The sequence below is a fragment of the Phenylobacterium sp. genome, from assembly GCF_016793285.1.
In the GTDB taxonomy this organism is placed as follows: domain Bacteria; phylum Pseudomonadota; class Alphaproteobacteria; order Caulobacterales; family Caulobacteraceae; genus Phenylobacterium.
The window spans coordinates 1-50,876 of the sequence record NZ_JAEUMO010000230.1; the positions used below are offsets into that span (position 1 = coordinate 1).

At 70.7% G+C, this 50,876-nt stretch carries 45 protein-coding genes; 15 read left to right on the forward strand and 30 right to left on the reverse strand.

Annotation, left to right across the window (positions count from 1 at the left end; genetic code table 11):
- Positions 1 to 222 precede the first annotated feature (222 nt).
- The gene (locus tag JNL41_RS19880) at positions 223 to 534 is read left to right on the forward strand and encodes a copper-binding protein (RefSeq protein ID WP_293477913.1); all 312 of its coding nucleotides are present in this window, start codon (positions 223 to 225) and stop codon (positions 532 to 534) included.
- A gap of 7 nt (positions 535 to 541) precedes the next feature.
- Here the strand turns inward: JNL41_RS19880 and JNL41_RS19885 are convergent, their stop codons facing one another.
- From JNL41_RS19885 to JNL41_RS19940, 12 genes are all read right to left on the reverse strand, one after another.
- Positions 542 to 1,213 (reverse strand): hypothetical protein, encoded by a 672-nt coding sequence (locus JNL41_RS19885; RefSeq protein ID WP_293477914.1) that lies wholly within the window; start codon positions 1,211 to 1,213, stop codon positions 542 to 544.
- Positions 1,213 to 1,833 (reverse strand): HupE/UreJ family protein, encoded by a 621-nt coding sequence (locus JNL41_RS19890; protein WP_365698468.1) that lies wholly within the window; start codon positions 1,831 to 1,833, stop codon positions 1,213 to 1,215. Before JNL41_RS19890 ends, JNL41_RS19885 begins: the two co-directional genes overlap by 1 nt.
- A gap of 68 nt (positions 1,834 to 1,901) precedes the next feature.
- Complete coding sequence (locus JNL41_RS19895) at positions 1,902 to 2,216, reverse strand: hypothetical protein (RefSeq protein WP_293477916.1); 315 nt, start codon at positions 2,214 to 2,216, stop codon at positions 1,902 to 1,904.
- A 12-nt stretch (positions 2,217 to 2,228) separates the two neighbouring features.
- Positions 2,229 to 2,972, reverse strand: coding sequence for a histidine utilization repressor (hutC, locus tag JNL41_RS19900; protein ID WP_293477917.1), 744 nt, complete (start codon positions 2,970 to 2,972; stop codon positions 2,229 to 2,231).
- Between the two features lie 16 nt (positions 2,973 to 2,988).
- The gene (locus JNL41_RS19905) at positions 2,989 to 3,783 is read right to left on the reverse strand and encodes a PepSY domain-containing protein (protein ID WP_293477918.1); all 795 of its coding nucleotides are present in this window, start codon (positions 3,781 to 3,783) and stop codon (positions 2,989 to 2,991) included.
- A complete protein-coding gene (locus tag JNL41_RS19910) occupies positions 3,732 to 4,436 on the reverse strand; it encodes a hypothetical protein (protein WP_293477919.1) in 705 nt (234 codons plus the stop codon). Before JNL41_RS19910 ends, JNL41_RS19905 begins: the two co-directional genes overlap by 52 nt.
- 39 nt (positions 4,437 to 4,475) lie before the next feature.
- Positions 4,476 to 5,468 (reverse strand): hypothetical protein, encoded by a 993-nt coding sequence (locus tag JNL41_RS19915; protein WP_293477920.1) that lies wholly within the window; start codon positions 5,466 to 5,468, stop codon positions 4,476 to 4,478.
- A 14-nt stretch (positions 5,469 to 5,482) separates the two neighbouring features.
- The gene (locus JNL41_RS19920) at positions 5,483 to 6,169 is read right to left on the reverse strand and encodes a cupin domain-containing protein (protein WP_293477921.1); all 687 of its coding nucleotides are present in this window, start codon (positions 6,167 to 6,169) and stop codon (positions 5,483 to 5,485) included.
- A gap of 119 nt (positions 6,170 to 6,288) precedes the next feature.
- A complete protein-coding gene (locus JNL41_RS19925; RefSeq protein WP_293477922.1) occupies positions 6,289 to 8,934 on the reverse strand; it encodes a TonB-dependent receptor in 2,646 nt (881 codons plus the stop codon).
- Positions 8,935 to 9,518: 584 nt separating this feature from the next.
- On the reverse strand, positions 9,519 to 10,097 hold the full coding sequence (locus JNL41_RS19930) for a sigma-70 family RNA polymerase sigma factor (RefSeq protein WP_293477923.1): 579 nt from the start codon (positions 10,095 to 10,097) through the stop codon (positions 9,519 to 9,521).
- Positions 10,094 to 10,534, reverse strand: a complete 441-nt coding sequence (locus JNL41_RS19935; protein ID WP_293477924.1) for a periplasmic heavy metal sensor — start codon at positions 10,532 to 10,534, stop codon at positions 10,094 to 10,096. The genes JNL41_RS19930 and JNL41_RS19935 overlap by 4 nt, the downstream gene beginning before the upstream one ends.
- The gene (locus tag JNL41_RS19940; RefSeq protein ID WP_293477925.1) at positions 10,534 to 10,821 is read right to left on the reverse strand and encodes a hypothetical protein; all 288 of its coding nucleotides are present in this window, start codon (positions 10,819 to 10,821) and stop codon (positions 10,534 to 10,536) included. The genes JNL41_RS19935 and JNL41_RS19940 overlap by 1 nt, the downstream gene beginning before the upstream one ends.
- 226 nt (positions 10,822 to 11,047) lie before the next feature.
- On the opposite strand from JNL41_RS19940, the gene JNL41_RS19945 reads away from it, so the two are divergent.
- Positions 11,048 to 12,604, forward strand: a complete 1,557-nt coding sequence (locus tag JNL41_RS19945) for an acetyl-CoA acetyltransferase (RefSeq protein ID WP_293477926.1) — start codon at positions 11,048 to 11,050, stop codon at positions 12,602 to 12,604.
- 33 nt (positions 12,605 to 12,637) lie between these two features.
- Here JNL41_RS19945 and JNL41_RS19950 read toward each other — a convergent pair whose 3' ends face one another.
- Positions 12,638 to 13,420, reverse strand: a complete 783-nt coding sequence (locus tag JNL41_RS19950) for an SDR family NAD(P)-dependent oxidoreductase (RefSeq protein ID WP_293477927.1) — start codon at positions 13,418 to 13,420, stop codon at positions 12,638 to 12,640.
- Entirely contained in the window at positions 13,417 to 14,187 is a 771-nt protein-coding gene (locus JNL41_RS19955) for an alpha/beta fold hydrolase (protein WP_293477928.1), read from the reverse strand. The genes JNL41_RS19950 and JNL41_RS19955 overlap by 4 nt, the downstream gene beginning before the upstream one ends.
- Positions 14,188 to 14,431: 244 nt before the next feature.
- Between JNL41_RS19955 and JNL41_RS19960 the strand changes: the two genes are divergently transcribed.
- A complete protein-coding gene (locus JNL41_RS19960; RefSeq protein WP_293477929.1) occupies positions 14,432 to 15,580 on the forward strand; it encodes a HupE/UreJ family protein in 1,149 nt (382 codons plus the stop codon).
- 14 nt (positions 15,581 to 15,594) lie between these two features.
- A complete protein-coding gene (locus tag JNL41_RS19965; protein ID WP_293477930.1) occupies positions 15,595 to 18,249 on the forward strand; it encodes a DUF3604 domain-containing protein in 2,655 nt (884 codons plus the stop codon).
- Between the two features lie 39 nt (positions 18,250 to 18,288).
- Here JNL41_RS19965 and JNL41_RS19970 read toward each other — a convergent pair whose 3' ends face one another.
- Positions 18,289 to 19,719, reverse strand: a complete 1,431-nt coding sequence (locus JNL41_RS19970; RefSeq protein ID WP_293477931.1) for an MFS transporter — start codon at positions 19,717 to 19,719, stop codon at positions 18,289 to 18,291.
- 6 nt (positions 19,720 to 19,725) lie between these two features.
- The gene (locus tag JNL41_RS19975) at positions 19,726 to 20,517 is read right to left on the reverse strand and encodes an SDR family oxidoreductase (RefSeq protein ID WP_293477932.1); all 792 of its coding nucleotides are present in this window, start codon (positions 20,515 to 20,517) and stop codon (positions 19,726 to 19,728) included.
- Positions 20,518 to 20,679: 162 nt separating this feature from the next.
- Between JNL41_RS19975 and JNL41_RS19980 the strand changes: the two genes are divergently transcribed.
- The 5 genes from JNL41_RS19980 to JNL41_RS20000 all read left to right on the forward strand — a co-directional run bounded on the left by JNL41_RS19980 (position 20,680) and on the right by JNL41_RS20000 (position 27,334).
- Positions 20,680 to 22,539, forward strand: a complete 1,860-nt coding sequence (locus tag JNL41_RS19980) for an alkyl sulfatase dimerization domain-containing protein (RefSeq protein WP_293477933.1) — start codon at positions 20,680 to 20,682, stop codon at positions 22,537 to 22,539.
- A gap of 19 nt (positions 22,540 to 22,558) precedes the next feature.
- The gene (locus tag JNL41_RS19985) at positions 22,559 to 23,437 is read left to right on the forward strand and encodes a crotonase/enoyl-CoA hydratase family protein (protein ID WP_293477934.1); all 879 of its coding nucleotides are present in this window, start codon (positions 22,559 to 22,561) and stop codon (positions 23,435 to 23,437) included.
- A gap of 104 nt (positions 23,438 to 23,541) precedes the next feature.
- Positions 23,542 to 25,494 (forward strand): DUF3604 domain-containing protein, encoded by a 1,953-nt coding sequence (locus JNL41_RS19990; protein ID WP_293477935.1) that lies wholly within the window; start codon positions 23,542 to 23,544, stop codon positions 25,492 to 25,494.
- Entirely contained in the window at positions 25,491 to 26,330 is an 840-nt protein-coding gene (locus tag JNL41_RS19995; RefSeq protein WP_293477936.1) for a peptidylprolyl isomerase, read from the forward strand. The genes JNL41_RS19990 and JNL41_RS19995 overlap by 4 nt, the downstream gene beginning before the upstream one ends.
- Positions 26,327 to 27,334, forward strand: coding sequence for a HupE/UreJ family protein (locus tag JNL41_RS20000; protein WP_293477937.1), 1,008 nt, complete (start codon positions 26,327 to 26,329; stop codon positions 27,332 to 27,334). The genes JNL41_RS19995 and JNL41_RS20000 overlap by 4 nt, the downstream gene beginning before the upstream one ends.
- An 8-nt stretch (positions 27,335 to 27,342) precedes the next feature.
- Here JNL41_RS20000 and JNL41_RS20005 read toward each other — a convergent pair whose 3' ends face one another.
- The 6 genes from JNL41_RS20005 to JNL41_RS20030 are packed head-to-tail and all read right to left on the reverse strand — an operon-like array spanning position 27,343 to position 37,198.
- Entirely contained in the window at positions 27,343 to 28,761 is a 1,419-nt protein-coding gene (locus JNL41_RS20005; RefSeq protein ID WP_293477938.1) for a sulfatase-like hydrolase/transferase, read from the reverse strand.
- Entirely contained in the window at positions 28,758 to 30,683 is a 1,926-nt protein-coding gene (locus tag JNL41_RS20010) for a DUF3604 domain-containing protein (protein ID WP_293477939.1), read from the reverse strand. The genes JNL41_RS20005 and JNL41_RS20010 overlap by 4 nt, the downstream gene beginning before the upstream one ends.
- Positions 30,680 to 32,197: an arylsulfatase gene (locus JNL41_RS20015; protein ID WP_293477940.1), complete on the reverse strand. Its 1,518-nt coding sequence runs from the start codon at positions 32,195 to 32,197 to the stop codon at positions 30,680 to 30,682. The genes JNL41_RS20010 and JNL41_RS20015 overlap by 4 nt, the downstream gene beginning before the upstream one ends.
- Positions 32,198 to 32,217: 20 nt before the next feature.
- Positions 32,218 to 33,546 (reverse strand): aspartate aminotransferase family protein, encoded by a 1,329-nt coding sequence (locus JNL41_RS20020; RefSeq protein WP_293477941.1) that lies wholly within the window; start codon positions 33,544 to 33,546, stop codon positions 32,218 to 32,220.
- Positions 33,547 to 33,578: 32 nt separating this feature from the next.
- Complete coding sequence (locus JNL41_RS20025; RefSeq protein ID WP_293477942.1) at positions 33,579 to 34,838, reverse strand: pyridoxal-dependent decarboxylase; 1,260 nt, start codon at positions 34,836 to 34,838, stop codon at positions 33,579 to 33,581.
- Positions 34,839 to 34,864: 26 nt separating this feature from the next.
- Positions 34,865 to 37,198, reverse strand: coding sequence for a TonB-dependent receptor (locus JNL41_RS20030; RefSeq protein WP_293477943.1), 2,334 nt, complete (start codon positions 37,196 to 37,198; stop codon positions 34,865 to 34,867).
- A gap of 170 nt (positions 37,199 to 37,368) precedes the next feature.
- Between JNL41_RS20030 and JNL41_RS20035 the strand changes: the two genes are divergently transcribed.
- Positions 37,369 to 38,061: a TetR/AcrR family transcriptional regulator gene (locus JNL41_RS20035; protein ID WP_293477944.1), complete on the forward strand. Its 693-nt coding sequence runs from the start codon at positions 37,369 to 37,371 to the stop codon at positions 38,059 to 38,061.
- A gap of 63 nt (positions 38,062 to 38,124) precedes the next feature.
- A complete protein-coding gene (locus JNL41_RS20040; protein ID WP_293477945.1) occupies positions 38,125 to 39,435 on the forward strand; it encodes an APC family permease in 1,311 nt (436 codons plus the stop codon).
- A gap of 3 nt (positions 39,436 to 39,438) precedes the next feature.
- Here JNL41_RS20040 and JNL41_RS20045 read toward each other — a convergent pair whose 3' ends face one another.
- From JNL41_RS20045 to JNL41_RS20060, 4 genes are all read right to left on the reverse strand, one after another.
- Positions 39,439 to 39,981 (reverse strand): gluconate 2-dehydrogenase subunit 3 family protein, encoded by a 543-nt coding sequence (locus JNL41_RS20045; protein WP_293477946.1) that lies wholly within the window; start codon positions 39,979 to 39,981, stop codon positions 39,439 to 39,441.
- Positions 39,981 to 41,705 (reverse strand): GMC family oxidoreductase, encoded by a 1,725-nt coding sequence (locus JNL41_RS20050; RefSeq protein ID WP_293477947.1) that lies wholly within the window; start codon positions 41,703 to 41,705, stop codon positions 39,981 to 39,983. Before JNL41_RS20050 ends, JNL41_RS20045 begins: the two co-directional genes overlap by 1 nt.
- Before the next feature lies 1 nt (position 41,706).
- A complete protein-coding gene (locus JNL41_RS20055) occupies positions 41,707 to 42,669 on the reverse strand; it encodes a sugar phosphate isomerase/epimerase (RefSeq protein ID WP_293477948.1) in 963 nt (320 codons plus the stop codon).
- A 159-nt stretch (positions 42,670 to 42,828) separates the two neighbouring features.
- Positions 42,829 to 43,833: a LacI family DNA-binding transcriptional regulator gene (locus tag JNL41_RS20060; protein ID WP_293477949.1), complete on the reverse strand. Its 1,005-nt coding sequence runs from the start codon at positions 43,831 to 43,833 to the stop codon at positions 42,829 to 42,831.
- A 72-nt stretch (positions 43,834 to 43,905) separates the two neighbouring features.
- Between JNL41_RS20060 and JNL41_RS20065 the strand changes: the two genes are divergently transcribed.
- Positions 43,906 to 45,357 carry an MFS transporter gene (locus tag JNL41_RS20065; protein ID WP_293477950.1) on the forward strand — a complete coding sequence of 484 codons (1,452 nt, stop codon included), beginning with the start codon at positions 43,906 to 43,908 and terminating at the stop codon, positions 45,355 to 45,357.
- On the forward strand, positions 45,354 to 46,580 hold the full coding sequence (locus JNL41_RS20070; protein WP_293477951.1) for a Gfo/Idh/MocA family oxidoreductase: 1,227 nt from the start codon (positions 45,354 to 45,356) through the stop codon (positions 46,578 to 46,580). The genes JNL41_RS20065 and JNL41_RS20070 overlap by 4 nt, the downstream gene beginning before the upstream one ends.
- 16 nt (positions 46,581 to 46,596) lie before the next feature.
- Here JNL41_RS20070 and JNL41_RS20075 read toward each other — a convergent pair whose 3' ends face one another.
- The 3 genes from JNL41_RS20075 to JNL41_RS20085 all read right to left on the reverse strand — a co-directional run bounded on the left by JNL41_RS20075 (position 46,597) and on the right by JNL41_RS20085 (position 48,590).
- On the reverse strand, positions 46,597 to 47,031 hold the full coding sequence (locus JNL41_RS20075) for a cupin domain-containing protein (RefSeq protein ID WP_293477952.1): 435 nt from the start codon (positions 47,029 to 47,031) through the stop codon (positions 46,597 to 46,599).
- The gene (locus tag JNL41_RS20080; protein WP_293477953.1) at positions 47,028 to 47,537 is read right to left on the reverse strand and encodes a sigma-70 family RNA polymerase sigma factor; all 510 of its coding nucleotides are present in this window, start codon (positions 47,535 to 47,537) and stop codon (positions 47,028 to 47,030) included. The genes JNL41_RS20075 and JNL41_RS20080 overlap by 4 nt, the downstream gene beginning before the upstream one ends.
- Positions 47,538 to 47,765: 228 nt before the next feature.
- A complete protein-coding gene (locus JNL41_RS20085) occupies positions 47,766 to 48,590 on the reverse strand; it encodes a potassium channel family protein (protein ID WP_293477954.1) in 825 nt (274 codons plus the stop codon).
- A gap of 73 nt (positions 48,591 to 48,663) precedes the next feature.
- On the opposite strand from JNL41_RS20085, the gene JNL41_RS20090 reads away from it, so the two are divergent.
- Both JNL41_RS20090 and JNL41_RS20095 read left to right on the forward strand, forming a co-directional pair.
- Complete coding sequence (locus JNL41_RS20090) at positions 48,664 to 48,846, forward strand: DUF3008 family protein (protein ID WP_293477955.1); 183 nt, start codon at positions 48,664 to 48,666, stop codon at positions 48,844 to 48,846.
- A gap of 78 nt (positions 48,847 to 48,924) precedes the next feature.
- A complete protein-coding gene (locus JNL41_RS20095; protein ID WP_293477956.1) occupies positions 48,925 to 50,406 on the forward strand; it encodes an amidase in 1,482 nt (493 codons plus the stop codon).
- On the opposite strand, the gene JNL41_RS20100 is transcribed toward JNL41_RS20095, so the two are convergent.
- On the reverse strand, positions 50,403 to 50,876 hold a 474-nt coding region (locus JNL41_RS20100; RefSeq protein WP_293477957.1), incomplete at its 5' end, for a serine hydrolase. The genes JNL41_RS20095 and JNL41_RS20100 overlap by 4 nt on opposite strands.

Here is a 50,876-nt window from a genome sequence, read left to right on the forward strand (position 1 = left end):
GCGCCGCCGAGGCCAGGGCGCCGCCGCCGCGCAGGAGCCGTCGCCGGTCGATAGAGCTCACGAGGTCATCCGCCGTCACTGCGGACCCGACGCCGCACGCCATCTCTACGCACCGCCGCGGGCCGCCCCTCATCGCGCGCCCGCCTGAGGGCTCCGCCCGCACGCTGCGTATGGGAACGGGAAGGTCGGCGCCCGTGGCTCGATCCCGTTTCCGGAGTTCGCATGAAGTACGCCCTGTCCGCCGCGATCCTGACGCTCGCCTCCCCCGCCTTCGCGCAGCACCCGGCTCACGGGGCCGCGGGCCAGCCGTCGGCGTCCGCTGCGGGTCCGATCAAGGCCGCCGGGGTCGTGAAGTCGGTCAACCCGAAGGCCGGCACGGTGAAGATCCATCATGCTCCGATCCCGGCGCTGAAGTGGCCCGCCATGATCATGGATTTCAAGGCTCCACCCTCGGTCATCGCGGCGGCCCGGGTCGGACGGTCGGTCACCTTCACCCTGAACGCGACCGGCGATCAGGTCACCTCGCTGCAGTAGCAGCGCTTCAGGGCCGCACGGCCGGCGCCGCCGCGAGCGGCCGGATGCCGGCGAGGTTGCCCTCCTCGCCGGCCGGGACGAGCTGGTAGAAGCCGGAAAGCCTGAGCCGGATCGTGATGGGCCGGTCCGAGCGGTTACGGAAGTACCAGCCGTGGATGCCGTCGACCGGCGCCGTCAACGAGCCGTTGGCCGCGGCGCCGCTGCCCTTCCCGTAGTCGGCCACGCTGACGGGACCGCCCTTGGCGTCGGCCGCCACCGTGTGGCCGTGAAAGTCGAACATCAGGTCTTCCGGAACCGCGAGATTCTCGGCCTGCCAGGCGTAGACGAGGCTCGCGCCCTTCGGCAGGCGGACCTTGAACTCCAGGGCGTTCCTGCGCCCCTCGTCGCCGTCCGCCGCCAGCGGGATCTCGAAGGTGTCGGTGCGGAACGCCGCGGGCTGCCGGACCGCCGCCGGCGCACCGGCGGCGGCGGGCGCCAAGGCCACCTCCTCCGGGGCCCAGAGACGCGAGAGGCCCGTGGCGCGGCCGAGGCCCAGGGGGTCCTGGTCGTACTCGGCCGGGAGGACCGCGGCGAAGGTGATGACGACGGCCGTGGCGGCCGCGGCGCCGATCGAGATCAGCAGCGTCCGCTTCGACGGCACGGCTTCGGGCGCGGGCAGGGAGGCGTTTGGGTCCGACATCACGCCGGGTCTCCGTAGACGAGGCCGCCGAGCTGGAAGCCGATGAGGACGAAGCCTGCCAGCATGAGCAGGACGTTGGCGGCGACCGACATGCGCCGGTAGCCGGGCAAGGTGCGCCAGATCATGATGAGCGCCAGCATGAAGGTGAGCGCGATCATCTGGCCGATCTCCACGCCGACGTTGAACGACAGCATGTTGACGATCAGCCCGTTCCTGGGAAGCTCCAGCGCCTGCAGCTTGGTCGCCAGCCCGAACCCGTGGATCAGCCCGAACCCGAACGTCGCCGCGCGGGGATCGGGCTGGACGCCGAACAGGGTCCGGAAGCCGCCGAGGTTGTCGAACGCCTTGTAGGCCACGGAGAGCCCGATGACGGCGTCGACCAGGTACGGGTTCACGGCGATCTGGCCGAGCACCCCGGCCAGCAGGGTCAGCGAGTGACCTACCGAGAACAGCGTCACGTAGAGCGCGACGTCCTTCATCCGGTAGAGGAAGAAGATGACGCCCAGGATGAACAGCAGGTGGTCGTACCCCGTCACCATGTGCTTGGCGCCGAGGTAGAGGAACGGAACGACGTCGGGTCCGGTGGTCGACGCCACGAACGCCGCGTCCTTGCCGCCGATGCCGTGGGCCGCCGCTCCGGACGCCGCGAGCGCGAAGAGGACGGCGGCGGCCGGCGCCGCCCAGCGCGTCACTTCCTCGCCGCAGGCGGATTGATGGTCACGTCGATGGCGACCAGGTCTTCGAGGCTGTCGCCGAAGCCCAGGGCCTTGACCGCCTGGCCGACCTTCAGGTCCCTCGACGAGACGCGCTTGCCGGCCACGACGACGCGGGTGTTGGCGTCCATGCCCAGGGTGAGGACCTTCCCCTCCTTCGTCCGTACCTGGACGGTCTTGGACGTCACCGCCGTGACCTGGCCGGAGACGGTCATCTCATCGTGCGCCAGGGCCGGCGCGGCCAGCGCCAGGAGCGCGGCGGCGGTCAGAGGGACGAGCAGCTTACGCATCTGAAGACTCCTTCACGTAGCGGCGGGGCCCGGACCGGGCGCGAAGCGGGCGACGAGGTCGTAGGCGTCGCCCGGGAACGTCATGCGGACGTGGGTGATCTTGTCGCCGACCCGCCAGGTCCGGCGCTCGACGACGAGGCAGGCCGCGGTCGCTTCGATCCGCAGGACCGCGGCTGTCGGCCGGGTCACGTTCACCGCGCTGATCCGGTGCTCGGCCTCGGTCCAGGCCACATGGGCCAGGAGCCAGCTATTGGGCGGCGTGACGGCGAAGTCGACGCGTTCGGCTTCCGGCACCGATTCGAGATTGATGACCCGATCCTCGAGGGCGAACGGACGGCCGCCCGCGCGGTGCAGGCACCGCAGCACCAGCACGTCGACGCGGTCGGCGAGGTCCAGGGCGGCCAGCTCCTCGCGCGAGGCCGTGCGGACCTTCCGGGAGAGGAGTTCGTAGCCGTAGGGCTCGCCGCGCGACGTCACCTCCGCGGCGATGTCCGGCACGTCCATCACCGCGGAGTGGATGCGCGGGCGCGCGACGAAGGTTCCGACCTTGCGCCGCCGCTCGATGAGGCCGGACTCGGCGAGCGGCTCCAGCGCCCGGTTCACCGTCATCCGCGAGCAGCCGTAGTGGGCCATCAGTTCATGCTCGAACGGAATGCGATGGCCCGGGGGCCAGGCGCCGGAGAGGATGCGCTCCGACACGTCCGCACGGATGCGGCGAAGCAGCGAGGGGTCGTTCGGAGGGGTGCCGGTCGGCACGGCGCGCTCCTCCATCTCACCGCGGGTCCTGCACGCGGCGCGCGGCGCGCCGCTCGAACGGCGCGATGAGCCACGCGACGTCGGCGCGGCGGAAGCTTCCGAACAGCAGGATCAGGCCGCTCAGCGCGAGCCAGGCGACGCCACACGCCACCGTCACGATCAGCGGATGGTTGAAGCTCTCGCGGGCAGTGTAGTCCATGATGTGGAACATCCAGGCGATGTCCCAGAGCCGGGACGCATCCGTCTTGGCTCCGAGCACTTCGCCCGTGGCGCGCGACACGAAGAGGGCGGTGTGTTCGCCGTCGGCGTAGGCGACGCGCCAGACGGGCCGCGCCATCTTCCGGGTCTCGTAGGTCGAGCCTTCGACCAGCTTCACGCTCTCGACCGGCGCCGCGCCGGCGTAGCGCGCCGTCGCCAGCGTGCGGGCCAGCGCCGCATCGACGGCGAAGGGGCGCCCCGTGTCGGCGTCGAGCAGGCGCACGGCGCCGTCGGCCGTCGTGACCTGGTAGGCCCATCGGTCGAACAGCGGCTTGAGTTCGAGCTTCACGAGCGGCGCGCCGAGCGGCGCCTGCACCACCGCCAGCGGCGCCGGCGACGGACCGTAGGTCAGTTGGGCGACGGGCAGCACGGCGTGCTCGCCTGCGACCTTCTGATGATCGACCAGCGCCATGACCGCGCCGCTCAGCGCCCAGATCAGGAGCTGCAGCCCGAGGACCAGGCCGAACCATTTGTGGAGGGTGCGGATGAGGAACATGGCCGTCACGCCGCCTTCGGCCGGCGGCGGCGCCGGAAACTGTAGAGGAGCAGCCATGCGCCGGTCAGCGATGCGGCGAACGCCATCCACGTCGCCACGCGGATCAGCGGGTTGTTCACGTCGCTCCGCGCCTCATAGTCCATGATGTGGAACATCCAGAGGAAGTCGTATGCCCGCCACAGATCGTGGCGGCGCGCCACGAGCTCGCCGGTGAGCGGCGAGATGTAGAAGGTCGGCCGCCAGGCGCCCTCGAACTCCACGCGCCAAAGCGGCAGCGGCCGGGACTGGATCTCGGTGGGCCTGGACGTCGTCAGCAGTTCGGCACTGACCACCCTGCCCGTCTCGGCGAACAGCGCCTGGGCGCGGGCGCGCGCCGCGGCCTCGCCCAGCGGCGAGAGCTTCTCGCCCGTGCGCGCATCGAAGAGCGCCTTCCCGCCCTCTGCGTCCACGACGTAGACCGGGCGGCCGACCTGGGTCTCCAGTTGCGCGCTCCGGAGGCCAGGCGCCAGGTGCGCCAGGTGGGCCGGCTCCAGCAGCCCGGCGATCGCGAGGGGCGGGGCCGGCGCGGGCCGCACCAGCCGGTCGCCGTGGATGATGTCGATGTGGATGGCCGCCATGTAGAGGCCGCTGACCGTCCAGAAGACGGCCTGGATCGCGATGATGAGCGCGAGCCACTTGTGGGTCGTCCGCGCGAGGGCCGGCAGTCGCATCTTGGGTCCTGATGGTCGGTTCGTTCGCGGCCCGTCAGATCACCAGTTGGGATCCATGCTGGGCGTGCCGGGGAAGCGGACGACGTGGTCGCCGTACAGGGGGTCGTAGTAGTGGCCGCCGTCCTTGTAGTCGGGGTTCCACTGCCGGACGCCGTCGGGACGCAGGCGGTAGAGGTAGGGCGACACGAGCAGGCGCTCGAGGTGCCAGCGTCCGGCCGCGCCGGACGGGATGTCCTCGCCCGAGCCGTAGAGCATCAGCCCGCCGTCGGCGTAGACCTCGTGCGCCGGGCTCGTCTCCTTGTATTCGTGGCTGACGTTCATGACCTTGTGCCCGATCTCGTGGGCGACGGTCCGGCGTGCGCGGGCCGGCGTCGAAAGGTTGTCGAGGGTGATGACGCCGCGATACGCCCGCGGGATCGTGTTCCAGTACGAGTAGGACGGGAAGGAAAGCCCGCCCGTCCGCACCATCTTCACGGTCCAGTTCCGCGCGTCGGACCGGTCCAGGAACGGCATGATCACGTCCTGCAGGGCCACCAGATAGATCGTGCGGTCGCCGTCCTTGCGCGGCTCGATCATGCTGTCGAACGCGTCCCGCGCCATCTGCGTCAGCTCGCTCGGATGGCGCGTGTTGCCCTCGTACATGTTGATGTACTCGGTGTCGGGGACGCGCGGGATTTCGTTCGCCTGGATCGCGAGGAAGCGCGGATCGACCGCGCCCGTCCTGACCGCCACCAGATTGATCTGGACGCCGGTCGGCCGGTAGATCTCCTTCGCCGATCGCACGCCCTCCAGCATCTGCGCCAGCGTCAGCTTGTTGAACGACGGGTCGAAGTTCGACGGGATGTAGATCACCACATCCATCGTCAGCTTGCCGCGCTCCAGGTCCTTGTTGAAGGCGGCCAGGTCGACCGAGTCCACGGACTTCCAGACCACCTTCCTGGCGGGAGGCGCCGCCGCGGCCGCGGACACCGCCATGCCGCCTTGCAGGCACAGCGCCGCCAGGACCGCCAGCAGGGGGCGAAAAGCCTGCACGCGTCGCGCTCCCATCAGGGCTTGATCTTCAGGACGGCGTCGAAGTTCGGGTTCACGCTGCGCGCGAACGCGATGGCCGGATCGTCGGGCTTCAGCTCGCTGTAGTAGAAGGCAGCGCCGTTCCGGCGGTCCTTGTCCGTCGCCGCGCGCATCGCCTTGATGCCGCGGTTGAACACGTCGTAGTCCTTGTTTTCGCCCTTCGGCTTCACGACCAGCAGCAGCGCGGGCTCGTTGAACGGCGCCTCCCAGCCCGTGGGCATGTTGTCGCCGAAGCGGAACAGCGTCCCGGCCTGCATCACCTGGCGCTTGCCTTCGCTGGCCAGCACCCACTTGCCGCGCACGGTGTAGATGATGCTGCCGATGTCGTGCGGGTGCTCGGCCAGGAACATGCCCGGCTGCAGCTCGATGAAGAACGCCCGCGTCTCCTCGGCGAACAGCAGCGGCCCGAACACGCCCTCGTGGGTCGCGACCGCCGACTTGTTCTTCACGGCGTCCTCGATGTTCGGGATCACCTCCACGTTGGTCGCCAACTGGACGTAGGACGGCGCGATGTCGGTGGCGGGGACCCTGGTCTTCGGCTTGATCGCCGGCTTGGTGGCGCCGTGCGCAGCGTGCGCGCTGTGCGCCGCGTGCGGGTCGGCCTGCGCCAAGGCCGCGGCGGGCAGCGTCAGCGAGAGGAGGAGAGCGACGGCGAGCCTCACGGGATACCCTTTCGATCTGCGCGCGCCGGGAGGCGAAGGCTCCGGGCGGGTTGGAGGAAGCATCGGGTCGAGGTGCGCCGGCGAGGTGTCGGAGGATCCGCCGGCGCACCCCTTGGGGGCTAGAACTTGTACGTCAGGCGCACATAGCCGCGTCGCCCCACCAGGTCATAGACGAAGGTGTCGGTGTTGCCGTCGGTGAAGCTGGGCAGGAACGGCGCATCCTCTTCGAAGATGTTGTCGACCCCAACCGCGACCGTCGCGTCGTCCATCAGCCGATAGGCGAACTGGGCATTGTGGTAGAAGACGTTGGGCGTGCGGTAGCCCAGCGCCGTGGGCGCGGCGCTGAGGTCGGTGGCCTTGCCGATCCACTGGATCGTGTAGCTCGCGCTCCACTTCGGATCGTCCACCGTCAGCGAGGTCAGCCCGCGCCACTTCGGATAGCCGCCGATCCCCCCGCCGATCCGGCCGCGGTAGATGATCGGCGCGCCGCCCGGGAACGGGATGATGGTGTAGTCCTTCAGGTAGGTGACGCTGCCCGTCAGGGTCGCCCGGCGCGCCATCACGTCGAACGCGTAGGTCGCCGCGGCGTCGTAGCCCTTCACCGTCTCGGCGCCGACGTTCACCTGTTGCGACGAGAGGAAGTTGATCTCGCCCGTCAGCGTGTTGCGGGTAAAGTTCTGCGCGGAGCAGAACGGGTGCGCCAGGTTGGGCGTGTTGTAGCAGACCGACAGCTTGGTCGAGCCGGTGATCGAGCGGATCGCGTTGTCGATGTCGATCTTGAAGTAGTCGAACGTCAGCGACAGCCCGGGGACGACGGGCGGCTCCCACACCAGGCCCAGCGTCAGCGTCTCGGCCTCTTCCGGGATCAGGTTCACATTGCCGCCGGTGGTGGTCAGGATCGCGTTGTTGGGCTGGACGTAGTTGGCGGGGACGCCCGTCGCGCGACAGTTCGCGACCAGGGTCGCGTTGGTGCTGGTCGAGTAGCGGCTGCAGGGGTCGGTGGTGGTGAGCTGGCCCTGGGTCAGGCCGCTGAACAGCTCCGCGACGTTCGGGACGCGGAACGCCGTGCCCCAGGTCGCGCGGGCGCGCAGGCCGTAGGCGATCGACCAGTCCAGGCCGGCCTTGTAGTTCACGTCGCTGCCGAAGCGCTTGTAGTCGGAGAAGCGGATGGCGCCGTCGAACCGCAGCGACTCCACCATCGGCAGGTCCTTGAGCAGCGGAACGCTGAGTTCGCCGTAGGCTTCGACCGCCTCGACCGCGCCCTTGATCGGGCTCTGCTGGTTCGAGTTCGCGATGCCCAGCACGATCAGGTTGTCGGGATTGCGGAAGCCCTCGTCCTTCCGGTACGTCGCGCCCGCCGCCACCTGCAGCGGACCGGCCGGAAGCTGGAACAGCGTGCCCGTTGTATCGAAGCTGAGGTTCAGCGTCTCGTTGCCGCCGGTGTCGATCGTCGTGGTCAGGATGTAACGGAGCACCTCCGGCGTGACGTCGCCGGCGCCGAGGTAGTCCGCGCACGGGATCGCCGCGCCCGGCGTGAACGAGCAGACGGCGGTGTTCAGCGTGTTGGCGACGTTCTGCCGGTTGGCGATGTTGGTGAAGCCGTCCGTTCCCGTGCTGCGGCCGTAGTTGGCCGAGAGCTCCCAGGTCCAGTCCTTCCCGAACTTGCCGCGCGCCCCCGCCGTCGCCTGGTAGGTGTTGGTCTCCTGGAAGGCCACGCGTGAGCCGCCTTCGACCAGGCGCCGCTGGATCACGGTCACCGTCTGGCCCGTCGGGTTCGTCGGGTTGCTCGCCGCCACGACGAGGTTCGTGAGCGTGCCCGGCGTCGAACTCTGGTCCGTCTTGCGGTGCGTATAGAGGAACTCGCCGAAGAGCTGGATCCCCTCCGCCACCTCGTACTCGCCGAACACCCCGGTCGTCAGGCGCTCGAGGGGGTTCACGGCGTTGAGGTAGTTGTTCCCCTGGAAGCCGTGGACCGCGACGTTGTACGGCGCGAACGTGTTGCCGCCGGTGAAGTTGATGATCTGGCCGTTCGGCAGCGAGGCGCGACCGCCGGCCGTGGCGCCGCTCCCGGAACAGACGAGCGTCCCGCTGGCGCCGCTCTTCTGGCAGCCCGCGCGGCTGAACATGTTGACCGGCTGGGTCACCTGGTAACTGGCCGCGAACTGCAGGTGGCCGCGGTCGGTGCGCAGGCCGTAGGCGGCGTCGGCCGTGAAGTCGGTGCCATCGCCCTCGTCGCTTACCCCGTAGCGGGCGGCGACCTCGAAGCCCTCGATGTCGGTGCGGGTGATGATGTTCACGACCCCGGCCACCGCGTCGGTGCCGTAGATCGCCGAGGCGCCGTCCTTCAGCACCTCGATCCGGCCGATGATGGACGCGGGGATGGTGTTCAGGTCGGGCGCACTGTTGGCGCCGGTGCCCCCGTTGACGAGCCGCCGCCCGTTCAGCAGCACGAGGGTCCGGTTGATGCCGAGGCCGCGCAGGTTGACCGTCGCCGTGCCCCAGCCCCGCGACGCCCAGTAGGCATTGCCCTGGCCGCCCGAGTAGCCGGCCGCCGCGGGCAGCCGCTGCAGCATCGTCTCCACGTTGACGATGCCGCTCTTGGCGATCTCTGGCGCACCGATCACGGTAGCCGGCCCCACGCCCTCGATGTCCGCACGCTTGATGCGGCTGCCGGTGACGATGACTTCGCCCACGTCGTCGCCGTCGGCCGCCGCCTGCGCGAGCGCCGCGCCGGACGGCATCAGCGCCGCGCATGCGCCAGCCATCAGAAGTCGCTTGCCAAGCCCGTTCATGATCAAACCCCCAATGGATCCCGCATCGGGCGCCGCGTTCCGCTGGTCGCCACAAGGCGCGAAGGAGCCGACGGAAGGGTGTCAACGTCAAGTCATGTATATACATAATGAAGGCCGAGTTTCGGTTGTTTTTGCCGAGACTCTGTCGGATTTTCCCGCATCCGCCTCGCATTATGCCCCGAATTGGGTATTTTTATCTTGATATTGGGGAATATCCCGCATTTATCGCGTTATTTTTGTCTTCGTCGCCGCGTTGACAGTGACCATCGGCTTGACAGCCAAGCAAGCATAGGAAAGAGGAATAATTGTGCAGGATAAGTGTGCGATGAGGGGGACTCGTATCAGATGATACGATCTCATCAGGCAGCTTCAGGATCTGGACAGAGCGGATTTAGGATCTCGAATACCTGCATTTCCGACTGAATACATGACATTCGCATCGCCGGAGCGGCGTGCGGTCCTGGCCCCGCAAGGCGGGACGAACGGGCGCGGATGAGCGCCTCGCATCGACATACGCAGCGGCGAAGCGCACCCCTCAGGACCGACGTGCGGTCCCGTCAGGACGCGTCGTCGCCGAGCTGCAGGAGCTCGGCCAGGCGCCGGCGCGCCCGGTAGACCCTGATCTCCACCGCCTTGGCAGTGAGCCCGAGGACCTCTCCGGCCGCCTGCTGCGACAATCCCTCGAAGACCGTGAGAATGAGGGGCTCCTTGAGGCCGGCCGGCAACCCGGCCACCGCGCGGTCCAGCCGGTCCAGCCGCTGGCGCGTGATCAGCGACATCTCGGCGTCGGGGCTCGGATCCGCGCGGCTCTGCGCCTCGAAACCTTCCGGATCGGCCTGCCCGAGCACGACACGGCGCAGATAGCGCCGGCGGGCGCGGTCGCGGCACTTGTTGAGCGCGATCGCACGCAGCCAGACGCCGAACGGGCGACTGTCATCGTAGCGGGCCAGCGCCTTCCAGGCGGACACGAAGGTGTCCTGCACGACATCGCCCGCAGCGTCGGGATCGCCCGTGTACCGCCTTGCGAAGCGGAAGAGATCGTTCGTATGCGCCCGCATGAGCCGGCCGAATGCGGCGTCGTCGCCGGCCAGCGCCCGCGCGGCCAGGGCGGCGTCCGGTGCGCCTTCGCCGGTCAAAGGGTCTCTTCGGTGAGGGCCTGCGATATGCGTTGGTCGTAGCGGGCCGCCTGCGCCGGCGTCAGGATCTTCCGCATCTCCAGAACGTGGAGGATGGTTTCCTTCTGCAGTTCGCCCATCGTGTGGTGGAAGCGTTCGACCGCAGCCTGGACCTCGGGCGAGTAGGTGTGCCCCGACTGAATCGCCGCCGCCAGCGCGGCGTTCGCGGCGCGAAGTTCCGCTTCGCGCGCCTTGCGCCGCACGGCGAAGTCGCGCTCCAGCGTTTCGAGCTGCGCGTCCTGGCCGGCGCTGAGGTCGAGTTCCTCGTGGACGAACTCGTGCAGCGACGGTGGGTCCGGCTCGCGCCCGAAGATCCTCGCGCCCGCCCAGGCCCCCACGCCGATCGCCGCCAGCGACAGGACCAGCGTGATCAGCAGGTTTCGGGAGACCAGCCCCACTAGTGCCTGTCCAGCAGCGTGGAGGGCGCGAACACGCTCGCGACCTGGAACGCCGCCACTTCCGGCCTGGGGGCGGCCTCGCGCGCATGCGCGGCCCCGAGCGCCGCGCCGGCTGTCAGCGCGAAGACGACCGCACCGGCGCGGGCCGGCAGCAGCCATGCGTCCACCGAGCGCGCACGGCGGACGCGCGCGATGCGCCGCCACGCTCCGGGACCGATCTGCGACAGGTCCGCATCCGGCGGCGAGGCCCGCAGCGCTTCGATCAGGTCGTCGAGGGAAGGTTTCAAGCGGTCGCCTCTCACTGCGTCACTAGACCCTATACGACAGACGGTCCCGGCCCCCTCACCGCCCCGGGGTCTGAACACCGCCCGTCATGGGATACCGCGTCCGGGCGGCGCCGGTCGAGCCTGCGGCAGGCCGCTCCCGCCCGGGCGCGGACTCGGCTCCCCTGACGCTACGTCGCCGCGCTATAGGGTGCGCCGCGCGTGCGCCTGGATGCCAGAGGGGACGAGAATGGACGACAATACGCCCGTGATCATCGGTGTCGGCGAGGCTTCCGAGCGGATCGGGGCGCCGGACTACGCGGCGCGCTCGCCCGTCGAACTCGCCGCGCTGGCCGCCAGGGCCGCCCTGGACGACGCCGGCGCCGCCGTGGAGATCGCGCCCCGGATCGAGGTGATGGCCGCAATCCGGCAGTTCGAAGTGTCCGGCCCCCGCGCCGTCGCGCCCTTCGGCAAGTCGAACAACTTCCCCCGCTCGGTGGCCAGGCGGATCGGCGCCCACCCGCAGCGCGCGATCCTGGAGCCGGTCGGCGGCCAGGGCCCGCAGCACCTGGTCAACGAATTCGCCCACGCCATCGGGCGCGGCGAGATGCGGCTGGCGCTGATCTGCGGCTCGGAGGCGATCTCCACGGTCCGTGACCTGGCCGGCAAGGGCGAGACCCGCGACTGGTCCGAAGCGGTCGAGGGCCAGCTCGAGGAGCGCGGCTACGGCGTCGACGGGCTGGTCGACGCGGTGATCGCCGAGCACGGCGCGCGCACGCCCATCCAGGTCTACGCGATGTACGAGAACGCGCGGCGCGCGAAGCGCGGGCTGACCCGCGAGGCCTACCTGCGGGAGATGGGCGAGTTGTTCGCGCCCTTCACGACCGTGGCGGCCGGCAACCCGCATGCCATGTCGCAATCGGTGTTCACCGCCGGGGAGCTGGCGACGGTGACGCCGCAGAATCGCGTCGTCGCCGACCCGTTTCCGCGCCGCATGGTGGCCCGCGACCAGGCGAACCAGGGCGCCGCGGTGCTGATCGCGTCCGTCGGCATGGCGCGCGAGCTGGGCGTGCCGGAGGACCGCTGGGTCTACCTCCACGGCGGCGCCGACGTGACTGAGCGCACGCCGTTCCAGCGCAACGACCTGGCGGCCTATCCCGCCGCGGTGCTGGCCGCCAAGCAGGCGCTCGCGGGCGCCGGCGTGGGCGTGGACGAGATCGCCGCCTTCGACCTCTATAGCTGCTTCCCGGTGGCGGTCTTCAGCGTGCGCGACGAACTGGGCATCGCGGCGGACGATCCGCGCCCCCTGACGGTGACCGGCGGCCTCCCGTTCTTCGGCGGCGCCGGCAACAACTACTCGATGCACGCGATCGCCAGCCTCGTGCGGGCGCTCCGGGCGAAGCCGGGGTCCTACGGCCTGCTCGGCGCGAACGGCGGGTTTCTGTCCAAGTATTCGGTCGGCGTCTACGCGACCAGGCCGCGGGATTGGCGGCCCTTCGACAGCGCCGGGCTGCAGGCCGAGATCGACGGCTGGTCCGCGCCGACCCCCGCACCCGACAGCGCCCTGGAAGGCGCGGTCGAGACCTACACGATCGACTACGGCCGCGAGGCCCCGCATGGGGTGCTCGTCTGCCGGACCGACGCGGGCGAGCGCTTCCTGGCCATGACTTCGCCGGACTATCCGGCGGTGCTGGAGGCCATGCGGGCGCAGGACCCCCTGGGCGCGCGCGTCTCCTGCGCCCTGGACGAGCGCGGTCGCCGGGTCGTCGAGGCGATCGCGATCCGGAACGGCCCCGCCGCGGCCTGACGCCGAAGCCTCCGGCCGGGGCGCCGTCGCGCGCTAGAACGCTTCGCCGTGCAGGTCGAAGTAGGCGCGGTAGGGGACGCCGCGGCCGGTGAGGAAGCCGGCGTCGACCGGCAGGACGACGCCGGTGATCGCGCGCGCCGCGGGGCTGGCCAGGAAGTAGCAGGCCTCCGCGATGTCCTCGGGCTCCACCACGCGCTGCAGCGGCACGTTCGCAGCCGTGGAGGCCTGGCGCTCCGGCGGGATGTCGCCGCCGCCCATGCGGTTCGACATCGGCCCGGGCGCAACGGCGTTCACCCGGAAGCCGTGACGGCCGAACTCGAAGGCGGCCTGCCGCACGAGGCCGTCGAGCGCCGACTTGCTGGCCGCGTAGTGGACGCCCGACATATAGGCGACATGGCGGCTGGCGATCGAGGAGATCACCGTCACCGAGGCGCCCGGGCCCGACGCGTTGGCGGCGGCGGCCTTGATGGTCAGGAATGCGCCGGTGAGGTTCACGTCGATGACGCGCCGCCAGTCCTGGGCGCTCATCTGCGGAATGGTGTGGCGGCTGGCGACGCCCGCGGCGCCGGCCACGGCGTCGAGCCCGCCGCGCGGCTTCGCGAAGGCCTCGACCAGCGGCAGGAACGTGGTGTCGTCGGTGACGTCGCAGACGAAGCCCTCGGCGCTGAGGCCCGCGGCGCGGATCGCGTCCACCACGGCGGCGACGCCGTCCTCGCGGGCGTCGAGGACGGCGACGTGCGCGCCGGCCTCCGCGAAGCGCCGGGCGATGGCGGCGCCGATGCCGGCCCCGGCGCCGGTGACGAGGGCGGTCTTCATGTCGGGAAAGCGCTCCTTTGCGCGGACAGGAACTGCTCCAGGAGGCGCAGCACGAGGTCGGGCCGGTCCAGCAGCGAGGCATGGCCGGTCATCGGCATGACGTGCAGTTCCGCGCCCGGGATTTCGCGGGCCATCCGGCGCGAGCCTTCCAGGTTCGGGTCCTGCTCGCCGGTGGCCAGGAACGTGGGGACCGCGATCGCCGCGAGGCCGTCGGTCCAGGCGGGATGCCCCGCCAGGGTGCGGGCCGAAACGCCGGCCCCCTCCGGATCGCGGCGGGCGAACCAGCGCCGGTCGATCCGCGGCGTCGGGATCGCGGCGGCGTCGCGCAGGGCCCGCGCCTGCGCGCTGCCCGTGGCGCGCACCGCTTCCGGCGCAGGGGGGCCGCCGGTCGCGTCGAACAGGATCAGCCGCCCGACCCGCTCCGGCGCCTGCAGCGCCATGCGGGTGGCGACCCGCGCGCCGTAGGCCATGCCGCACACGCTGGCCCGGGCGCACCCTGCAGCGTCGAGCACCGCGAGCGCATCGGCGAGATGGGTGTCGAGCGTGTGCGACGCCGGCGGCCCCGCATCGCTGTCGCCGTCGCCGCGGCGGTCGTAGCGTAGCACGGCGTAGCGCTCGGCCAGGGCGGCCGTCGCGCCGTCCCAGATCCCCAGCGCGGCCGTGGCCATCGAGCACAGAAGCACGGCCGGCGCGTCCGCGGCGCCGTCGCGCCGCCAGGCGATGCGAACCCCGTCGGGGCGGCTCAGGACGGCGTCGGCGCCACTCATGCTCGTCAGGCTCCTCTCGTCGATGGGCGTCCTGGGCCGCGGCGTCATCCGGCTCACGTTTTAGGCGGCGGATTTCGGGATACCATATGGCGGCGAGGAATGTCGGCATTCCCGCGCGTCGGTGGACCAGGCTCGGGACCGCGATATACCGGTCACTCAAAGCCGCGAGAGACGGCCAAGGGAACGACCGATCGTGGCTTCCGGATCGCACGCTCAAACGCCATGGATACGCCGCCTCGCTGCGGTGGCGGGCGCGTGGCTGTCGGCGGCGCTCCTGCTCGTCGTCGCCGCGGCGCCGGCGCAGGCGCACAACCTGCCCTACGCCCTCGTCGACCTGCGGATCGGGCCGGGAGGCAAGCTCGACATCGCGCTCCGCTGCCATCTGACGCCGCTGGTCCAGGGTCTGCCCCAGGGCGCGTCTGACGACGCGGTCGCCGCGCGGCTGATGGCCATGAGCGACACCGAGATCGCCGCGCGATCGGCCGAGGTCGCCGGCCAGATCCGCGCGATGCTGAGCCTGCGCGCCGACGGCCGCCTCATCGACGTGGCCGTGCGGATGCCGACGCCGGGCCAGATCCGCGCCGAGGCCGCGACGCCGCGCCTCAGCCCCATGCCGTCGGAGCCCATCGCGATCACCGCGCAGGCGCCGGCCGGAACCACCGTCGTCGACATCGCCCTGCCGCCGTCCCTGGGGCCGGCCGTGCTGTCCACGCGCTATCCCGACGGCACGACCACCACGGCGCCCATCCCCGACGGCCAGCGCAGCCCGGACCTGCGCCTCGCGGGCCCGAGCCCCGTACTCGACCACCTCGACGCCGTGCTTCGGTTCGTGCGTCTCGGCTTCGGCCACATCCTGCCCGGCGGCCTCGACCACATCCTGTTCGTCGTGGCGCTGGCGATAGGCGCGCCGCGGCTAGGCCCGCTGGTGAAGCTCGCCACCGCCTTCACGCTCGCGCACTCGCTGACGCTGAGCCTCGCCGCGCTCGGGTTCGTCTCGGCCCCGGCGTCGCTCGTGGAGCCCGCGATCACGCTTTCGATCGCCGTGGCGGCGATCCTGTCGTTCCGCGCGGCCTCGGGCGATGTCGGCTGGGTCCGACTGGGCGTCGTGTTCGGCTTCGGCCTCCTGCACGGCCTGGGCTTCGCCGGCGCGCTCGCCGAGACCGGCCTGCCGCGCGGCGCCGAGCTCACCGCCCTCGCCGCCTTCAACGTCGGGATCGAGCTGGCCCAGATCGCGGTCATCGTCCTCGTGCTGGCCGCGCTGCGCCTCGCCACGCTGCTGACGCGCGACCCGCTGCTGATCTCCCGCCCCGTCACGGCGTGCGTCGCCGTGGCCGGGCTCCTCTGGACCGCCCAGCGCCTCGTTCTCGAGTTCGCGCCGGCCACATTCGGATGAAGGACCTACGCCCCATGACCCGCTGGTCCCGCCGCCAGACCCTCGGCGCGCTCGCCCTCGCGGGCGCTTCGACCATTCCGCTCGGCTGGGCCGCCTCGCAGACCCTGCTGCAGCCCGAGGCGCCCGCGCCCGGCGACTACATGAGCCGCTCGCTGCGCAAGCGCGTCGAGCAACTGAAGCGCGACGTGGCGCTGGCGCCGACGAGCGTCGCCACCACCCGGGCGCGGACCGAGGTGCTCTACGCCTGGATGAACGCGCTGTCGCTGACCGGCCAGTACCTGCACCCGGACATCCCGCAGCTCGTCACCACCATGAACGCCCCGGGCTTCCCCCAGACCGGCGAGCGGGCGAAGAACCGCATGCTGGCGGCGCTCGACCAGTACGTTCGCACGCTGAGCGCCCTGGAGAAGAACCCGAAGCTAACCGGAACGGTTTCGGCCAGGACCGAAGGCCCCTGGTATGTCGACGGCTACGTCCAGTTCGAACAGACCTACACCGTGGGCGAGGCGCCGCTGAAGGCGGGCGGCGGGATCGTCATCCCGAACCACTTCTACTTCACCTTCGCCGACCTGCAGGCCAGCGATCCGCACGCCGACAACTACATCTCGTGCCGCACGTCGAACCCGGCGGTGAGGATCGTGCGCGACACCTTCCCGATCGCCGGGATGTTCTCCACGGGCCTGGGGGTCGGGGAGATGCCCCGCGTGTTCTTCAGGATCGCCGAGGGCGAACTGAAGGCCGGCGAGACGGTGACGGTCACCTACGGCGACCGTTCGGGCGGCTCGAAAGGGCTGCTGCTGTTCCAGGTCTCCAACTCGGGCGTCCGTTTCCCGTTCTGGGTGATGACCGAGAAGGACGGCCTGCTGCTGACGCCGCGCGAGGTCACGACGCCGCTGCTGGGCGGCCCGGCGGCCAGCGTGCGGGGCTTCAACCCCTCGATCGTCGAGCCGAACGAGCCGTTCGAACTCTCGGTGCGCACCGAGGATCGCTTCCGGAACCTCGCGACCGGAGGCGCGCCGGCGTGGACGGTGCTCCTGGACGGCAAGCCGTTCCGCGAGATCCCGGCGTCGGCCAATTCGATCACCGTCCTGCGCGACGTGAAGATCGCCGCCCCCGGCGTGCATCGCTTCCAGATCGTCTCGGCCGACGGGCGCTTCAGGGGCGAGTCCGCGCCCGTGCTGGTCGAGGCCGACCCCACCGACCGCATCTTCTGGGGCGAGACCCACGGCCACTGCGGCTTCTCGGAAGGGATGGGGCTGGTCGACGCCTACTTCGAGTTCGCCCGCGACGAGTCGCGGCTCGATTTCGTCAGCCTCACCGAGCACGACCTGTGGATGGACGCGAGCGAGTGGGAGCAGATGCGCACCGCCGCCCGCAAGTTCGACGCCCCCGGCCGGTTCATCACCTACATGGGCTACGAGTGGACGGTGCTGTCGGCCTATGGCGGCCACCACAACGTGATCTTCCGCCGCCTCGACGGGGTCCAGCCGGTCCCGAGCCAGCTCTTCCCGGCCCTGCCCGACCTCTACCGGGGCCTCAGGAAGCACTACGCGCCGAAGGACGTGCTGGTGATCCCGCACGCTCACATGACCGCCGACGCCACGCAGAACGACGCGGCGCTGGAGCCGGTGGTCGAGATCGTGTCCGAGCACGGCATCTTCGAGTGGCTGGGCCAGCGCTATCTGGCGAACGGCTGGCAGCTCGGATTCGTGGGCGGCGGCGACGACCACCTGGGCCACCCCGGCTACAAGATGCGGCCGCTGGGGCGGTTCTACTTCGACGGCACGGGCGGGATCGCGGCGGTCAACGCGCCGGCCAGGGACCGCGACGTCCTGTTCGACGCGATCAAGGACCGCCGCACCTACGCGACCACCAGCGACCGGATCATCCTGAAGGCGGCGCTGAACGGGACGCGGATGGGCGCCGTGGCGCCGAGCGCGGCGCGGCGCGTGGTCGAGGGCGTCGTCCATGGCACGGGCCCGATCCAGTCGATCACCCTGGTCAGGAACGGCAAGGACCTGGAGAGCCGCAACTTCGAGGCCCCCGACGGCGCCGGCGACGGCAACATGGTCGAGGTCGACTTCTGGTCGACGTCCGAGCCCGGCAAGCCGCTGGAGGGTTCACGGACCGAGCGGGTCTGGACGGGAACGATCAAGGTGACCGGGGCCAGGCTCGACGGCGCGTTCAGCCCGCAGGTCGAGGCTCTGAACTACCTCTCCGAGTGGGTGCGGCCGCAGCCGGGCGCCGCCGACACCGTCACCTTCCGCCTGACCACGCGCGGCTATGCGAAGGCCGTGCGCCTCAGGCTCGGCGGCGACGTCTCCAAGGCCCGCGTCGAGGTGAGCCTCGCGCTCGTCGGCGGGGCGAACGCCGTCCACGCCGCCGACGTGCCGCCGCCCGGCCAGGCACGGGACCTCGCCGTCCCGCTGCCCGTCCTGGCGAGCGGCGCCACGCCCTCCAGCGCCTCGCAGGACCGCATCACCGTGCGCCAGATCCGGCCCGCGACCGAGCGCGACCGGACCTTCCGCTTCGAGGACTCCGAGGCGCCGAAGGATGGCGACAACTACTACGTCCGCGTGGTCCAGGCGGACGGCGCCGGGGCGTGGTCGAGCCCCTGGTGGATCGGCGCCGTGCGCGCGCCGCGCCGGACGGCGCCCGGCCGGGGGTGACCCGCCCGAGCCTTCCGGGGGCGCGGCCGTTCGCGCCCCCTACTTCGCGACGAGGTCCTGCTTCAGCCAGCGGCAGGTCAGGAGGAAGAACGCGCCGCTGGCGGCGTAGAGGCTGGCCGTCACCAGCAGCGACTGCTGCAGGCTCTGCGGGTGGGCGACCGCGCAGACCTGTTCCAGCTTCGCCGGAAGGTTCGCACGCGCCGCGCCCTCGCAGGCGGCGCGGGTCAGGTCGGCGGCGCCCAGGCCCGCGGCCTTCATCCGGAACAGCACATCGCTCAGCCAGCCGATGAACAGCGGCCCCAGGCCGTAGCCCAGCAGGTTCAGCATGAACATCAGCACCGCCGTGGAAAGCGCCCGCGTCTGTGCCGACACCACGCCCTGCCCGATCGTGTACTGGGCCGCGAGGTAGCCGTACTTCGCGCCGCCGCCGATCACGAGACCCAGCAGGCAGAGCCGCAGGTCGTGGGTCGTGAACGCCAGCACGTAGAAGGGGACCGAAATCGCCATGCCCGCGGCCGGCAGCCACGCGATGGCGGTGGTGCTGCGCGACCCGATCTTCTCGGCGAGCCAGCCCGTGCCGAGCGTCCCCAGCGACGAGGCGATGGCCACCGGCACGTTGATCATCAGGGCCGCCTCGCCGGCGGTCAGGCCGAAGCTGCGGTTGATAAAGAGCGACTGAAACGACGAGATGCCGTAGCCGCAGAAGGCCGCGATGGTGGCCGCCGTCGTCATCGACCAGAACGACTTCTTGGATGCGATCTCCCTCAGGCCGTCGGCGAAACGCACCGTCTCGCGACGCGGCGTGCCCGGCGGGTCGGTGTAGCCGCGCGGCGGCTCGCGCACGGTCAGCTTCAACGCCACCGCCACCAGCAGCCCCGGCACGCCCAGGATGAAGAACGCCCAGCGCCAGCCCAGCGCATCGGTGATCGGTCCGCCGATCACGTTGGCCAGCATGGTCCCCAGCGTCACGCCCATGGCGTAGTAGCCGAGCGCGGTCGAGCGGGCCCGCGGCGGATAGTAGTCGGCGATCAGCGAGTTGGCCTGCGGCGTGCAACCGGCTTCGCCGATGCCCACGCCCACGCGGCAGGTCAGCAGCACCCAGAACGCGCCGATGGTGATCGAACCGATGGTGACCTCGGCGGCCAGGCCACAGGCGGCGGTCATCAGCGACCAGAGCGCTACGCAGATGCTCATGATCCAGACGCGGTGGCGGGTCTCGGCGATCTGCGCCAGCGGCACACCGACGATCGTGTAGAGCAGCGCGAAGCCGAAGCCGGTCAGCAGGCCGAAGCCGGTGTCGGAGATGCCGAGCTCGGGCTTCATTTGCGGCGCCACCACCGACAGCAGCGACCGGTCCATGAAGTTCAGGATGAAGATGAAGAGCAGCGCCGTAAGGACGTAGGTCCGGTACGGGCGCGAGCCGTAGCCGTGGATGTGACCCTCGTGCGCGGGCGCGCCGGCGGCGGACACAGGGCGTCAGCCGCCGGCCAGGGACGCGGCGATCTTGTCACGCAGGCGCACCATGCCGCCGATCCAGCGATCGTAGTCGCTCGTCTTGCGCTGCATGTAGGTCAGGACCTGCGGGTGCGGCAGGATCAGGAAGGTTTCGGCGGCCAGGCCGTCGACCACGCATTGCGCGACCTCGGCCGGCGACAGCACGCCGTCGACCGCCTGCGAGCCGCGGGCGTCTCGGATCATCGGCGTGTCCACGGCCTGCGGACAGAGGATCGAGACGCCGATGCCCTGGCTCCTGTGGGTGATCGCCAGCGCTTCGGCGAAGCCGGTCGCCGCGTGCTTGGTGGTCGCATAGACCGGGCTGCCGGGCTGGCTCAGCAGGCCCGCCGCCGAGACCGTGTGCAGGAAGTACCCCCCGCCGCGGGCGATCATCCCGGGCAGCGCCGCGCGCGCCGCATAGACGTGGGCCATCACGTTGACCTCCCAGCCCAGCGTCCAGACCTCGTTGGAGGCCGACGTCGCGTTGTTGAAGTCGGGGTCGCGCACGGGCACGCCGGCGTTGGAGCACATCAGGTCGATGCGGCCGAAGCGCTCCTCGGCCAGCGCCACCATCCGCTGCACGTCGGCCTCGACGGCGACGTTCGCCTGCGCCGGGACGCCGCCCACGGCGTCGGCGGTCGCCGCCGCCGCCTCGCCGTCGAGGTCGGCGACCAGGATTCCCGCGGCGCCTTCGGCGTGGAACCGCTCCGCCAGGGCCTTGCCGATGCCGCCGCCGCCACCCGTGATCACGACGACCTTGCCCTGCAGGTTCATGGCGAGCCTCCCCGGCGGTTGATCCGCCCCGGGCGCGAACCTGAGGATTTGGGCCCGCCTCGTCAATCCATTTGATACCAACTCGGAACATTTGAATTGAACCGCGCTTCCGGTAAGCCTAGCGTCCGCGAACGCCGCGCATCAGACGGCGAAGGGGGAAGCATGTCGGAGGCCGATCCGCGCCAGGACGCGACGGACGCCACCCGCGCCGCGCACGCGGCCGTGGCGGCGAACCTGCCCCCCGACGACGGCGGCGACTTCGCGCTCGCGGCCCGGGGCTTCGTCGGCACGATCCCCGACGCCGACGTCCCCGGCGCCTGGAGCCAGCGCCCCTTCGCCTTCCTGGACGGCGAGCGGCCCGACACGGTCAATCCCAGCCTCTGGCGCCAGGCGCGGCTGAACGCCATGCACGGCCTGTTCGAGGTGACGCCGGGCGTGTGGCAGGTGCGCGGCTTCGACATCTCGAACATCACCTTCATCGAGGGCCGCGAGGGCTGGATCGTCATCGACCCGCTGACCTCTGCCGCTCCGGCCGCGGCGGCGCTGGAGCTGCTGCGCCAGCTCAAGGGCGACCGGCCGGTGACGGCGGTGATCTACACCCACAGCCACGTCGACCACTACGGCGGCGTCATGGGCGTGCTGACTCCCGATGACATCGCCCGCGGCGTTCCGATCGTGGCGCCCGAGGGCTTCCTGCAGGCCGCCGTCGCCGAGAACGTCCTGGCCGGCAACGTCATGAGCCGCCGCGCGACCTACATGTACGGCGGTCTCCTGCCCAAGGACCCCAAAGGTCACGTCGACTCCGGCCTCGGCAAGGGCACGTCGACGGGCAAGGTCGCGCTCGTCGCCCCCACGGTCTCGGTGACCCACACCGGTCAGTCGCTGACGCTGGACGGCGTCGAGGTCGTCTTCCAGGTGACGCCCGACACCGAGGCGCCCGCCGAGATGAACTTCCACTTTCCGCAGTTCGGCGCGCTCTGCATGGCGGAGAACTGCACCTGTCACCTGCACAATCTCTACACGCCGCGCGGCGCGCAGGTGCGCGACGCCAAGGCGTGGGCCTTCTACATCGACGAGGCGCTGGCGATGTTCGCCGGCAAGGCCGACGTGATGTTCGCCAGCCACCACTGGCCGCGCTGGGGCGAGGACCCGATCCGCGCGTTCCTCGGCAAGCAGCGCGACCTCTACAAGTACATCCACGACCAGACGCTCAGGATGGCGAACCACGGGATGAACGGGCCCGAGATCGCCGAGGTGCTGAAGCTGCCGCCGACGCTGGAGGCGGAGTGGCACACCCGCAGCTACTACGGGACGCTCAGCCACAACGCCAAGGCGGTCTACCAGAAGTACCTCGGGTGGTTCGACGGCAACCCGGCCAACCTGAACAGGCATCCGCCGGAAGCGGCGGGGCGGCGGTACGTGGACGCCATGGGCGGAGCGGGCAAGGTGCTGGCCGAGGGCCGCCGCGCCTTCGAGGCGGGCGACTACCGCTGGGCCGCCGAGATCGTGGGCCACCTCGTCTTCGCCGACCCCGCGAACGCCGACGCGCGCGCCCTCCAGGCCAACGCCCTAGAGCAGATGGGCTACCAGGCCGAGTCCGGCCCCTGGCGCGACTTCTACCTCACCGGCGCGCAGGAGCTGCGCAAGCCCCGGCCGAAGTCGGACACGCCGCGGCAGGCCTCGGCGGGCCAGCTCCGCACCCTGCCCGCCGACAACCTGCTGGACGCGCTTTCGGTGCGGCTGAACGGGCTCGCGGCCGGCGACCGGGCCATCGCGTTCACGGTGGCCTTCAGCGACACCGGCGAGCGGTTCGCGGTGCGGGTCGAGAACGCGGTGCTGCACCATCGCGCGGGCGAGGCCGGACCACGGGTCGAACTGTCGCGCGGCCAGCTCGTCGACCTCGTGACCGGCGCCGAGACGCTGGAGTCCGCGGGCCTCGCCGGCGACGGCGCGGGCGAACTCGGCCGCCTCGTCGCCCTACTCGACCGCTTCGACCTCTGGTTCGAAATCTCAGCGCCCTGATCCCGGAGACCCTTCGCCGATGCCGCCATTCGAGACCCTGCTCTACGACGTCGACGGCGACGGGATCGCGACGATCACGCTGAACCGGCCCGATCGGCTGAACGCCTTCACGCCGAAGATGATGCTGGACATGATCGCCGCGTTCGACGCGACCGACGCCGACGACGCGGTGAGGGCGGTGATCGTCACCGGCGCGGGCCGCGGTTTCTGCGCCGGGGCCGACCTGGGGGCCGGCGGCGGCACCTTCGATCAGGGCGCGCGCGAAGCCGAACGGCGCGCGGCGGGCGACACCGGCGACGTCACCCGCGACGGCGGCGGCCGGGTGTCGCTGCGCATCTTCCAGAGCCTGAAGCCGGTGATCGCGGCGGTGAACGGCGCGGCAGTGGGCGTGGGCGTGACCATGCAACTGCCGATGGACATCCGGATCGCCTCGACCGAGGCCAAGTTCGGCTTCGTCTTCGCGCGGCGCGGCATCACGATGGAGGCCTGCTCGTCGTGGTTCCTGCCACGGCTGGTCGGCCCGCCGGCCGCGCTGGAGTGGTGCTATTCCGGTCGCGTCTTCACCGCCCAGGAGGCCCATGCCAAGGGCCTCGTCCAGGCGCTCCACGCCCCCGAAGACCTGTTGCCGGCCGCCCGCGCGATCGCCAAGGGCTTCGCGGAGTCCGCGCCGATGTCGATGGCCGTGATGCGTCAGCTCATCTGGCGCGGCCTGACCGCGGACCACCCGATGGAATCCCACCGCGCCGACAGCCGGTCGCTCAGGATGCGCGGCGCCTCGGACGACGCGAAGGAAGGCATCGCGGCCTTCCTCGACAAGCGCCCGGCCGCCTTCCCGGACAAGGTTTCGGGGGGCCTGCCCGACCTTTGGCCGGAGTGGGAGGAACCCGAATACCGTTGAGCGTCGCCATGCCTGCGCTCGACCTCGCCATGCCTCGCGGCTTCTGGCGCGGGGGGCGGAAAGACGGGTATCGCTGAGGCGATAGGGGAACGAGGGGAACGCCGATGAAGATGCGCAGGGAAGTCGCCCGCTATGTGATCCCGGCCGCCGTGGTAGGCGTGCTGGCCGGCGGAACGGCCATCGGGGCGCAGGTCGCCCAGCAGAAAGCCGCCGCGCCGGCCGCAGCGCCCGCCCGGCCGACGGCGAAGGCCCCAGGTCCGGCCACGGCGCCGGCCGCAGCGCGCCTGCCGGGCTACAACACCGACCGCAATGCCTACTTCGGCGACCTGCACGTCCACACCTACCTGTCGTTCGACGCCTACATCTTCAACGTCCGCAGGACGCCCGACGACGCCTATGCGTTCGCCAAGGGCGAGGCCATCGGCCATGCGGCGGGGTTCGACATCCGCCTCCAGGGCGGGCCGCTCGACTTCGTCGCCGTCACCGACCACTCCGAGTTCATGGGGGCCATCCGCGAGGCCAACGACCCGCACAGCCCGCTTTCGAAGCTGCCGGTGACGCAGGGCCTGTTCTCGACCGACCCGAAGGAGATCAACGCGGCCTTCACCCGCGTCGTCACCGGCTTCCGCGACGGGACGCTGCCCACCGAATTCAGCGCGCCGGAAGTCGCGTCCCGCGCCTGGCGCGAGGTGCAGGACGCGGCCGCCCGCAACTACGCGCCGGGCCGCTTCACCACGTTCGTCGGCTATGAGTTCACCTCGGCGCCGGACGGCCGGAACATGCACCGCAACGTCATCTTCAGGAGCGCGAAGGTCGCAGGCCTTCCCTACACGGCCAACCAGTCGCGCGACCCCGAGGACCTGTGGCGCACCATGGACGGCTGGCGCGCCAAGGGCGTCGAGGCGCTGGCCATCTCGCACAACTCGAACGGTTCCGACGGAATGATGTTCGACACTCAGCGGATGAACGGCAAGCCGCTGGACAAGACCTATGCCGAGCTGCGGATGCGCAACGAGCCGCTGGTCGAGATCAGTCAGATCAAGGGCACGTCCGAGACCCACCCCTCGCTGTCGCCGAACGACGAGTGGGCCAACTTCGAGATCATGGAGAGCTACATCGGCTCGCCGGTGAAGATCACCAAGTTCGCGGGCGGCTATGTGCGCCGGGCGCTCGAGGATGGGATCATCTATCGGGACAAGCTGGGCGCGAACCCGTTCAAGTTCGGCTTCGTGGGCGGCTCGGACACCCACAACGCCGCGCCGGGCAGCGTCGAGGAGCCGAACTACTTCTCCAAGACCGGCCGCCCGGACTCGCGGCCCGAACTGCGTGGCTCTACGCCGCCGGACGGCAAGAAGACCTGGGACGGCGTCGATGCCGGCGCGGCCGGCGGCCGCTACCAGGCCTGGGGCGCGTCGGGCCTCGCAGGCGTCTGGGCCGAGGAGAACAGCCGCGAGGCGATCTATACCGCCATGCGCCGCAAGGAGACGTTCGCGACGTCGGGTCCGCGCATCAAGGTCCGCTTCTTCGCCGGCTACGACTTCCCGGGCGACCTGCTGACCCGCGCCGACACGGTGCGCCAGGCCTATGCCCACGGTGTCCCGATGGGCAGCGATCTGCTGGCCTCCCGCGGCCGCGCGCCCAGCTTCCTCGTCTGGGCCGTGCGCGATCCGCGCGGCGGCTACCTGCAACGCGCGCAGGTGGTGAAGGGCTGGATCGAGAACGGTCAGGCCAAGGAGAAGGTGTTCGACGTCGCCTGCTCGGATGGCCTCAAGGTCGGCGCGAACGGCCGCTGCGGCGACAATGGCGCGACCGTAAACCTCAAGACCTGCGAGATCGACCGCTTCAAGGGCGACGTCGAGCTTCGCACCGTCTGGAAGGATCCCGAGTTCAATCCGAGGCAGCGGGCCTTCTACTACGTTCGCGTGCTGGAGAATCCGTCCTGCCGCTGGTCGACCTGGGACGCGCTGCGTAACGGCACGCCGCCCAATCCGAAGCTCCAGCCGACCATCATGGAACGCGCCTGGTCCTCGCCCATCTGGTTCGAGCCGACGGCGTGAGCCAAGATCGACCGTCGCGGCTCTCGCGCGTCCTGCGGGAGCCGCTCGTCCAGTTCCTGGCGCTGGGCGCGCTGCTGTTCGCCGCCATCGCCTTCGCCAACCACCTGAAGCGGCCGGTGGTGCGCATCGACGCAGCCGAGATCGAGCAGCTCGCCACCTACTGGGAGCTCCAGAGCCAGCGGCCGCCGACCCGCGCCGAGCTTTCGGCCCTGATCCAAGAGCGCGTCGACGAAGAGCTCCTGGCCCGCGAGGCGATCCGCCTCGGGCTCGACAAGGACGACATGATCGTGCGCCGGCGGCTGGCCCAGAAGATGGCCTTCGCCAGCGAGGACATCGCCGCCATCCCGGAGCCGGACGAGAAGACGCTCCAGGCCTACTACGACGCCCACCGCGACCGCTACGCCACGCCCGGGCGCGTGGCGATGCGCCACCTGTTCTTCAGCCGCGACCGCACCGGCGAGACGCCGCAGGCCGCCGCCGCCGCCGCGCTGGCCCGCCTCGAGGCCGGGGGGACCGCCGGCAGCGACCCGTCGCTCCTGCCCCTCACCTATGCCGATGTCGCCGAGACCGACCTCGACCGGGACTATGGCCCGCAGTTCGCCGCGGCCGTGCATGGGGCCGCCGAGGGCGCGTGGGTCGGGCCGGTCCCGTCCGCCTACGGGCTGCACCTGATCCGCGTGGAGCGGCGCCTGCCGCCGGTGTTCCCTCCGCTGGCGCAGGTGCGCGACGAAGTGCGCGCCGCCTGGCTGGCCGAACGGCGCCAGGACGAGAACCGCGCGTTCCGGACGTCCCTGCGCAAGCGCTACAAGGTCGAGATCGCGGGCCTTCCGCAATGAGGCTGCTGGCGGCGCTCTGCCTCGCCCTGACGGCGCTCTTCACCGCTGTCGCCACGGCGGACGCACATGAGGTTCGCCCGGCGCTGGTGCAGATCCGGGAGACCGGCCCAAACGCCTACGAGGTCGTGTGGAAGCGCCCGGTGGTCGGCGACATGGCGCTTCGCCTCGTCCCGCACCTCTCTGGGGGCGCCCTCGAAAAGCCGGCCGAGGTCGAGCAGGCCGCCCCGGGCTACGTCACCCGCGTCTGGCGGGTGCGAGACGGCCCGCCGCTGGCCGGCCAGACGCTGGAGATCGAGGGCCTGGCCCAGAGCGTCACCGATGTGATCGTCCGCGTCACCGCCCGCGACGGCGAGGCCTCTGACCACGTGCTGAAGCCGGCCGAGCCGCGGATGGTCCTGGGCGCGACGAAGCCCTCGGGCGTGGCGGTTCCCGCCTACCTCCTCCTGGGGGTCGAGCACATCCTGATCGGCATCGACCACCTGCTGTTCGTGCTCGGCCTGCTGCTGCTGATCGGCCCCAACTGGAAGCTGGTGAAGGCGATCACCGCCTTCACCGTGGCCCACAGCCTGACGCTCGCGCTGGCGGCGTTCGGGATCATCCGTTTTCCCTCGGCGGCGATCGAGGCGCTGGTGGCGCTGAGCATCCTGTTCGTGGCGCTCGAGTTGATGCCGTCGCGCCGCGCCGCCGGCGGCCTGGCGCAGCGACGGCCCTGGCTGATCGCCTTCACCTTCGGTCTGCTGCACGGCATGGCGTTCGCCGGCGTTCTCGCCGACATCGGCCTGCCCGCGAGCGCCGCGCCCGAGGCGTTGTTCCTGTTCAACGTCGGCGTCGAGATCGGGCAATTGACCTTCATCGCCGCCGTCCTGATCGTGATGGCGGCCGGCCGCCGACTGCTGGCGATGAGCCACCGCACCCTGCCCCGCTGGGCCGCGCTGGCCCCGGCCTACGCCATCGGCGGCCTGTCGGCCTACTGGCTGATCGAACGCACCATGGCGGCGATCTAGTCTAGCGCCTATTCGGGCCCGCCGCCGTACAGCAGGCTACGCGGATTCACCGGCCGGCCCGCGACGAAGTCTTCGATCAGCCCCCTCACCTCGCCCGTCCCGGCGCGACCGCTCCGGTTCAACGAGCCCCAGGCGGGCGGCGGCATCGCGTCGGACCAGCGCGTCCAGTCGGCCTTCAGCCGCGCCAGCACTGCGGGCCGCGCCGCGGCGAGATCGTTTCGCTCACCGACGTCGCGGGAAAGATCGAACAGCCACCACCGGTCCTCGGCCTTCACCGCCTTCCAGTCGCCCCGGCGCACGGCGCCCTGTGGGCCCAGCCGCCAGAAGAGCGGCCGGTCCGCCGGCCCGGCGCCGCCGGCGAGAACCGGCGTCAGGTCGACGCCATCGAGGTCCGGCGTCCGGGGCGAACCCGCCAGCGCCAGGGCGGTCGCGGTGATGTCGAAGCCGGTCCCGACCGCGGAGGAGACACGCCCCGCCGGCAGCCGCCCGGGCCAGCGGAAGATGGTGGCGACGCGCACGCCGCCCTCCAGCACCGTGCCCTTCATGCCGTTCAGCGGCCGGTTGCTGCTGGTCGTCTGCCAGGTGGGGCCGCCGTTGTCGCTGGTGAAGACGATCAGGGTGTCGCGGGCGACGCCTGCCGCGTCGACCGCCGACACGATGCGCCCGACCGCGTCGTCCAGGGCCGCCAGCATGGCGAGGTAGGTCCGCCGCTTCGGGTCCGCCTGTGCCGCAACCCGGTCGAGGTAGCGCGCCGTGGTCTGCAAAGGGGCGTGGACAGCGTTGAAGGCGGCGTAGAGGAAGAACGGCCGCTCGCGGTTGGCCTCGACGAAGGCGACGGCCTCGTCGGTGAAGGCCTCGGTCGTGTGTGCGGGCATGGGCGCCGGCGACGTGCCCCGCAGGATGGCCTTGTCGCCGCTGGCGCCATCGGGGGTGTAGGCCATGGCCCCGCCCACGAAGCCGTAGAAGCTGTCGAAGCCGCGGCCGGTCGGCAGGTTCCCGGGCAGGTAGCCTGTGTGCCACTTGCCGACCGCCCCCGTCGCGTAGCCCTGCGCCTTCAGCCGCTCGGCCAGCGTGCCCCCGTGATCGCGCGGGAGGCCGACGGCCGGGTCTTCATACTGCGCCGGCCCGGCATTGTTCTCGAACCCGAACCGCTGCTGGTAGCGCCCCGACAGCATCGCGGCCCGCGAGGGGCCGCAACTCGGATGGTTCGCGTAGAAGTCCGTCATCCGGACCCCCTGCGTCGCCAGCCGGTCGATGTTGGGCGTCGCCACGTCCTTGCCGCCCTGGCAGCCGAGATCGCCGTAGCCGAGATCGTCGGCGACGATGAGGACGATGTTGGGCCTGCGCCCCGCCCCGAACGCCGGCCCCGCCAGGGCGGAGGCGGCGAAGAGCGCGAGGAGCCGGCGCCGGGCGAGCGGCGCGGTCACGCGCCCGGCTCGAACCAGATGGGCGAGGACCAGGCGCGCTCCATGATCGTCGCGGCCAGCCGCGGGCTGGGCTCGGTCCCGTTGCGCAGCGCGTCCCAGGTCGACCAGCGGCAGGACGGGTTCTCCAGCACGCGAACGTAGTAGAAGGCCCTCTGCCTCGGATTGAACTCAGGGTCGCGCCAGACCGTGCGAAGCTGGACGTCGCCCTTGTAGCGGTCGGGCTCGCAAGTCTTCATGTTCACCCCAGCGCCGTTGTCGGGGCAGCGGGCGTTCGCGCCGACCTTGAGGCCATCCGAGCAGGCGACGTCGAACACCTTTTCCTTGGCCTGGCCGTTCTCGATCCAGCCCTTCACCACCTGCGCGCGTTGCAGGTAGCCGCCGCGCGGATCGCGCACGGCCCAGACGAGGAAGCTGGGCGCGCGGCCGCGGGAGGCCAGCAGGTCGCCGCCCATGGGGACGCCGTGGGCATAGGCCTGGCGCACCGTGTCGGCGCGGGTCAGCAGGTCGCCCGGGAAGTCGTAGCCGGCGAAGAAGCGGACCTTGATGCGCGGACCCGACGTCGCGAACGTCTCCTTGCGCCGCAGCGCCGCATAGATGGAATCGCGGCTGTTCTCCTCGGCCCAGACACCCGAGAGACCCGAGCCCGCGCGGGCGGAGTACTGGATCGGCCCCGGGCTCGGCCAGTCGGCGGCGCCCTTCGGCTTCGCCGAGCCCCGCTGCTCGGGTGCGCCGTCGCGCAGGCCCGATGCGCCGGCGTAGGTGTTCTCGTCCACGAAGCCCGGGGTGGCGTTGTGGGTGTCGGTCCCGCCCACGAAGCCTAGCTTGAACGGGTTCACCCCCAGCTTCTCGCGCTGGAGGATGCCGTCCTCCAGGGCCCGGCGGACGTAGCTGCCGGGGAACTTCGTGACCATCTTGTTCAGCGCGATGTAGCGCTCCCAGATCTCGAAGTTGGCCCACTCGTCGTTCGGCGAGAGCGAGGGGTGGGTCTCGGACGTCCCCTTGGTCTGGCTGATCTCGACCAGCGGCTCGTTGCGCGCCCGCATCTCGGCGTAGGCGCGGTCGACCGGCTTGCCGTTCAGCCGCACGCTGTCGAACATGATGCCGTCGGAGCCGTTGGAGTTGTGCGGGATCGCCAGCGCCTCCATGCCCTTGGCGCGCCAACTGTCCATCGCCTGCCACAGCAGCTCCGGATCGTAGACGCTGGTCGCCGAGAACGGCGCGGCCGGCACGCGGGCGGTCTTGAAAATGACGTTGCGGTGCAGGTTCTTGCCTTCGAGCGAGGCGGTGAACTCGTATCCGACGAAGGTGGTGAAGCGGCCGGGGTGGTTATGACGCGCGGCGGCGTCGCGCACCTCCCGCCAGCCCTCGGCGACGATCGTAGGGTCGTCGTACTCCTTCGGCATCGTCCCTTCGCGCTTGGCGCTGGTGAAGGCCTCGAAGCCCTTCTGGGCGGCGACGGGATCGGTGGCGATCAGATTCTGGCTGAACGGCAGCTTGCCGAGGGGGTGCCCGGGCCGGGCCGCCGCGCTGACCACCGCGAGGTACTCCGAGTGGTCGGTGACCGCCGTGAAGTCGAGCGGCGCGCCGGCCAGCCGCACGGTGTAGCCCGACGGGTGGCCGATGGGCTCGCCCTGGGCGAAGCGGTAGGCGTCGTCGGGGGTGCGGCGCGCATTGGAGATGTAGGCGTCGTTCGACAGGTAGGTGTGGACGTGCAGGTCGCCGAAATAGGCGTTGCGCTCGGCATTCCAGCCCGGCAGGTGCGCCGGCGCGGCGGCGGCCGTCGCCTTCGGCGCGGGCTTCGCGGCCGGCGACGGCGGCGGGGCCGGCGGCTTCTGGGCCGTCGAGGCGCTCACCGCGACGCCGGTCGCGACCAGCGCGGCGACGCCGGCGGCGACGACGGCGGGGACAAGCCGGCCGCTCACGACGCCGCCCCCGCGGCGCGGGCCGGACCGTCGGCGCCCGTGGGCACATTGGGAAACCGCATGACGCTCTCCTCGTACTCGCGCTGGATCCGCGCCACAGGGCGCCGCACCCAGATGTTGGTGGTATAGATGTTCCAGAGTTCCTTGGGGTCGTTCTCCAGGTCGAAGACCCAGGGACTCGGCAGCTCTTCCAGGTAGGAGTTGGTGACCACCTGGCCGGAGGCCACCACCTGCCCCCGCGCCGGCTCGCGCACGGCGAAGTGGACCTTGAAGTTCCTCCACTTCACCGCCAGCAGGCGGTTGGCGTGGAAGATCATCAGGTGCTCGCGGTTCGACGTGGGCTTCGGCCCGAACAGGAAGTCGCCCTGGTCGATGGAGTCCACGAAGCGGTCCGTCGGCACGCGCGCGCCCGCGCCGGCCACGCCGGCGAGGGTCCGGTAGAAGTCCTGGATCGAGACCATCCCGTTGCTGACCCGCCCCGGCTGCGTGCGGCCCGGCCAGCGGACGATGCAGGCTGTGCGGATCGCGCCCTCCCAGCCGCTCGGGAACTCGCCGCGGAACGGGCCGGAGTCGGCGCGCCCGCCGAACTCTACGCCGATGCCCTGGAAGCTCTGCGGGCCGTTGTCGCTGCAGAAGACGACGATGGTGTCGTCCTTCAGGCCCGCCTTCTCGACCGCGTCGATCACCCGTCCGGCGTTGGCGTCGATCTCGGCCAGCGCGTTCTGGTAGGTCGAGCGGCCGGGCCTGGTGAAGTCCGGGTGCGTCAACGGCGGCTCGTGCGGCAGGGTGAAGGGCAGGTAGAGGAAGAACGGCTTGCCGCCCCCCGCCTGGCGGCGGATGTAGGCCTCGGCGCGCTCGGTGATCTCGCGGTCCATCAGCGCGCGGGCGGCGCGGTCGTAGGTGCGCACCGGGCGGCTCGCCTCGCCCTTCTTCCCCTCCATCGCCGACTGCGGCGTGAACTCCTTCGGGTCGAAGCCGGGCTGGATCGGCCAGTTCACCTCGCCGCTCGAGCGCGGGATACCGAACCACTCGTCGAAGCCCTGGCGGGTCGGGGCGCGGTCGTCGCCCGAGCCCAGGTGCCACTTGCCGTAGCAGGCGGTGGCGTAACCGGCGTCGGAAAGCAGTTCGGCCAGGGTGTATTCCCACGGCGCGATGCCGTCCTTCAGGCCGCGCGACTCCACGATCGAGGTGCCGGTGCGGACCGGCATGCGCCCCGTCAGCAGCGCCGAGCGGCTGGGGGTGCATTCCGGCTCGGAATTGAAGTTGGTGAGCCGCATGCCTTCGGCCGCGAGGCCGTCCAGGCGCGGCGTGGGCACGCCCCGCAACTCGCCGCCGCCGTAGCAGCCCAGGTCGCCGTAGCCGAAGTTGTCGACCATCATGAAGACGATGTTCGGCGCCTTGCCCGCGCCGCCGCGCCGCTGCGCCGGCTGGGCGGCCGCGGCCGATGCGGCGGCGAACCCGGCCGATCCGGCGAGCAGTGCGCGGCGGGTGGGCAAGGGACGGGACGGCGGCATCCGGTACTCCTACAGCAGTCTCAGCCCAGGCCCACGGCGAAGCTGCGCTCGAACGCGTCGAGGACGGCGGGCACGTCGTCCATCGACAGGCACAGCGGCGGAACCATGCGCAGCACGCTGCGGTGCGGACCGGACTTCGAGACGACGATGCCCTGCCGGCGCGTCTCCTCGAAGACCGCCGCGGTCTCCTCGGTGGCGGGGGCCTTGGTCTTGCGGTCCTTCACCAGTTCGACCGCCATCATCAGGCCGAGGCCGCGCACGTCGCCGATGATCGGGTGGCGCTTCTGCAGCTCCACGAGGCCGGCCTTCAGCGTTGCGCCCACCGCCTTGGCGTTGGCCTGCAGGCGCTCTTCGCGGATCACCTGCAGCACGGCGCGGCCGGCGGCGCAGGCCACCGGATTGGCGCCGTAGGTGTGGAACAGGAACTTGTCGGCCATGCACTCGGCGATGCGGCGGTGCGTCACCACCGCGCCCAGCGGGATGCCGTTGCCGATACCCTTGGCCATGACCACGATGTCGGGGACGATCCCGCTGGCCTCGAAGGCCCAGTAGCTGTCGCCGGTCCGCGCGAAACCCGACTGCACCTCGTCGACGATCATCAGGCCGCCGGCCGCCCTCACCCGCTCCGCGGCGCCGGCGATATAGGCCGGGGGCATCTCGACGATGCCGCCGTAGCCCTGCACGGTCTCCAGGATCATGCCGGCGATGCGGCCCGAGGTGGAGGTCTCGATCGCGCGCTCCACCTCGTCGAGGTAGGGCTGGATGTCCTGGCCGAAGAGGCCGCGGTAGGCGTTGGGCTCGGGCAGGAAGGCCACGCCGCCCAACTGCGGCACGTTGTGGCGGAAGCCGGCGATGCCGGTCAGCGCCTGCGCCCCGAACGTGGCGCCGTGATAGCTGGTGCGCAGCGACAGCATGTCGATCGAGCCCGTGTAGGCCCGCGCCATCAGGAGCGCGAGGTCGATGGCCTCGGCGCCCGAGTTGGTGAAGTGGACCACCCATTCGTGGCCCGCCGGCATCGTCGCCGCCAGCTCCTCCGCCAGGTGCGCCGGCGTCGGATGGTAGAACATGGTGGTGCAGTGGGTAAGCAGCGCCGCCTGGTCCTGCACCGCGGCGACCACCGCCGGATGCGCGTGGCCCACCGAGATGCAGAGGTTCATGCCCAGGAGGTCGATGTATCTCCGGTCGTTCTCGTCCCAGAGATACTGCATCTGCCCGCGACGGAAGATCAGCGGGGTCTTGTATGGGACGAACCGCCGCTGCGAAGCCGCGTAGTAGCGGTCACGCCGCGCGACGATCCCTTCGGTCGACCAGTCCGTGGGCAGCGGGGCGAGGGCTGTTCCGGAGTCCACGGGATCGTCTCCTTCCGACGTCGGGGGCGTGCTCAGTAGGTGGCGGCGAGGTCGCTCGTGGCCTTGGTCGCGCGGACCTCGCCGATGCTGTCGGTCATGTCGGTCAGCCAGGCCTCGCGCGCGGGGGCGTGCTGCATCGACAGCATGGTGTGCATGCCGCGCGGCGCGCTGGTCAGGCCGGGGATCCAGCCCCGGGCCCTCATCCGCTCGGCCACCGCGTAGATGTCGACGACGTTCGATCCGATGTTGAGGATCGTCACGTCCGGCTCGGCCCAGAGCTCCAGTTCCGGGATGGCGCGGATGCCGGCGACGTAGGCGTCGGTCATGGCCGAGAGATCGCGGGCCGCCTGCTCGTAGCCGCTGGTCCCTAGGTGGTTCAGCACCGCCCAGGCCGCCGCGACGGCGCCCGCCGGGCGCGAGCCCGACATGGTGGCGGTGGTGTACATGCCGCTCCCCCACGTGCCGAGGCGGAAGGTCGACCGCTCCAGATCCGCGCCGTCGCGGAAGAACACGGTGGACGAGGGCTTCGGCGCGAAGCCGAACTTGTGCAGGTCCGCCGACATCGAGCAGACCCCGGGATGACGGAAGTCGAAGGCTGGCGTTCCGCGGCCGATCCGCTCGAAGAACGGCGCCACCCAGCCGCCGACGCAGGCGTCGACATGCATCCAGATGCCGCGGTCCAGTGCGAACGCCGCGATCTCGCCGATGGGGTCGATCACCCCGTGCGGAAAGCACGGCGCCGAGCCCACGATCAGGAAGGTGTTCTCGTCGACCAGCCCCTTCAAGTCGTCGACGTTGCAGCGGAGGTCCGGGCGCAGGCCTGCCCGCCGCACTTCCACGTCCATCAGGATCGCGGCCTTGTCGAACGCGGGATGGCCGGAGACGGGCATCACCATGTTGAGCGGCTGACCCGCCCCGCCCTTGCCAGCGGCGCGGTGGCGGTCGCGGGCCGACTTCACGCCCAGCAGGATGCTCTCGGTGCCGCCGGTGGTGAAGACCCCGCGGCCGCCTTCCGGCGCGTGCAGCAGGTCCAGCCCGTAGTCGATGACGTCGCGCTCCATCTGGGCGATGCCCGGATAGGCCCGCGCGGCGCCCAGCGCATTCTCGGAGAAATGCTCCATGAAGGCGCGCTTGCCGACCTCATAGGCCTCCTCGTTCGCCATGAAGAAGAAGATCGCGGTGCGGCCGCTCTTCCAGTCGGCGTCTGCGGCGGTGCGCTGGGCCATCTGGGCCTTGAGATCGGCCCAGGCGACGCCACCCGCCGGGAATGCGGCGCGGGTGTGCTTGCTCATCGTTTTCGCTCCCTCGTCCGGGACGGTCAGAACTTGGCCTTCAGCTCCACGCCGATCTGGCGCGGGTCGTTCAGCGTGCAGCGCAGCGCCGTGGCGCCGGTGACGGCGTTGTTGAGGCCGAAGGCGGCGTTGTTGGGCTGGTTGAAGATGCCCGTGCAGAAGGTCTCGTCAGTCAGGTTCTGACCGAAGACGGCGGCCTCCCAGCGCTGCTCGGGTCCGCGGATCGCGATGCGCGCGCTGAGCTGCTGGTAGCCCTTCTGCAGCGCATCGGGATTGTTGTCGCCCGACGAGGCGAGGTTGACCTTGCTGGAGAAGGCCAGGTCCGCGCGGGCGAACCAGCTCCAGCCGTTGGAGAGTTCGCCGGTGTACTGGCCCGACAGCGTGCCCTGCCACTTCGGCGAGTAGGGCAGCCGCTGGCCCGAGAGATCCTGCGCGCCGCCGAGGCCGGGCAGGCCGGGCGCGCCCCGGAAGTCCAGGTACTCGGAGTCGAGGTAGGTCCCGGCCAGGCCCACCTGCAACGCCGGGAGCGGACGCGTGGTCAGCTCCCATTCGACGCCCTGCTGGCGGGCCTTGCCGTTGTTTCGCGTGCGGAACTGGAGGCCGTCGAAGCTGCGGAACTGCAGGTCGTTGATGTCGGACCGGAACAGCGTCGCGTTGGCCACGAGGCGCCGCTCGAACAGTTCGGACTTCACGCCCAGCTCCCAGTTCTCGACGGTCTCGGCGTTGAAGCTCCGCGCCGCGGCGCCCACCGCCGCGGTCGTGCCCGGCGCCGAGTCGAAGCCGCCGGACTTGAAGCCGGTGGAGAAGCTCGCAAACACCATCACGTCGTCGTTCGGCTTGTAGTTGCCGGCGATGCGGTAGGTGACCTTGTCCTCCTTCAGCGCCATGTCGGTCACCTCGGCCGCCTGGGCCGCGGCGGGGTTGCGGGTGATGCCGCGGTACTTGGCGGTCTTGTCGTCCTCCGAGTAGCGGATGCCGCCGGTGACGGTCAGTTGCTCGGTCGGCTTGAAGTTGGCCTGGGCGTAGGCCGCGACCGACTCCGTGTCCTGCGTGAAGACGTAGTACGAGGCGCCGACTTTCGTGTTCGCCCGGCATTGCGTCAGGCGCGCGGCGGTCGAGGTGTTGCGGATGAACACCTCGCAGTACTCGTTGGTCAGGTCGATGTTCTGACCGATGTCGTAGGCTTCCTCGTAGTAGAAGAGGCCCGCGACGAAATTCAGCCGGCCGTTCAGCAGCGTGTCGGGCGACAGCAACTGCAGCTCCTCGGAGTGGTTCTGGCTGTCGGCGAAGGTGGTGCGCCGCTGCAGCTCCAGCGGGATGTTCCCGTTCGAGGCCTGGTACTGGATGTTCTTCCAGTCACGGTAGCCGCTGATCAGCTTGAGCTGGTAGCCGCCGGCCATGTCCCACGTCAGGTCGCTGGCCACGCCCGTCTGGTAGTCCTTCAGGTCGCCTTCGGTCGACTGGCGCACATGGCGCGAATAGGTGTCCGAGGTGTAGGGCAAGAGGCCGGTCAGGGGGCCGGCGCCGTCCGGATCCAGGCGCGTCTGCCAGGCGGCCAGCGTGGTCGGCGTCACGGTGCTCGAGACGACGGTGATGGTGTTGTAGCCGTCGCCGCTCAGGTTCTGATAGTCGCCGCGCAGGGTCCAGGTGACGTCCGGCGTGATGTCCCACTGGATGGCCGCGCGCGCCGAGAAGCCGTCGTTGCGGCCCATGCGCTTGCCGGTCAGGTCGTTGCGGCCGTAGCCGTCGCCCTCGTAGCCCAGGATCGAGACGCGGGTCTTCAGCGTGTCCGTGATCGGCAGGTCGCCCATGACCGAGAGGCGCTTCACGCCGTATTGGCCGTAGGTCGCCGAAACCTCGCCGCCCAGTTCGTCGCCCGGAGCGGTCGTGCGGATCTGGACCGCGCCCATCGAGGCGTTGCGGCCGAACAGGGTGCCCTGCGGCCCGCGCAGCACCTCCACGGAGCTGATGTCGTTGAGGCCCGCCAGCAGCGAGCCGATGCGCGGCACATAGACGCCGTCCACGAAGGTCGCGACCGAGGGCTCCACCGCCGTGTTCCCGCTGGTGCCGATGCCGCGCATCATGATCCGCGTGTTGCTGGTGTTCGACGAGGTGGCGAGGTAGAGGCTGGGCGTGATCCGGCGCAGGTCGCGGATGTCCTGGACCCCCGCGGCCTCCAGCGTCTCGCCGCTGAACGCCGCCACCGAGATCGGGACGTCCTGGAGCTTCTCCGCCCGCTTCTGGGCGGTGACGACCACCTCCTCGACGCCGACGCCTGCGTCCGCGGTCTGGGCCTGCGCCGCCAGCGGCGCACCGAGCGCCGCGATGGCCACTGAAAGAAAGAGCGTGCCACGCGCCATGAGCGATTCCCCCTGAAGTGCCGGCCCCCGCTGTCCTCCGCGGTTGTTCCGACCCGGTAACAATGCGCTCGGATTGCCGGCCTGTCAAATTATGCTACGACTTGGTTTCATTTCACGCCGGCCGACGCGCACGGCTACATCACAACCGGAAAACGAGAGCGGAGAACCAGGTGGCGAAATCGACCGCCGTGAGCGCGGCGCGCCCGAAGACCGGCCGCGGATCGAAACCCCGGGTCAACGTCCCCGAACGGCGCGAGGCGTTCCTGCTCGCCGCCAGCCGGGTGTTCCTGGAACGTGGCGTGGGCACGGCCACCATGCAGGACGTCGCCGACGCCGCCGGCGTGCCCAAGATCCTGATTTACCGCATCTTCCGCTCGAAGGACGAGTTGCTCGACGCGATCCGCGACAAGGTGATCGAGAAGATTCACGAGGTCTGGGCCGAACCCGCCCGCACCTACGGCGGCCGCCTGCGCGGCCTCGTGCTGGCGGCCCGCGAGCAGCCCGAGCCGTTCCTGCTCGTCCTGCGCTACAGCCAGGCCGGCGTCGAAGGCCTGGACTGGCGGCAGAAGGTGGAAGACGCCATCGCCGCCTACACGCGCGTCCGCTGGTTCGAGCCGGGACCCGACGCTCCGCCCGGCGCCGGCGCCCGCGCCAACTACGCCTCGCGCCTCAACGTCGGCCAGTTCATCGACCTGACCATTCGCTGGATCGAGGGCGAGGGCGGCCTCGATGACGAGACCCGTTTCCGCTACGTGGCGCGCATCCAGCGCGAGTTCCACCGCGCCTCCCGCGAGGCGTTCCAGCTCGGCACGGTGAACATCGACTACCACCTCCCCGGCGAGGGGCCGCACGACGACAATTGATACGACTTGGTTTCAAGTCTACGGTCCCGCCGCGCAAAGCCGCCGCGGGCGGCCGGGGGAACCATGTTGCAAGCCGCATCGTCACCGCGGGCCATGGGCGTCGCCACGCTCGCGGCCGTCGGCGTGAACAGCATCATCGGCGCCGGCTTCTATCTTCTGCCCGCCCAGTACTTCGCGACGGCCGGCGCCTGGGCGCCGATCATCCTGCTGGTCGTCGGCGTCCTGATGTTCGCCATCGCGCTCTGCTTCGCCGAGGTCGGCAGCCGGTTCCGCGAGAACGGCGGCGCCTACCTCTACGTCCGCAGCGCCTTCGGTCCCCTCGCCGGCTTCGAGATCGGCTGGGTGCTCTACGTCTCGCGGGTCATCTCGACGGCCTCGATGTTCGCCGCGCTGGTCATGCTGCTGGAGGTCACCACCGGACGGTCGCTGGACGTCGTCGCGACCGCCGCGGTCGTCGTCCCGATGGCCACGGTGATCGCCGCGTTCTCGGTGGTCGGGGGACGCACCAACGCAGGGCTCCTGACCACGCTCGCCATCGTCAAGGTCGCGCCGGTGGTGCTCCTGATCGTCGTGGCGCTTCCCGCGCTGGACCCCGTGGCCCTCGTGCCGGCCCAGCCGCTCACCTGGCACGCGGTCGCGGCCGCCGCGGCGATGGGGATGTTCTCCTATGCCGGCTTCGAGAACCTCGCGATCCCGGCCGGCGAGGCGCGCGACCCGCAGCGCGACGTGCCCCGCGCCCTGGTGACCTCGCTCGCGGCCGGCGTCGTCCTGCTGGTCGGCGCCAACGCGGTCGCGATCGGACTCGTGCCGGACCTCGCGCTCAGCCGCCTCGCCCTCGGCGACGCCGCGGGCGCGGTGTTCGGGCCGACCGGCTGGTGGGCCATCGCGGCGACCGCCATCCTGGCCGTAGTCGGCAGCAACGCCGGCGCGCTGCTCGCCAACTCCCGCCTGCTTCAGAGCCTCGCCGACCAGGGCGACATCGGCGCCTGGTTCGGCCGCCGCTCGGCGCGCTACGGCACCCCCGTCGTCGCCATCGCGGTCAGCACCGTCCTCGTCGTGGCGCTCACGCTCACCGGCACCTTCCAGTCGCTGGTGGTGCTCGCCGTGGGCACGCGGGTCCTGGTCTACCTCAGCGTCGCGCTGGCCTCGATCCGCCTGCGCCGGGCCGAGCGCACCGGCGCCGCGCCGGCCGCCACCTACCGCATGCCCGCCGCGCCGCTGGTGCTCGCCATCGTCGTGCTGGGCTGCGCCGGCATCCTGGCGCAGATGACCCTGCCCCAGGCCGTCGCGATCGGCGCAAGCCTTGTCGTCGGGCTGGTGCTCTTCGGCGCCCAGCGCCTGCCGCGCCGGGCGTCGCAGCCCACGCCGCCCTGACGTCTACAGCGCCCAGACCCGCCCGATCTCCTTCAGCGGCACGCAGCCCTTGTAGTCGCCGGGCACGGGATCGTAGCGCGCCGCCTTGGTCGCGCCGGCCTCGGAGGTGAAGTAGCCGACGGTCGTCAGGTCCTTCAGCACGCCGAAGAAGTGACCGCGCTGGGCCCTCGCCTCGCCGTCGTAGCGGGCGAGCAGCGCCGCCTGCTGGGCCGGCGCGAGCGCCAGGAACGGCTGGCCGTGCGCCGCCCTGGCGTCGGCGTCGATCCGGTCGAGCCCGGCCTTCACGGCGTCCCGCTGCGCCGCGCCCGACCATTCGGCGAGGTTGCGGTCGATGAAGGCGGGCACGCCGGCCTCGCGGGCCCCGGGCGTGTCGCTCGCGGGCATGATCAGCTCGGCCACCACCTCCAGACGCCGCGCCTGGTCGGCGGACAGCGCCTTGGGCGACCAGCCGAGCGCCGGCGTGGCCTGGGCGGCCGCCGCGGCGGGGATGGCGAGCGCGGTCCAGAGCGCGCCGAAGGTCAGCAGCGTGTCGCGACGGGTCTGCATCAGATTTCCCCCCGCTTCTTGGCCTCGACCGCGTGGGCGCAGGCCCGCGCCGTGAGCGCCATATAGGTCAACGACGGGTTCACGCACGACGACGAGGTCATCGCCGCCCCGTCTGTCACGTAGACGTTCCTGCACTCCCAGACCTGGTTGTGCGCGTTCAGCACCGACGTCTTCGGATCGCGGCCCATCCGCGCCGTGCCCATCTCGTGGATGCCGAGACCCAGCGGCGAGCCGGTGTCGAAGCCGGTCACGTTCGTGAAGCCGGCCGCCTCCGCCATCTCGATCGCCTGGGCCTGCATGTCCTTGCGCATGGCCAGCTCGTTCTCGCGGATGACGGCGTCCATGGTCAGCGTCGGCAGCCCGTACTTGTCGGTCCTGGCCTTGTTCAGCGTCACCCGGTTCTCAGGGTTCGGCAGCACCTCGCCGAAGCCGCCGATGCGAAACGCCCAGGGGCCGGGCTGGCTCAGCGCCGCCTTGCGCTCGGCCCCGATCCCCGGCTGGTCGCGATCCCAGCCCAGGCGCGCAGCCCCGCCCTGGTAGCCGTAGCCGCGGATGAAGTCCTTCCGCGCGCTCTTCTCGTCGCCCAGGTTGCGGAAGCGCGGGACGTAGATCCCGTTCGGCCGGCGGCCCGAGTAGTACTCGTCGAGATAGCCCGGCACGAGGCCCTGGGCGCCCACGTTCAGATGGTGATCCATGACGTTGCGGCCGAGCTGGTCGCTGCGGTTGCCGAACCCGTTCGGGAAGCGCCGGCTCGTCGAGTTCATCAAGAGCCATGTCGAGTTCAGCGCCGAAGCGCAGACGAAGATCACGCCGGCGTAGAACGCCTCTTCCTGCCGCGTCGCCTCGTCGAGGATCTTCACCCCCGTCGCCTTCTGGGTCTTCTCGTCGAAGATCAGGCTGGTGGCGATCGAGTTCGGGCGGATCTTCAGGTTGCCCGTGCGCTCGGCCGCCACCAGGGTCGCCGAGTTCGAGCTGAAGTAGGCGCCGAACGGGCAGCCCCGCATGCACATGTTGCGGTACTGGCACTTGCCGCGGCCCAGCGCGAGCTGCTCCTCCGTGGGCGCCGTGAGATGGGCCGCACGGCCGATGGTGACGCGGCGGCCGAACTTGCCCTCGGTCGACGCCTTGAAGGCCTTCTCGACGCAGTTCATCTCCATCGGCGGCTGGAACACGCCGTCGGGAAGCTGCGGCAGGCCCTCGGCCTGGCCCGAGACGCCGATGAACCGCTCCACGTAGTCGTACCAGGGCGCGATGTCGGCGTAGCGGATCGGCCAGTCGACGCCGACGCCCTGCCTGGCGTTCGCCTCGAAGTCGAGGTCCGAGTGCCGGTAGCTCTGCCGCGCCCACAAGAGCGAGCGGCCGCCGACGTGGTAGCCGCGGATCCAGTCGAACGGCTTGTCCTCGGTGTAGGGGTTCTCGTCGTCCTTGACGAAGAAGTGCTGCGTGTACTCGGTCAGCGCATAGCCGGTGCGGTTCTGGACGGGATAGTGCGCCTTCAGCTCGGCGTCCGGCAGCTTCGCCCGCGGGTACTTCACTTCCCACGGCGCGGTCTGGGCCGTCGGATAGTCCTCGATGTGCTTCACCATCGGGCCGCGCTCGAGCACGAGGACCTTTAGCCCCTTCTCGGTCAGCTCCTTGGCGGCCCAGCCGCCGGTGATGCCGCTGCCGATGACGATGGCGTCATAGGTGCGTTCGGCCTTCGCCTTGCCGGTGAGGTTCGCCATCTCAGACCTTCGCCAGGAAGTCGTAGGAGATCTTCGCCGCTTTGATCCGCGGCCGCTCGAACGGCGCCTCCTGCTCGACGTAGAAGTGGCGCACGCCGGCCGCGTAGGCGGCAGGGAGCAGGGTCTTCCAGTCGATCTCGCCGGAACCGATCTCGGTCGGATCCATGCGCAGCTCGAAGTTGGGCTTGGTCGAGGCCTTGAGGTCCTTCACGTGCATCATGGTCACACGGCCCTTGTGCTTCCTGATGAAGGCCGCCGGGTCGACGCCAGCGGCGGCGATCCAGCCCACGTCGGCCTCGAAGGTCACCAGCGCCGGATCGGTCTCCTTGATCAGGATCTCGATGCCGGTGGTCGATCCCTGCGGCGCGAACTCGAAGTTGTGGTTGTGGTAGCCGAGCCTGATCCCGGCCTTCTTCAGCACCGCGGCCTTCTCGTTGAGGAAGCGGGCGTTCTCCTTCCAGTCGTCGGCGTTCATGGCGGTCAGCACCCTGCGCAGCCAGCCGGCGATGTCCTCGCCCGACGCGGGGCGCAGGCCCAGGCGCTCGGGGATCCGCGGGCTCGGCATCACCGCCTGCGTGGCGCCCACCGCGAGCACCGAGTCGGCCAGCTTGCCGAGGTCGCCGTCGAGGCCGCCGTCGGGGCCCATCGCGCGGCTCTGCACATGGACGCTCGTGGCCTTCAGCCCCACCTTGTCCAGCGCCGCCCGGAACTGCGCCGGCGTCTTCCCGTAGAAGCCCGCCAGCTCGACGGTCTTGTAGCCGGCCGCCGCCACCGCCGCGAGCGTGCCGTCGAGGTCGCGCGCCGCGTCCGGGCCCAGGGTGTAGAGCTGGATGCCGATCGGCAGGCCCTTGCCCGCGAAGAAGGGCTTGGCGGCCCCGCTCGCGCCCGTCGCTGCGGCGGTCATGGCCGCGGCGCCCGCGACGAGGAAGCCCCGGCGATCGAGGCCGGTTCGTTCGAGCAGCATGTGGCGTCTCCCCTGATCATCGCTTCCCAGCCCACGACGGATGGCGGCGCACGGCGGATGGCGGCGCGCGCCGGGGCCCGAGGAAGCTGCCGGCGACCGTTCCCGTCGCTTTTCTGATGTAATGCATTACACGCACGCGAACACCTGTCGACTCCGTTGTCAGGCCGCTGGGCCCGTGGACGCGCGCACCACCAGTTCGTGCGCCAGGGTCACCGGCTCGGCCGGAGCCGGCTCACCTGCCAGGATGTCCAGCAGCAGCTTCACCGCCGTACGCCCGATCTCGGCCATCGGCTGGCGCACCGTCGTCAGCGGCGGGTCCAGGAAGCGCGCGTAGCGGACGTCGTCGAAACCGACGATGGAGAGCCCCGCGGGACAGGCGACGCCCCTCGCCCGGCAGGCGGACAGGGCCCCCACGGCGATCTCGTCCGAGAAGCAGAAGACCGCGCTCGGCCGGCCGGCCGCCGCCAGAAGCCGCGTCGTCTCCTGCAGCCCCGACTCGATGGTGTAGTCGGCGTGGACGACGGCCAGCCCGCGCTCCGCGCCCGCGGCGACGGCGGCGCGCCGCACCCCCGCCAGCCGCTCGCGGGTCAGGTGGCTCTCCAGCGGGCCCGCGATCACGCCGACACGGCAGTGGCCCATGGAGTACAGCAAGCCCATCGCCTCGGCGGCGGCCCGCGCGTTGTCGATGTGGACGCCGGCGACGCCATGCTCGGCGGAGAAGTCGCAGGCGTTGACCAGTGGCGCCTGGGCGCCCCGCGCCGCCACCACGCGCGCCAGCGATGGCGGCATCCGGTGGCCCAGGAAGATCAGCCCGTCGGCCTCCTTGCGCAGCAGCATCTCGGCGTACTGCGCCTCGCGGCTCTCGTCGCCGCGGGTGTCGCCCAGCAGCACCGAATGGCCCGCGGCCTGCGCCGCCTCCTCGGCGCCTCGCAGGACCTCCGAGAAGAAGGGGTTCGAGACGTCGGGGACCATCACCATGATCTTCGACGTCCGCAGCATGCGCAGGCTCTTGGCCGCGTGGTTCGGGGCGTAGTGCAGCGCCTCGATCGCCTCCTGCACGCGCGCCCGGGTCTCGGGTTGCACGATCTCGGGATTGGAGAGCGCGCGCGACACCGTGGCGGTCGACACGCCGGCCCGCGCAGCCACGGCCTTGATCGTGCTCACCGGCTCCCCGCTTGATCTGCCCGCCCCGATGGGCGATGAAGATGTAAAGCATTACATCAGGGAGGGGAAGCGATGGGGGAATCGAGTTCGCCGGCCGGAGTCGAGGGCGCGCGCCTGTTCACCGGCAGTTGCGCCGCCGTCACCGCCCTGGCGTTCAGCTTCGCGGCCATGAGCGGCGTGATGTACGCCCTGAAAGGCGAGTTCCTGCTGACCAACGCCCAGGTGGGCCTGATCGGCGGCGCCGGTCTCTGGGGCATGGCGATCTCGCAGATCGGCTTCTCGTCGGTCGTCGACGTGGTGGGCATGAGGAACCTCATGCGCCTGACCTTCGTCGGCCATGTGGCGGGCGTGCTCCTCTTCGTCACCGCCACCGGCTTCGGCGGGCTCTTCGCCGGCGCGCTGGTGATGGCGATCGCCAACGGCGTGATCGAGGCGGTGTGCAATCCGCTCGTCGCCACGCTCTATCCGGAGCGCAAGGCCAGCATGCTGAACCGGCTGCACCTCTGGTTCCCGGGCGGCATCGTCCTGGGTGGCCTCGCCATCTGGGGCCTCAGCTACACCGACCTCTCCTGGCGCTGGTCGATGGCCGTCGTGCTCGCCCCGGCCCTCCTCTACGCCGCGCTCCTCGCCACCGCGAAGTTCCCGCCCACCGAGGCGGCGCAGCATGGCGCGAAGTTCACCGACGCCTTCCGGGCGGTGTTCACCACCCCGCTGCTCTGGCTGTTCCTGGGCCTGATGGCGATCACCATGAGCCTTGAGCTCGGCCCCAACCGCTGGATTCCGGCGGTGCTGGAGGCCGGCGGTCTCTCGGGCATCCTGGTGCTGGTGATGATCAACGGCGTCATGGCGGTGGCCCGCGCCAACGCGCATGCGCTGCTCTCCCGCGTCTCGCCGCCGGTCGTGCTGATGATCGGCACGGGCGTCGCGGGCCTGGGCCTGCTCTGGCTGTCCTATGCGAGCGGGCTCGGCGCGACCGTGGCCTCGGCCCTGGTCTTCGCGGTCGGCATCGCGGTGGTGTGGCCCACCATGATGGGCTTCGTCTCCGAACGCGCGCCGCGCACCGGCGCACTCGGCCTCGGCCTCATGGCCGCCGCCGGCTCCCTGGCCGTCGGCATCGTCACCACGCCGCTGCTGGGCGAGATCGCCGACAAGCACCTGCCGCAGATCGCGCCGGCCGCCGAGGTGCGCACGATCGCCGCCCAGGTCGCCGCACAGCCCGGCGTCACCGATCCGAAGCTCAAGGAAGAGGCGCTGGCCATGGCCGGCGCGGCGGCGCTGCCCGCGGAGACCGGCGACCTCCTGCGCCGCGCCGCCGCCGGCGAAGCAGGTCCCGACATCGCCAAGGCCGCCGGCCCCGTGCTGGCCGCCGCAGAGAACAAGAGCGGCCTGCTGAGCTTCCGCTATCTCGTGCCGTTCGCGGCGCTCGTCTGCCTCGTCTTCGGCCTGGTGATCCTCATGGACCGCCGCGCCGGCGGCTACGCGGCCCAGGTCGCACGCGCCCAGTTCCAACAGGAGACCCGATGACCGTCCCGCCCCTTCGTATCGGCTTCATCGGCTCCGGCTTCATCGCGAAGTTCCACCTCAAGAGTTTCGAGAGCGTCCGCAACGCCCAGATCACCGGCGTCTTCAGCCCCACGCCCGCCAAGCGGCAGGCGCTGGCGGACGCGGTGAACGCCGCCGAACTCGGCCCCTGCACCGCGCACGACAGCCTGGAGTCGTTGCTGAACGCCCCGGATGTCGACGCCATCTGGCTGCTCTCGCCCAACGACACGCGCCTGGACGTCATGCGCGCGCTCAACAAGGCGGTGAAGGCCGGCACGTCGAAGGTCCGCGCGGTGGCCTGCGAGAAGCCGCTGGGCCGGACGCTGGCCGAAGCCCGCGAGGTGCTGAGCCTCGCCGAGGACGTCGGCCTCGCCCACGGCTACCTGGAGAACCAGGTGTTCTCGACCGCCGTCGAGCGCGGCAAGGAGATCATCTGGCGTCGCGCGGTCCCCGCCACCGGCCGCCCCTACCTCGCCCGCGCGGCCGAGGAGCACTCGGGCCCGCACGAGGCCTGGTTCTGGCGCGGCGACAAGCAGGGCGGCGGCGTCATGAGCGACATGATGTGCCACTCGGTCGAGGTCGCCCGCTTCCTGCTGACGAAGCCCGGCGCGGCGCGGAACAGCCTGAAGGTCACCTCCGTCCAGGGCTCCGTCGGCTACCTCAAGTGGAGCCACGGCCGCTACGCGAACCAGCTCCAGGAGACCTACGGCAAGGAGGTCGACACCGTCCGCCGCCCGATCGAGGACTTCGCCCGCGCCACCGTCACCCTGGAGGACGAGGCGGGCCAGCCGCTGATCATCGAGGCCTCGACGTCCTGGTCCTACGTGGGCGCTGGCCTGCGTATCGACCTGGCGCTGCTGGGCCCCGAGTACGCGATGGAGTTCAGCTCGCTCAGCCCGGCGCTGAAGGTGTTCCTCTCGCGCGCCATCACCGGCGAGGGCGGCGAGGATCTGGTCGAGAAGCAGAACGCCGAGCAAGGCCTGATGCCCATCGTCGAGGACGAGGCCGGGGTCTACGGCTACATCGGCGAGAACCGCCACATGGTCGACTGCTTCCGGCACGGCCGCGCGCCCATCGAGACCTTCGAGGACGGCGTCGAGGTCGTGCGCATGATCATGGGCCTCTACAAGTCCGCCGAGGAAGGGCGCGTCATCGCCGTCGACGATCCCGGCCTGGAAACCTACGTCCCCGAACCGGCGCGGTAAGGTTGCCCTGACGCGGCTAAGCCGCGCCGTAGTGGACCAGCACGATGCACCCCGTCTTCGTGGTCCAGCGCGGATGCGCCCCGCCCTCGGGCGTGCCGAGGTAGTCGCCCGGACCATAGGACTGGTCGTCGATGACCAGGTCGCCGGCGACGACCACCGTATGCTCGAAGCTGCGATGCTCGTGGTCGGGGATCGCCGCACCCGGCTCGCAGCGCAGCAGGTACGTCTCCCGCGTCCAGAGCCGCTTGAACGTCACCCCCGGCGCGTAGGCGCGCCAGCGGCCCTCGCCGACCCGGTCCTGGGTGTTGGCGAGGCCGAGCCCCTCCATGCCGCCCGCGATCCGCGCCCAGAGCTTCGCCGGCGGGTCCTCCGCGGGCATGGCGAGGTCGAGCCCGGCCAGATGCTGGTCGGTCTCCTCGTCGACGAACCAGGGCGCTTTCCTGCCCGTCATCCCGCCAAGTTCTCCTTCAGCGCGGCCACGCCCCGCCGCACCCAGCTCTTCACCGTCCCGAGCGGCGCGCGCATATGCTCGGCAAGCTCGGAATGGCTCAGTCCATAGACGTACATGAGCACCACCGCATTCCGATGCGCCTCGGGCAGATCCTCCAGCGCCTGCCTGAGACGCGGATGCACCCAGGTGTCGTCCAGCGGCGGCGACTCCAGCTCGTCCGGCAGGGCGGCCATCTCGCGCGGCCGGCAGTCGATGGCGGCGTGGCGGGCCACAATGGTGATCCAGGTCGAGGGCTTGCCGCGCGCGGCGTCGAAGCGGTGGGCGTTCTTCCAGATCTTCAGGAACGCCTGATGCGCGGCGTCCTCGGCCAGCGCTGCGTCGCGCAGGATGCGCCTGGCGATGCCGTAGAGCCGGCCGCCGATCAGCCGATAGAGCGCGTGGGCCGCCTCGCGGTCGCCCCGCCCCATCGCCCCCAGGAGGCGCGCCAGCTCGCCCTCGTCCAGCATCGATCTCACATACCCGCGTCGTCCGACGGCCGCATCCGTTTCGACCCGCGGCGGGGTAGCCCCCGACGACAGGTCAGCGCCCCTGCGGGCGCCGAAACGGACGGGAGAGGATACGGCGGTCATCGCGGCAAGTATGCGGGATGTCATAATAATTGTAGAGTATTTATTCCAATCAAAATGAAATCAATTCTGGCGGAATCGAGTTTTCCTCCGGATCATTTCACATGATCATTCGTCGTTCGGAATATTCAGTAGCGCTCCGCAGGCTTTGCAGTGTACGGCGTCCGGATCATGGCGCATCAGGCCGCAGTCCTGGCAGGTGAAGCGGACCTTGTAGGGCCGGATCAGCGTCTGGGCGAAGCGGACGAAGAGCGTGATGCCGCTGATCATGATCACGATGGTCAGCAGCCGCCCCCAGGCGCCCGGAAGCGTGATGTCGCCGAAGCCGGTCGTCGTCAGGGTGGTGACGGTGAAATAGAGCGCATCGACGTAGCCGTTCAGGCCGGGATGGCTGCGTGCGAAGCTGGCGTAGACGAAACCCGTCGCTACGAAGATGAACGTGACCAGGGTGGCCAGCGATTTCGAGACATCCTCGACCCGGCTGTCGTCGTAGCGACGGCCGACCGTGTCCCAGAAGATCTCGCTGTGGAGCACCGACCACAGCCTCAGCACCCGCAGGAAGGCGAAGTTGAAGAGCAGCAGCGGGAAGAGCAGCGTCACCAGCACGAAGAGGTCGAGCCACGTCGACAGGCGGCGCAGGAAGACGCGGAGGCTGGTGTCGGCGAGCGCGCGCGCCCCCACATCGAGGGTGAGCACCAGCGCCACCACATAGTCCAGCGTCAGGTAGACGGGGTAGTAGTCGCGCAGGAACGGCGCGGCGATGAAGAAGCCGATCAGCAGCACGTCGATGGCGATGACCCAGAGGCGGAAGCGGACCGCCTCGGGCGAGGCCCCGTGGTAGAGTTCGCGCAGGCGCACGCGCAGCCGCGGAAGCGCTCGTCGCCTTCCCGGATCGCCCGCCACGCCCTGCTCCACCAAAACCTCCTCGGCCATGAACCCCGGAGGCGGCCCGCGGGTTCATTCGGCCTGACGCGCAGCGTGGCGCGGTCAGCGAAGGAGCACAACCATGCCCGCCAAGTCCGCCGCCCAGCAGAAAGCCGCCGGGGCCGCCCTCTCCGCCAAGCGCGGCGACACCCCCAAGAGCAAGCTCCAGGGAGCCTCGAAGTCGATGCTGTCGATGTCGGAGGAGGAACTCGAGAGGATGGCCCACACCCGGCGCAAGGGTAAGCCCGAACACGTGAAGCACTGAGCCTCTTGCCGCGCCCGCCCCCGACCGGCCAAGCTCGCCGCTAACCCGGCCATCGAGTCCGGGGCGGGAGGGGCTTCCATGGATCGGATCACACGTCGGGGTTTGGGCGCGCTGGGCTTTGCCGCGCTCGCCAGCGAGGCGTTCGCCAAGGCGCCGGCGATCAGGTCGGCCTGGCCCGACGCCACCGAGACCGCGGCCATGATCCGCGGCGGCCAGTTGTCGGCGCTCGAGGCCACGAAGGTCGCCATCGAGCGGACGCTGAACCTGCAGCCCAAGCTGAACTTCGTCGTCGCCTCCGACTTCGACCGCGCGCTGAAGCGGGCCGCCGCGGGCGCACCCGCCGGCCCGTTCGGCGGCGTGCCGTTCCTCGTGAAGGACCTGGACGACTTCATCGGCCTGCCCACCCGCAACGGCAGCCGCGCCTTCCTGCCTCTGCCGCCGGCCACGAAGCAGGACGCCCTGATCGACGCCTACGGCAAGGCGGGGGTGAACGTGATCGGCAAGTCGGCGACGCCCGAGGCCGGCTTCCTGCCCACCACCGAGCCCTTCGCGTTCGGCGCGACCCGAAATCCCTGGGACATCACCCGCTCCTCCGGCGGTTCGTCGGGCGGCGCGGCGGCGGCGGTGGCGTCCGGCGCGGTGACCGTCGCCCACGCCAGCGACGGCGGCGGCTCCATCCGCATCCCGTCCTCCTGCTGCGGGCTCTTCGGCCTGAAGCCGTCACGCGGCCGCACGGTCGACGCGCGGGCCGACACCAGGGTCAGCAACATCGGTGTCAGCCATGTCGTCAGCCGCAGCGTCCGCGACTCCGCGGCCATGTTGGCGGCGACGGAGGACTCGGGTCCCGGCGCCCAGCACGCGCCGGTCGGCCTCGTCACGGCGCCGCTCAGGCGCAAGCTGCGCGTGGGCCTCGTCATCGACGGCGGCGCCGGCAAGCCGCCCTCGGCCGAGGTGAGGGCCGCGACCGAAAGTTCGGCCGCCCTGATGCGCGACCTCGGCCACACGGTGATTCCCACGACGTGGCCGATCCCGCAGACGTTCATCAACGACTTCCTGCTGCTGTGGGCCTCGGGCGCGGCGGGCTTCGCCGACGCCATCGCGCAGATCGCCGGCCGACCGGCGGACGGCACGCTCATGGAGCCGTTCAGCCTGGGCCTCGTGGATATGTCGCGCCGGGCGCCGAAGGATGCCCTGCCGCAGGCGATCGGGCGGCTGGAGGCCGCGGCCAAGGCCTACGGCCGGTGGTTCGACGACAACCGCTTCGACGTGATCCTGTCGCCGGTGCTGGCCTGGGCGCCGCCGAAGCTGGGCGAGGTCGGCCCGGCCGTTCCGTTCGACACGCTGGTGGAGCGCCTCATCGAGTATGTAGGCTACACGACCGTCCATAACGTAGCGGGCGCGCCGTCGATGAGCGTGCCGCTGAACTGGACTCCCGGCGGCCTGCCCGTCGGCACGCAGTTCGCCGCCCGCGTCGGCGCCGAAGGCCTCCTGTTCCAGCTCGCCTATCAGCTCGAAGCCGCCCGCCCCTGGGCCGACAAGGCCCCGCCGGTGCGGATCTAGATCGAGCCCATCGCGGTCCAGACGCCCATGGCGAGGCCCAGCGCGCGCATGTCGCCCTGGGTCGTCGGCGCCATCTTGTTCATGGCGTAGCTGATGGTGGTGCGCGCCTTCATGTCGATGAGGATCAGCGAGCCGCCGTAGCCGCCCCAGTACATGCTGTCCTGCGGGTTCGGCAGCGGCAGCACGCCCGAAAGGCCGAAACCCAGGCCGAAGCGCGCCGGCGTGCCCAGGATCAGGTCCTCGCCCTCGACCTGCAGCTCCAGCGCCTTGCGGCAGCCCGCCTCGCTCATGAACCGCCTGCCCCTGGCGACGCCACCGTTGGCCAGGATCGTGTGGACCAGCGCCACCGATCGCGCATTGCCCGTGCCGCCGGCGGCCGGGATCTCGGCCCCGCGCCAGGCCCGCGTCTTCGTCGCCGAGACGTCGATGCCGGGGTTCAGCGACATGTTCGCCTGCAGCTCGGTCTGGCT

Coding starts and splice junctions, on each gene's coding strand:
- JNL41_RS20000 (WP_293477937.1), top strand. CDS start 26,327: ATGAGGCTGCTGGCGGCGCTCTGCCTCGCCCTGACGGCGCTCTTCACC.
- JNL41_RS19895 (WP_293477916.1), bottom strand. CDS start 2,216: ATGCGTAAGCTGCTCGTCCCTCTGACCGCCGCCGCGCTCCTGGCGCTG.
- JNL41_RS19965 (WP_293477930.1), top strand. CDS start 15,595: ATGACCCGCTGGTCCCGCCGCCAGACCCTCGGCGCGCTCGCCCTCGCG.
- JNL41_RS19925 (WP_293477922.1), bottom strand. CDS start 8,934: ATGGCTGGCGCATGCGCGGCGCTGATGCCGTCCGGCGCGGCGCTCGCG.
- JNL41_RS20085 (WP_293477954.1), bottom strand. CDS start 48,590: ATGGCCGAGGAGGTTTTGGTGGAGCAGGGCGTGGCGGGCGATCCGGGA.
- JNL41_RS20070 (WP_293477951.1), top strand. CDS start 45,354: ATGACCGTCCCGCCCCTTCGTATCGGCTTCATCGGCTCCGGCTTCATC.
- JNL41_RS20030 (WP_293477943.1), bottom strand. CDS start 37,198: ATGGCGCGTGGCACGCTCTTTCTTTCAGTGGCCATCGCGGCGCTCGGT.
- JNL41_RS20065 (WP_293477950.1), top strand. CDS start 43,906: ATGGGGGAATCGAGTTCGCCGGCCGGAGTCGAGGGCGCGCGCCTGTTC.
- JNL41_RS19945 (WP_293477926.1), top strand. CDS start 11,048: ATGGACGACAATACGCCCGTGATCATCGGTGTCGGCGAGGCTTCCGAG.
- JNL41_RS20025 (WP_293477942.1), bottom strand. CDS start 34,838: ATGAGCAAGCACACCCGCGCCGCATTCCCGGCGGGTGGCGTCGCCTGG.
- JNL41_RS20080 (WP_293477953.1), bottom strand. CDS start 47,537: ATGCTGGACGAGGGCGAGCTGGCGCGCCTCCTGGGGGCGATGGGGCGG.
- JNL41_RS19975 (WP_293477932.1), bottom strand. CDS start 20,517: ATGAACCTGCAGGGCAAGGTCGTCGTGATCACGGGTGGCGGCGGCGGC.
- JNL41_RS20055 (WP_293477948.1), bottom strand. CDS start 42,669: ATGCTGCTCGAACGAACCGGCCTCGATCGCCGGGGCTTCCTCGTCGCG.
- JNL41_RS19885 (WP_293477914.1), bottom strand. CDS start 1,213: ATGTCGGACCCAAACGCCTCCCTGCCCGCGCCCGAAGCCGTGCCGTCG.
- JNL41_RS20095 (WP_293477956.1), top strand. CDS start 48,925: ATGGATCGGATCACACGTCGGGGTTTGGGCGCGCTGGGCTTTGCCGCG.
- JNL41_RS20040 (WP_293477945.1), top strand. CDS start 38,125: ATGTTGCAAGCCGCATCGTCACCGCGGGCCATGGGCGTCGCCACGCTC.
- JNL41_RS19980 (WP_293477933.1), top strand. CDS start 20,680: ATGTCGGAGGCCGATCCGCGCCAGGACGCGACGGACGCCACCCGCGCC.
- JNL41_RS20075 (WP_293477952.1), bottom strand. CDS start 47,031: ATGACGGGCAGGAAAGCGCCCTGGTTCGTCGACGAGGAGACCGACCAG.
- JNL41_RS19950 (WP_293477927.1), bottom strand. CDS start 13,420: ATGAAGACCGCCCTCGTCACCGGCGCCGGGGCCGGCATCGGCGCCGCC.
- JNL41_RS19910 (WP_293477919.1), bottom strand. CDS start 4,436: ATGCGACTGCCGGCCCTCGCGCGGACGACCCACAAGTGGCTCGCGCTC.
- JNL41_RS19955 (WP_293477928.1), bottom strand. CDS start 14,187: ATGAGTGGCGCCGACGCCGTCCTGAGCCGCCCCGACGGGGTTCGCATC.
- JNL41_RS19985 (WP_293477934.1), top strand. CDS start 22,559: ATGCCGCCATTCGAGACCCTGCTCTACGACGTCGACGGCGACGGGATC.
- JNL41_RS19880 (WP_293477913.1), top strand. CDS start 223: ATGAAGTACGCCCTGTCCGCCGCGATCCTGACGCTCGCCTCCCCCGCC.
- JNL41_RS20015 (WP_293477940.1), bottom strand. CDS start 32,197: ATGCCGCCGTCCCGTCCCTTGCCCACCCGCCGCGCACTGCTCGCCGGA.
- JNL41_RS19990 (WP_293477935.1), top strand. CDS start 23,542: ATGAAGATGCGCAGGGAAGTCGCCCGCTATGTGATCCCGGCCGCCGTG.
- JNL41_RS19905 (WP_293477918.1), bottom strand. CDS start 3,783: ATGGCTGCTCCTCTACAGTTTCCGGCGCCGCCGCCGGCCGAAGGCGGC.
- JNL41_RS20090 (WP_293477955.1), top strand. CDS start 48,664: ATGCCCGCCAAGTCCGCCGCCCAGCAGAAAGCCGCCGGGGCCGCCCTC.
- JNL41_RS20050 (WP_293477947.1), bottom strand. CDS start 41,705: ATGGCGAACCTCACCGGCAAGGCGAAGGCCGAACGCACCTATGACGCC.
- JNL41_RS20045 (WP_293477946.1), bottom strand. CDS start 39,981: ATGCAGACCCGTCGCGACACGCTGCTGACCTTCGGCGCGCTCTGGACC.